The sequence below is a fragment of the Pseudomonas sp. PDM18 genome, assembly GCF_014852585.1.
Lineage (GTDB): Bacteria > Pseudomonadota > Gammaproteobacteria > Pseudomonadales > Pseudomonadaceae > Pseudomonas.
This window is the reverse complement of the sequence record NZ_JACVBX010000002.1, coordinates 397847-455517: the sequence shown is the minus strand read 5'-3', so window position 1 is coordinate 455517 and position 57671 is coordinate 397847. Positions and strand designations below refer to the sequence as shown.

36 protein-coding genes (2 of these 36 running past the window's edge) are annotated in these 57671 nt (G+C 67.3%); 18 read left to right on the top strand and 18 right to left on the bottom strand.

What is annotated here, in order from left to right; translation table 11 throughout:
• From nahK to pqqF, 5 genes are all read right to left on the bottom strand, one after another.
• Positions 1 to 628, bottom strand: partial view of a hybrid sensor histidine kinase/response regulator NahK/ErcS' gene (gene nahK / locus IB274_RS06850; RefSeq protein WP_192431263.1) — the start only. It extends 2000 nt beyond the left edge of the window; the window shows 628 of its 2628 coding nt (coding positions 1-628); the start codon lies at positions 626 to 628; its stop codon lies beyond the left edge, outside the window.
• Positions 558 to 1715, bottom strand: a complete 1158-nt coding sequence (nosP, locus tag IB274_RS06845; protein WP_192431262.1) for a nitric oxide-sensing protein NosP — start codon at positions 1713 to 1715, stop codon at positions 558 to 560. Before nosP ends, nahK begins: the two co-directional genes overlap by 71 nt.
• Positions 1716 to 1798: 83 nt before the next feature.
• On the bottom strand, positions 1799 to 2236 hold the full coding sequence (locus IB274_RS06840; RefSeq protein WP_192431261.1) for a hypothetical protein: 438 nt from the start codon (positions 2234 to 2236) through the stop codon (positions 1799 to 1801).
• A gap of 85 nt (positions 2237 to 2321) precedes the next feature.
• Positions 2322 to 3509 (bottom strand): porin, encoded by a 1188-nt coding sequence (locus IB274_RS06835; RefSeq protein ID WP_192431260.1) that lies wholly within the window; start codon positions 3507 to 3509, stop codon positions 2322 to 2324.
• A gap of 289 nt (positions 3510 to 3798) precedes the next feature.
• On the bottom strand, positions 3799 to 6090 hold the full coding sequence (gene pqqF, locus IB274_RS06830) for a pyrroloquinoline quinone biosynthesis protein PqqF (RefSeq protein ID WP_192431259.1): 2292 nt from the start codon (positions 6088 to 6090) through the stop codon (positions 3799 to 3801).
• Between the two features lie 150 nt (positions 6091 to 6240).
• Here pqqF and IB274_RS06825 point away from each other — a divergent pair, with 150 nt between their 5' ends.
• Both IB274_RS06825 and IB274_RS06820 read left to right on the top strand, forming a co-directional pair.
• The gene (locus IB274_RS06825; RefSeq protein WP_192431258.1) at positions 6241 to 6768 is read left to right on the top strand and encodes a cysteine hydrolase family protein; all 528 of its coding nucleotides are present in this window, start codon (positions 6241 to 6243) and stop codon (positions 6766 to 6768) included.
• 19 nt (positions 6769 to 6787) lie between these two features.
• Entirely contained in the window at positions 6788 to 7708 is a 921-nt protein-coding gene (locus tag IB274_RS06820; RefSeq protein WP_192431257.1) for a LysR family transcriptional regulator, read from the top strand.
• Positions 7709 to 7787: 79 nt separating this feature from the next.
• Here the strand turns inward: IB274_RS06820 and IB274_RS06815 are convergent, their stop codons facing one another.
• The 4 genes from IB274_RS06815 to IB274_RS06800 form a co-directional block, all read right to left on the bottom strand.
• Positions 7788 to 9227: a short-chain fatty acid transporter gene (locus IB274_RS06815; RefSeq protein ID WP_192431256.1), complete on the bottom strand. Its 1440-nt coding sequence runs from the start codon at positions 9225 to 9227 to the stop codon at positions 7788 to 7790.
• Between the two features lie 252 nt (positions 9228 to 9479).
• Positions 9480 to 10661 (bottom strand): acetyl-CoA C-acetyltransferase, encoded by a 1182-nt coding sequence (locus IB274_RS06810; protein ID WP_192431255.1) that lies wholly within the window; start codon positions 10659 to 10661, stop codon positions 9480 to 9482.
• 115 nt (positions 10662 to 10776) lie between these two features.
• Positions 10777 to 11433, bottom strand: coding sequence for a CoA transferase subunit B (locus tag IB274_RS06805; RefSeq protein ID WP_192431254.1), 657 nt, complete (start codon positions 11431 to 11433; stop codon positions 10777 to 10779).
• 26 nt (positions 11434 to 11459) lie between these two features.
• Positions 11460 to 12158, bottom strand: a complete 699-nt coding sequence (locus IB274_RS06800) for a CoA transferase subunit A (RefSeq protein ID WP_192431253.1) — start codon at positions 12156 to 12158, stop codon at positions 11460 to 11462.
• A gap of 125 nt (positions 12159 to 12283) precedes the next feature.
• Between IB274_RS06800 and IB274_RS06795 the strand changes: the two genes are divergently transcribed.
• A complete protein-coding gene (locus IB274_RS06795) occupies positions 12284 to 13174 on the top strand; it encodes a LysR family transcriptional regulator (RefSeq protein WP_192431252.1) in 891 nt (296 codons plus the stop codon).
• A 118-nt stretch (positions 13175 to 13292) separates the two neighbouring features.
• Here the strand turns inward: IB274_RS06795 and IB274_RS06790 are convergent, their stop codons facing one another.
• Positions 13293 to 14024, bottom strand: a complete 732-nt coding sequence (locus IB274_RS06790; RefSeq protein ID WP_192431251.1) for an IclR family transcriptional regulator — start codon at positions 14022 to 14024, stop codon at positions 13293 to 13295.
• A 99-nt stretch (positions 14025 to 14123) separates the two neighbouring features.
• Here IB274_RS06790 and hmgA point away from each other — a divergent pair, with 99 nt between their 5' ends.
• Positions 14124 to 15416, top strand: a complete 1293-nt coding sequence (gene hmgA, locus IB274_RS06785; protein ID WP_192431250.1) for a homogentisate 1,2-dioxygenase — start codon at positions 14124 to 14126, stop codon at positions 15414 to 15416.
• Between the two features lies 1 nt (position 15417).
• Positions 15418 to 16722 carry a fumarylacetoacetase gene (gene fahA, locus IB274_RS06780; RefSeq protein WP_192431249.1) on the top strand — a complete coding sequence of 435 codons (1305 nt, stop codon included), beginning with the start codon at positions 15418 to 15420 and terminating at the stop codon, positions 16720 to 16722.
• Positions 16723 to 16937: 215 nt separating this feature from the next.
• On the opposite strand, the gene IB274_RS06775 is transcribed toward fahA, so the two are convergent.
• From IB274_RS06775 to paaY, 5 genes are all read right to left on the bottom strand, one after another.
• Positions 16938 to 18428, bottom strand: coding sequence for an aldehyde dehydrogenase family protein (locus IB274_RS06775; RefSeq protein WP_192431248.1), 1491 nt, complete (start codon positions 18426 to 18428; stop codon positions 16938 to 16940).
• Between the two features lie 16 nt (positions 18429 to 18444).
• A complete protein-coding gene (locus IB274_RS06770) occupies positions 18445 to 18849 on the bottom strand; it encodes a c-type cytochrome (protein WP_192431247.1) in 405 nt (134 codons plus the stop codon).
• 321 nt (positions 18850 to 19170) lie between these two features.
• The gene (feaR, locus tag IB274_RS06765; RefSeq protein WP_192431246.1) at positions 19171 to 20088 is read right to left on the bottom strand and encodes a transcriptional regulator FeaR; all 918 of its coding nucleotides are present in this window, start codon (positions 20086 to 20088) and stop codon (positions 19171 to 19173) included.
• A 165-nt stretch (positions 20089 to 20253) separates the two neighbouring features.
• Positions 20254 to 21177: a phenylacetic acid degradation operon negative regulatory protein PaaX gene (gene paaX / locus IB274_RS06760; RefSeq protein WP_081519801.1), complete on the bottom strand. Its 924-nt coding sequence runs from the start codon at positions 21175 to 21177 to the stop codon at positions 20254 to 20256.
• 77 nt (positions 21178 to 21254) lie between these two features.
• Positions 21255 to 21872 (bottom strand): phenylacetic acid degradation protein PaaY, encoded by a 618-nt coding sequence (gene paaY, locus IB274_RS06755; protein WP_192431245.1) that lies wholly within the window; start codon positions 21870 to 21872, stop codon positions 21255 to 21257.
• A 375-nt stretch (positions 21873 to 22247) separates the two neighbouring features.
• On the opposite strand from paaY, the gene paaF reads away from it, so the two are divergent.
• From paaF to paaZ, 13 genes are all read left to right on the top strand, one after another.
• A complete protein-coding gene (paaF, locus tag IB274_RS06750) occupies positions 22248 to 23021 on the top strand; it encodes a 2,3-dehydroadipyl-CoA hydratase PaaF (protein ID WP_192431244.1) in 774 nt (257 codons plus the stop codon).
• 51 nt (positions 23022 to 23072) lie between these two features.
• Positions 23073 to 23864: a 2-(1,2-epoxy-1,2-dihydrophenyl)acetyl-CoA isomerase PaaG gene (gene paaG / locus IB274_RS06745; RefSeq protein ID WP_192431243.1), complete on the top strand. Its 792-nt coding sequence runs from the start codon at positions 23073 to 23075 to the stop codon at positions 23862 to 23864.
• Between the two features lie 3 nt (positions 23865 to 23867).
• Positions 23868 to 25385, top strand: coding sequence for a 3-hydroxyacyl-CoA dehydrogenase PaaH (paaH, locus tag IB274_RS06740; protein WP_192431242.1), 1518 nt, complete (start codon positions 23868 to 23870; stop codon positions 25383 to 25385).
• Positions 25378 to 25818 carry a hydroxyphenylacetyl-CoA thioesterase PaaI gene (gene paaI / locus IB274_RS06735; RefSeq protein ID WP_192431241.1) on the top strand — a complete coding sequence of 147 codons (441 nt, stop codon included), beginning with the start codon at positions 25378 to 25380 and terminating at the stop codon, positions 25816 to 25818. Before paaH ends, paaI begins: the two co-directional genes overlap by 8 nt.
• A gap of 5 nt (positions 25819 to 25823) precedes the next feature.
• The gene (gene pcaF / locus IB274_RS06730; protein ID WP_192431480.1) at positions 25824 to 27029 is read left to right on the top strand and encodes a 3-oxoadipyl-CoA thiolase; all 1206 of its coding nucleotides are present in this window, start codon (positions 25824 to 25826) and stop codon (positions 27027 to 27029) included.
• Positions 27030 to 27201: 172 nt separating this feature from the next.
• Positions 27202 to 28521 (top strand): phenylacetate--CoA ligase PaaK, encoded by a 1320-nt coding sequence (paaK, locus tag IB274_RS06725; RefSeq protein WP_192431240.1) that lies wholly within the window; start codon positions 27202 to 27204, stop codon positions 28519 to 28521.
• A 250-nt stretch (positions 28522 to 28771) separates the two neighbouring features.
• On the top strand, positions 28772 to 29125 hold the full coding sequence (locus IB274_RS06720) for a DUF1428 domain-containing protein (protein WP_192431239.1): 354 nt from the start codon (positions 28772 to 28774) through the stop codon (positions 29123 to 29125).
• A gap of 419 nt (positions 29126 to 29544) precedes the next feature.
• Positions 29545 to 30537, top strand: a complete 993-nt coding sequence (gene paaA / locus IB274_RS06715; RefSeq protein WP_192431238.1) for a 1,2-phenylacetyl-CoA epoxidase subunit PaaA — start codon at positions 29545 to 29547, stop codon at positions 30535 to 30537.
• A gap of 150 nt (positions 30538 to 30687) precedes the next feature.
• Entirely contained in the window at positions 30688 to 30969 is a 282-nt protein-coding gene (paaB, locus tag IB274_RS06710; RefSeq protein ID WP_017520939.1) for a 1,2-phenylacetyl-CoA epoxidase subunit PaaB, read from the top strand.
• 10 nt (positions 30970 to 30979) lie between these two features.
• Positions 30980 to 31741, top strand: coding sequence for a 1,2-phenylacetyl-CoA epoxidase subunit PaaC (paaC, locus tag IB274_RS06705; RefSeq protein WP_192431237.1), 762 nt, complete (start codon positions 30980 to 30982; stop codon positions 31739 to 31741).
• On the top strand, positions 31728 to 32261 hold the full coding sequence (paaD, locus tag IB274_RS06700) for a 1,2-phenylacetyl-CoA epoxidase subunit PaaD (RefSeq protein ID WP_192431236.1): 534 nt from the start codon (positions 31728 to 31730) through the stop codon (positions 32259 to 32261). Before paaC ends, paaD begins: the two co-directional genes overlap by 14 nt.
• A gap of 167 nt (positions 32262 to 32428) precedes the next feature.
• Positions 32429 to 33505 carry a 1,2-phenylacetyl-CoA epoxidase subunit PaaE gene (paaE, locus tag IB274_RS06695; protein WP_192431235.1) on the top strand — a complete coding sequence of 359 codons (1077 nt, stop codon included), beginning with the start codon at positions 32429 to 32431 and terminating at the stop codon, positions 33503 to 33505.
• A gap of 316 nt (positions 33506 to 33821) precedes the next feature.
• Positions 33822 to 35873, top strand: coding sequence for a phenylacetic acid degradation bifunctional protein PaaZ (gene paaZ / locus IB274_RS06690; protein ID WP_192431234.1), 2052 nt, complete (start codon positions 33822 to 33824; stop codon positions 35871 to 35873).
• A 189-nt stretch (positions 35874 to 36062) separates the two neighbouring features.
• Here paaZ and IB274_RS06685 read toward each other — a convergent pair whose 3' ends face one another.
• The 3 genes in view from IB274_RS06685 to IB274_RS06675 are tightly spaced (at most 11 nt apart) and all read right to left on the bottom strand, a layout consistent with a single transcriptional unit that may run on beyond the window.
• The gene (locus IB274_RS06685; RefSeq protein ID WP_192431233.1) at positions 36063 to 37025 is read right to left on the bottom strand and encodes an alpha/beta hydrolase; all 963 of its coding nucleotides are present in this window, start codon (positions 37023 to 37025) and stop codon (positions 36063 to 36065) included.
• Positions 37022 to 44857, bottom strand: a complete 7836-nt coding sequence (locus IB274_RS06680; protein ID WP_192431232.1) for a non-ribosomal peptide synthetase — start codon at positions 44855 to 44857, stop codon at positions 37022 to 37024. Before IB274_RS06680 ends, IB274_RS06685 begins: the two co-directional genes overlap by 4 nt.
• 11 nt (positions 44858 to 44868) lie before the next feature.
• Positions 44869 to 57671 carry the 3' portion of a non-ribosomal peptide synthase/polyketide synthase gene (locus tag IB274_RS06675; RefSeq protein WP_192431231.1) on the bottom strand. Its footprint extends 1 nt past the window's final position, so 12803 of the gene's 12804 nt are visible here — the last part of the coding sequence; its start codon straddles the right edge of the window (only 2 of its three bases are visible, at positions 57670 to 57671); its stop codon occupies positions 44869 to 44871.

Below are 57671 nucleotides of genomic sequence, written 5' to 3'. Positions count from 1 at the left end.
TCTCGGTGATGTCGCTATAGAGCACCACCAGCCCGCCGTCGCGTGTCGGCCGCTCGGTGACGCGCACCCAGCGGTCGTTGCGCAGGCGATAGAGGGTATGTTCGTCATCGCTGCTGCGCTGTTCTTCGACGATCAGCCCGCTGCTCTGCGCCAGCCGACGCACCTCGGTGAGGCGAGTCCCCGCGCCGACGCGAGCGCGGGTCTGCGCCCAGAAGGCACGGAAGCGCTCGTTGTACAGAACGATGCGCTGCTGCGGGTCGAACAGCACGAAGGCGTCGGAGATGCTCTCGATGGCATCGAGCAGGTGCTGGTGTGCGGTCTCCGCGCGCAGGCGGGCATCGCTGAGCAGTTGGTTACTGGACTTCAGCTCGACCATCGCCTCGCTCAGCGCATCGGTGCGCTCGCGTACCTGTTCGGCCAGCACAACCGAATGCTGGAAAGCGCCGTAGGCGTTGTCGCCGCGGGAAGTGGCCGATTCGACACGCTCGATCAGCGCCGCATTGATCCGCTGCAGCTTGTGGTTGTCGCGCTCCAGCTCGTCGATGCGCGCACGCAGCTCAGCGTCCGGCGTTGCCCCGAGGACGGCCAATGGCGACACCGGTGAAGGTCTGGTTGATATGCATGCCATTGAATTGTTCCCCGTAGGTGTTGAAGCCGATCACCTGCTGGCTGCGGAGAAACTCGGCGGTGGGCTCCGTATCGCCGGCCACCTCCAGCTCCAGGCGACGCAGGAAGCAGTCGCAGCCGATGGTCAGCAGCGGCGGGCCGAGGCGTTCGTGCAGGCGCTGGAACTGCGCCTGCAACCCAGGCAGCAGCGGGCCAGTGCGCATGGCGGTCAGGACGATGCCGTTCTCCACTGCGCAGTAGAAGGTCAGGCTGAGGTCATCGTTGACTTGCTGGATCGAGCGCACGTAGTACTGCTCACGCACCCGCACCGCCAGCGGGTGTGCCGGGAACAGCGAGAAGTCCAGCTGTTCCAGCGGCACCCCGACCAGTCGGGCGAATTCCAGTGCGGCCGGCTCGGCGTTGAGCTCCAGCACGCGGCGACTGTCGCTGTCGGCGCGAGTGACCACCAGTTTCTCCTCGCTGGGCAGCACGTGGTGGGTGGTGAACACCTCGAAGTCCAGCCAGGTGTTGAACAGCACCACCACCGCCGCGCCCGTGTGGAACTGGCCCTGGTAGTAGACGTGGGTGTGGGTCAGGTGGTTGTCGTCACCAGCCGAACCGCCGAAATGTGGGATAGCGCCCAGCGCAGCGCTGAGCGCGGCGAGCACCACTTCCTCGCGGCTGGAGAGCCCGTCGAGCAGGGTCAGGGCGAAGCTGTGGTCCTTGATCGGCGCCAGGCCGGCGCTGCGGCAGTCCGCCACCAGCGACTCGACCATCTGCTGCGCGTCGATCAGGCTGAAGCGCTCCATCTCGTCGACCAGCGCGCAGGAGATGGCGAAGCTGCGCAGATCGAAGCCCACGGCGGTGACGCAACCACGGCCGTAACCCTGTGGGGTGATTTCCCCGGCGGTGGTGCAGCCGGCCAGGTCGATGCCGCCGAAGTACTGCTCCAGCGCGCTGGCGAGCGCGGGCAAGTCGTATTCGGCGGAGCAGAAGAACAGCACGAAGCCGAGGTTGGGGTGCAGCAGTTGACGCGCCAGGTCCTGGGCGACCGCCTCGACGTCGCGGGCACTGGACATGCCGCGAACGACTCCTTGTGTTTCATGCATGGCGTACGCCCAGTCAGGATATCGACGTTGGCATTCTACGAAGCGGCCGGGGCGCGCCCCATGCTACTTGGGTCGCGGCGGGTCTATCCGAAAGTAGCGGGATATCTGTAGGAGATTCCGTCAGTTCGTAGGGCAGCCGGCCAGAACAGCAACGTCAACACCAGCATCCCGGCATAGAAGCCCGTCTCCAGCGTCTCCGTCCACGGCTGAATCCTGCGCAGCGCGCCATAGATGTGCACCACTACCATCAATCCCGCCACCGCAGCCAGCACCTCGAAGGTGGTCGCCAGCGCCTCCCCGGTCAGCGCCGCGCGCAGCATCAACCCTTCGACGATGAGGATGAAGGCCCCCAGGCAACGCCCGAAATACACCGCAAGATCAGTGTGCTCCGGCAGTTGCCACTGCATCACCCTCGCCCACGACAAGGGCATCAGGAAGATGGGCAGGGCGAACACCAGGGTGGTGGCGATGGACAGAACCAGCAGGTAACTCTGCGCCTGCGCGCTCCACATTCCGATCATGACAAATCTTCCTTGAGAGCAAGAAAAAAGGCGGGCGACACACCGTGCCGACCCGCCGAATTGGAGCCAAAGGAGTTGGGGAGACTTACCAGTTGAGCACGGCGCCCACCGCGAAGGTGTCGGTGTCTTCGCTGACTGTGGAGCCCTTGCGGCCATCGATCTCGTAGACGTTGTACTCGGCCACCAGCTTCAGGTTGTCGTTGATGGTGCGGAAGTAAGCGATGCCCTTGGTGGAGTAGTCCGCCGCGCTGCCCAGGCCGTTGCCGTCGTCGCGGGTCTCGCCGGTGGACAGCGCCACACGGTTCTTGCCCCAGCTGTAGGAGCCCTGCAGCAGCACGCCGCGGCTGTCCACTTCACGCAGCGCGGCTTCGCCGGCGTTGTTGGTGAAGAACGGGTTGATGCCCTTGGCGGTAAAGCCCGAGCCGGTCAGCGAGAAGCCGCCCATCTTCGCCTGGAGGCCATAGCCCAGGCCCTTGGAGGTCACGCTGTCGACTTCGTCGTTGGTGTTCTTCGAGGTCTGGTAGGCGCCGTTGACCCAGCTGTAGATCTTCGCCCCGCCGACGTCGAACTGGTAGCTGATCTCGCTCTCGTAGCGCGGGTTGTCCTGGTAGGCCTTGTCGTCGAGGCCGTCGCTGGCGTCCTTGTCGATCTGGTTGGTGTCGATCGGGTCCATGATGCCCACCGCGACGTGCAGGCCGTCGACGAGGCTGTTGTTGCGGTAGGTGATCTGCGAGGTCGGGAACGGGTACGGGTAGCCGGTGCCGATGTTGCCGAATGACACGCCCTTGCCGTCCACCAGGCCCAGGGTATCGCTGGAATTGCCGAAGCCGGCGAGCAGTTCGTCGAGGAAGATGTTGGAGCGCGAGAACAGGCCGAAGTCCTTGCCGATCAGCACCTCGCCCCAGTCACCGGCGACGTTGCCGTAGAACTGGCGGACGTCGATGGCAGTATCGGTGCCGTCCTGCTCGCTGTCGTTGATGGTCACCCAGAAAGAGGAACGCCCGGTGAGGGTCAGTCCGTCGATCTTCTTGCCGAAGTTGAAGCCGATGTAGTTGGGCAGGAAGCCCATCTTCACCCGCGACTGGCGGCGGTCGTAGGTTTCGCCGTTGCGGTCGACATCGCTGTTCACATAGAAGGCGTTGAAGTAGCCGTCGGTGGAGAAGGTGGTGTCGTCCTTGTCGTACAGGGTGATATCTGCGCAAGCCGGGCCGGCCAGGGTGGCGAGTGCCAGCGGCAGCAGCTGGCGGCGGACGGCGATCTTGTTCTTGTTCATGGCGCTCTCCGGGTGGGGGATCGACTGCGGCTCAGTCGTGTCGGAGGCGATTATCGAAACGCCAGGGGCCTTGCCATACGCTGCTTTGGCCCTGGTTCCGCAGGTCTTGCAGGCGTCTTGCGGGAGCGCTGCGCAAGGCTCTGCGACCATCGCTACCTCGGGCGCGCGGCAATGGTCGAGGGTAGTCGCGACCACCGGGCAGCTACCTTGGGCCAGCACACCCGACGTAAGGCAAAAGTCGGCCGTGGCACCACCTTGCGGACGGCACCCCGGGTCGAAAGTATGAGGATCAGGCGCGGCTGAGCAGCAGCCAGTGACCGCCCTGGGCAGAGCTGAGCGTCGAATGCGCGGCGCGCAGGTCGGTGGCGCAGAGATTGCCGAGCGCCTGGACCATGGCCTCGCGGTGCGACGACGCGACGCCGGCCAGCTGGTCGTTCCAGGCCTGATGCAGGCGCTCGGCGAAGTCGCCCGGCGCGCGCGCCAGCTCGGCGACCAGCGGAGCGCACAGGCTGTCGACTCGTTGCGGGTCGATCCGCAACAGGGCCTCGCCCTGGCGGTAGAGGAAGCTGTCGACCTCGGCCTGCAACTCCACCGCCGACAGCAACGGCGACTGCACCGCGAAGAGAATGCCGCGGCGCATACCCACCTGTCGGAAACCGCAGTAAAGCGCATAGGCCAGCTGCCGCTCACCGCGCAGCCAGTGGAAGAAGGCCGGTTCCAGCACGCGGGCCAGTAAGCGCCACGCGGCTTCATCCGCCGCCGCGCGCGACGCCAGCGGGCAGTACAGCAACAGCGCCGCTTCGCCCGGCAGCTCCAGCACCTGGCGATGCCGCCCGGCCGGGCCGCTGCGCGGCGGCAACGCGCTGGTGGTGGAATAGCCCGCAAGGGTGTCCGGCAGCTCAATGCCGTGGGTCAGGTCGTCCCAATGGGCGGCCGACCAGTCCGGTGAGGCGTCACTGTCCCCGGCCAGCATCTGTGGAAGCAGGTCGAGCAATTGGCGGATCGGCATTTCCCCTTCGCGCCGACGGCGCTCCGCTGCGTGCAGCCGCGCGCCCTGCCCCAGCACAGCGGCGGCAGGATGCTGAAGCGCATGGATCGCGCACTCAGCCAGCTCGGCAAGGTGGTTTTTCGCCCCCGACAGCATCAGCGTCCAGTCACTTTCCATGGCCTCCAGGCGCAGGCTGGTGCCCTCGTGCCGCGCCGCGCCCGCCAAGGGGCGCAGCGCCTGCCGGGCGCAAAGGAATGCCTGTCGGCCGGGTGTCTGCGGGAAGCGCCAGCGCAGGTAAAGAGCAGCGGGGTCGCCTTCGAAGGCCGATTGCGTCGGGGTGAACGCCCATGGCTCGCCCCGCAGCGCTTCAATGCTGCGCTGCGGGCTGCGGGCGACGTCGAGGATGAAGCCGGCCGAGGTCAGGGACTCGCCGATGACCGATTCGCAGGCGAGCAGGCGGATCATGCGCGATGTCACCAGTTGGCCCAGCCAAGCCGATGGATTGGCGCTTCCCGCGCGGCGCAGCAACTGCTCCAGGACACCCGTTGGCTCATCGACTGGAGCGGCGGCGTAGATGTCCACCGGCAGCTTGCGCAGCGCCTCCAGCCAGGAGAGGAAGGCCGACTCCACGAGATCGGCGGTGGCGGCTTCGGCCAGTTCGAAATCGAACCGCAGCAAAGCCTGGCCATTGGCGAAGCGGCTTAGTCGCGCACGGGCGCTGTCGGCGAGGCCGTTCTGCCCCAGGCAGGCCAGCAGCGATCCGGGCGCCTCGTCGGCCAGCCAGCCCTGCAACTGTTCCAGCAGTGCACCACCCTCGCCCGCCATGCCGTCCAGGGCGAAGGCCAGGACCAGTCGCGGCGCACCGGGCAGACGCAGCTTCAGTTCCTGGCCGGTCAAGGGCAGCAGGGATTCTGCGCAGGTGGACTCGGCCAGCGCGCCGGGTGGGAAAACGGCGGCTTCACACTCGACCAGCGCCGCCAACTCATCCAGCGATTGCGGCCCTTGCAGCCAGAGTTCCAGCGCACCGCCAGCCTGGCAGGAGCGGATGAAATCACGCAGCGCCTGCTGGAACGCGGCGCTGTCCACCTTGAGGCTGTCGCGCCGGCCCGCCACGAAGCGTCCCAGCGAATGCCCCGGCGCCACTGCCAGGGCCAGGGCGGCATCGATCAGGGTGTCGGGATCGCGGCTGCGGGCGAGGAATTCGGCTTCCAGCACTTCGCGCTCGGCGACCTGCACCGCTTCGTCCAGCCACGGCCGCGCCAGCATGTCCACCAGCCGCGCCAGCCCGTCACCCAGATCGTCGGCCGGCACCTCGAAGAAGTAATCCGTCTGCCGCGCGCGGGTGCCGGCGTTGAGTCGCCCGCCGCGAGCCTGCACCCAGGGCATCAGCCGTTCACCTTCGACGAAGCGCTCGCCACAGAGGAACAGCAGGTGCTCGACGAAATGCGCAAGGCCGGGGAAGGCCTGCGGCTCGTCGTGGCTGCCACGGGCGATCCGCAACAGTGCGGCGGCGCGGCTGGCGCCAGGGGCCTGGACGACGGTGGCGCGCAGGCCGTTGGCGAGGGTCAGGGTCTTGGCGGGAAGGTTGTTCATCGGCATCCGGTCCGGTTCGTGAAAGTCACCTTCGCCGCTGCAGCAGAAAAGGGAAATACGGCTTTGGCAGCAACGGCTTGCCGACATTGGCCAGCGGCACCGGGCCAGCTACCATTCCCTCCTCCCCTCGAGCCTCGGAAATTTCTCGCCATGAGCACCGCCCTGCTGATCATCGACGTCCAGTCCGACCTGTGTACCGGCGACTACGCCTGCTTCGACATCGACAATGTGCTGCAGCGCATCAATGGCCTGAGTCGCGCGGCGCGTGAGGCCGGCGTGCCGGTGGTGCTGGTGCAGCACGAGGACGATGACCTGCAGTATGGCAGCGCCGGCTGGCAGCTGGAAACGCGCCTGCTCACCGACAGTGCGGATCTCAAGGTGCGCAAGACCACCCCGGACTCCTTCCTGCGCACCGACCTCGCCGACCTGCTGCAAGCGCGAGGCATCGATCATCTGGTGGTCTGCGGCCTGCAGAGCGACTACTGCGTCGACACCACCACCCGCCGCGCCCTCGCCCAAGGCTATGCGGTGACGCTGGTGGGCGATGCCCACTCCACCGTCGACAATGCCGTGCTCAGCGCCGCGCAGATCAGCGCGCACCACAACGCGGTACTGGGCAGCATCAGCAGCTTCGGCAAGCGCGCACGGGTCGTCCCTGCCGCCGACGTGCAGTTCTGAGGCACATGAGGAGATCGCCATGAACTTCGACTGGAACGACATCCCGATCCTCCTCGCCCTCGCCCGCCACGGCAGCATGAGCGCCGCCGGGCGCGCGCTGGGCGTCGACCCCTCGACCATGAGCCGGCGCCTGGTGGCGGCGGAAAGCGCGCTGCAGACCCGCCTGTTCATCCGCGACAACGCGGGCTACAAGGCCACCGATGCCGGTACGGCCTTTCTCGGCTATGCCGAGCGCATCCTCGGTGACGTGCAGAGCATGCTGCTGGAAACCCGCAACGAAGCCAGCGCCATCAGCGGCTCGGTGCGCATCACTGCGGTGGACTTCCTCTTCAGCCACTGGCTGGTGCAGCACATGCCGCAACTGGCGCGCACCTATCCCAACCTGCAACTGCAGCTGATCCCGGCGAACCGTGCGCTATCCTTTACCCGCCGCGAGGCCGACTTCGCCCTGCGCCTGGCACGCCCGGCCGAAGACGCCGCGCTGGTAATGCGTAAGGTCGCCGACATCGGTTTCGCCATCTACGCCGCCACGCCCTTCGCCCAGGTGCCGCCTGAGCAATGGCCGCAGCAGCCCTGGCTGGGCTACGGCGAAGACCTCGATGACACGCCGGAGATGTGCTGGCTGCGCCGATTCGTCCCCGATGCCAATTTTGCCCTGCGCGCGAGCAGCGTGACCACGCTGATCCACGCCTGCGAAAGCGGCCTGGGCATGGCGCTGCTGCCCTGCTTCCTCGGCGAGCGCGAAGGGCTGGTGCGCCTCTCCGGCGCGGTGGTCGTGCGGGAAATCTGGCTGCTCGCCCACCGCGACGCCGGCCGCATCGGCCGCTTCCAGGCGGTCAGCGACTGGCTGCGCGAAGTGTTCGACCAGGACGCCGCGCAGCTCAGCGGCGAGCACCTGGACGGCCGCGCGCTCGGCGCAGTGGGCGTCAGCCGGGGCTGATCGCATCCCGCATCCCAAAGAAAAAAGCCCGGATGTCGCGAGACAACCGGGCTTTTTGCCGTAGGGGCCGAAGGCGTGGTTACGGCTGGACCGGCGGGAGGTACTGCAGGGTGGTGCCCAGCGCCCAGAGCAGGAACAGCACCAGGGGCACGTGGACCAGCAGCTGGACGAAGCTGAAGCCGATCAGGTCGCGGGCTTTCAGGCCCAGTACGCCCAGCAGCGGCAGCATGTAGAACGGGTTGATCAGGTTCGGCAGCGCCTCGGCGGCGTTGTAGATCTGCACCGCCCAGCCCAGGTGGTACTGCAGCTCGTTGGCCACCTGCATCACGTAGGGCGCCTCGATGATCCATTTGCCGCCACCAGACGGGATGAAGAAGCCCAGCACCGCCGAGTAAACGCCCATCAGCAGCGCATAGGTGTCGTGGGAAGCGATCTGCACGAAGAAGGTAGAAATGTGGTGGGCGATGGTCGAGCCGTCGCCGCCCTTCACCGTGGTGAGGATCGCCGCGATGGAACCGTACAGCGGGAACTGGATCAGCACACCGGTGGTGGTCGGCACGGCGCGCGCCACGGCGTCGAGGAAGTTGCGCGGGCGCCAGTGCAGCAGCGCACCCACCATGAGGAACAGCAGGTTGTAGGTGTTCAGCCCGGAGATAGCGGTGATCGCCGGCTTGGTGCTGAACTCATGGACCAGCCAGCCGGCGGCCAGGGCGACCAGCATCAGGATCAGCAGCGGGCTGTGTTCCAGCCATTCGCCGGGGCGGGTCACCTTCGGCGCACTCGGCGGGGTGAAGCTGACGTCCACACCGCAGGCCTTGGCGTCACGGGCGCTGGCCGCGCCAGGAGCGGTCATGTAGGCGATGACCAGCGACACCAGCACCAGGGCCAGCAACATGACGCCGGACTGCCAGAGGAAGATGGTCTCGGTGAACGGGATGACGCCGGTGATCGCCAGGATCGACGGCGGCAGGCTGGCCGGGTTGGCCTGCAGCTGCGCGGCCGACGACGACAGGCCCAGCGCCCAGACGGCGCCCAGGCCCAAGTAGGCGGCGGCGCCGGCGGCGCGGTAGTCCATCTTCAGGTCTTCGCGACGGGCCAGGGCGCGCACCAGCAGGCCGCCGAACACCAGGGACAGGCCCCAGTTGAGCAGCGAGGCAACCATGGAAATGACCGCGACCCAGGCAACCGCCGAGCGGCCGTTCTTCGGCACGCGGGCGAACAGGTCGATGAGCTTGGAGGCCGGGCCGGAGCTGGCGACCACATAGCCGCCGATGACCACGAAGGCCATCTGCATGGTGAACGGAATCAGGCTCCAGAAGCCGTCACCGAAGGCCTTGGCGGTTTCGGTGGCCGGCGCGCCGATGGCCAGCGCGGCAACGCTGACGATCAGCACCGCGAGCGCGGCGAAGACCCAGGAGTCGGGGAACCAGCGCTCGGCCCAGTTGGAACAAGCCATGGCGAAGCGCGCCGAGCGGCTGTCCTGAACGGCCGTGCCGGGGGTATGCACGTGGGAAGTCATAATGGTCTACCTCGTTGTTCTTGTAATGGTTCATCGTCGAACGGGGCTTGTGGCAATGCCCGTTCTGGAATGAAAAACCGCCCGGCCTGCGTGGGGCCGAGCGGTGACGCAAGGGTTTGCCGGCGCCGGGGGACGCCGAAAAACCGCGGCAGGATGTTCGTCTGTCGGTGTGCCCACCTACCATCCCGCCTGCCGGTACGACATGGCTACATGCCGGCCGGCGCTCGCCAATCAATCGTTGGTCGGATGGCCTCAGTCGCGCACGAGGGCCATCGCCACACCCTGGCCGCCGCCGATGCAGAGGGTCGCCAGACCCTTCTTCGCATCACGGCGGAGCATTTCGTGAAGCAGCGTCACCAGCACACGGGCGCCCGAGGCGCCGATCGGGTGGCCGAGGGCGACGGCGCCGCCGTTGACGTTGACCTTCTCGGCGTTCCAGCCCAGCTCCTTGCCGACCGACAGGGCCTGCGCGGCGAAGGCTTCGTTGGCCTCGATCAGCTCGACTTCATCGAGGTTCCAGCCGGCCTTTTCCAGGCAGAGACGGGTCGCGGTCACCGGGGCGATGCCCATGATCGACGGGTCGACGCCGCTGCTCGCATAGGCTTGGATGCGCGCCAGAACCGGGAGGTTCAGACTGCGTGCGCGTTCGGCGCTCATCAGCAGCACTGCAGCGGCACCATCGTTGAGGGTGGACGCGTTACCGGCGGTGACGGTGCCGTCCTTCTTGAAGGCCGGCTTGAGCTTGCCCAGGGATTCGGCGGTGGTGCCGGCGCGCGGCTGTTCATCGGTGTCGAAGGACAGCGGATCGCCCTTGCGCTGGGGAATCAGCACCGGGGTGATCTCGTCCTTGAAGCGGCCAGCCTCGATGGCCGAGGCGGCTTTCAGCTGGGACTGCGCGGCGAAGGCGTCCTGCGCCTCGCGGCTGATGCCGAACTTCTCGGCCAGGTTCTCGGCGGTGATGCCCATGTGGTAGTCGTTGAAGGCGTCGATCAGGCCGTCGCGCAGCAGGGTGTCCTGCAGCTCGGCGTGGCCCATGCGCAGGCCGGTACGCGCCTTGGGCAGCACGTAGGGCGCGAGGCTCATGCTCTCCTGGCCGCCGGCGATGATGGCGTCGGCATCACCGCAGCGGATCGCCTGGACGCCCAGGAACAGCGCCTTCAGGCCCGAGCCGCAGAGCTTGTTGATGGTCATCGACGGCACTTCCACCGGCAGGCCGGCGCCGATGGCGGCCTGGCGCGCGGGGTTCTGTCCGGCGCCAGCGGTGAGCACCTGGCCGAGGATGACTTCGTCGATCTGGTCCGGCTTCACACCGCTGCGTTCGAGCAGCGAGCGGATGACCAGGCTGCCCAGTTCATGGGCGGGTATGTTCGCCAGGCTGCCCTGGAAGGCGCCGATGGCGGTGCGGGTGGCGGCAACAATGACTACGTCTTGCATGATTTCACTCCAAAGCTGGCCTTTGCCCTTGTAGGAGCGAGCTTGCTCGCGAACGCTCTTGCCCCGGAGTCCGGGAAGGTTCGCGAGCAAGCTCGCTCCTACAGGGAGAATGGGATCAGAAGGTCATTTCCTTCACATCGTCCGGCACGATCAGCCGGCCGGCGGTCTTCTCGGCGATCTCGGCGACGCTGACGCCCGGCGCGGTCTCGCGCAGGATGAATGCGCCGTCCTCGATCTCCAGGTAGGCCAGGTCGGTGAGCACCTTGCGGATGCAGCCGGCACCGGTCAGCGGCAGCGAGCAGCGCTCCAGCAGCTTGGATTCGCCGTCCTTGGAGGCGTGGGTCATGGTCACGATGATGTTGTCCGCGCCGGCCACGAGGTCCATGGCGCCGCCCATGCCTTTCACCAGCTTGCCGGGGATCATCCAGGAGGCGATGTTGCCCTGTACATCCACCTCGAAGGCACCAAGCACGGTGAGGTCGACGTGGCCGCCACGGATCATCGCGAAGGATTCGGCGGAGGAGAAAATCGACGCGCCCTTCACGGCGGTCACGGTCTGCTTGCCGGCGTTGATCATGTCGGCGTCTACCGTGTCTTCGGTGGGGAACGCGCCCATGCCGAGCAGGCCGTTCTCCGATTGCAACATCACGTCCATGCCCTCGGGCACGTAGTTGGCGACCAGGGTCGGGATGCCGATACCCAGGTTCACGTAGAAGCCGTCCTGCAGCTCGCGCGCCACGCGCTGAGCCATCTGTTCGCGGGTCAATGCCATCTTCTTGTCTCTCTTGTCCGGTGGGCTCAGGAACGTACGGTGCGTTTTTCGATACGTTTTTCGAAGGAGCCTTGAATGATGCGGTCGACGTAGATGCCGGGAGTGTGAATCTGGGTCGGGTCCAGTTCACCCGGCTCGACGATTTCCTCCACCTCGACGACCGTGATGCGGCCTGCGGTGGCGACTACCGGATTGAAGTTCTGCGCGGTGTGGCGATAGATGACGTTGCCGTAGTGGTCGGCCTTCCAGCCTTTGACAATGGCGAAGTCGCCGGTGATGGCGCGCTCCATCACGTAGTGACGGCCATCGAACTCGCGCACTTCCTTACCATCGGCGACCGGAGTGCCGTAGCCGGTGGCGGTGAAGAAGGCCGGGATGCCGGCGCCGCCGGCGCGGAGTTTTTCCGCCAGGGTGCCCTGCGGGGTCAGTTCGACCTCCAGTTCACCGGACAGCAGCTGCTGCTCGAACAGCGCGTTCTCGCCAACGTAGGAGGCGATCATCTTGCGGATCTGGCGGTCTTCCAACAGCACGCCGAGGCCGAAGCCGTCGATGCCGCAGTTGTTGGAGACCACGGTCAGGCCCTTCACGCCCAGCTTGCGGATGTGCGCGATGAGGTTTTCCGGGATACCGCAGATGCCGAAACCGCCCGCCAGTACCGTCATGTCGTCGGTGAGCCCGGCGAGGGCTTCCTCGTAGCTGCCTACACGCTTGTCGAGTCCTGCCATGTTGCTGCTGCCTCTTGTATTTGGAATGTCCGACCAGCCGGTCAGAGAGCGATTGCAGCTTCACCGCCCAAGACTGATTTGTTAAGTTTGTTTTTCCAATCGATTAATCTGGTTTGCTTATTAATATGACCGTCAAGCAACTGCGCGCCTTTCTCGCCGTCGCCCAGACCCTCAGCTTCGCCCAGGCCTGCGAGCGCCTGCACTTGTCGCAACCGGCGCTGAGCCTGGCGATCAAGAGCCTGGAAGAGTCCCTCGGCGGCCAGTTGCTGGTCCGCACCACGCGCAGCGTGGCGCTGACGCCAGAGGGCGAGACGCTGCTGCCCCTGGCGCGCCGGCTGCTGGCGGACTGGGACAACGCTGAGGAAGTGATGCACCAGCACTTCACTCTGCAACTGGGCAAGGTTTCCATCGCCGCCATGCCCTCCTTCGCCGGCAACCTGCTGCCCGCCGTGCTGCGCACCTTCCGCGACCGCCACCCGAAGGTGAACGTGGCGGTGCACGACGTGATCAACGAGCAGGTGCTGGAGATGGTGCGCAACCATCGGGTGGAACTGGGCATCGCCCTGGAGCCGGACAGCCTCGATGGGCTGACATTCACGCCTTTCTACACCGACCGTTTCGTCGCGGTGCTGCCGGCGGATTCAGCGTTGGCGAATGAATCCCGGATCACCTGGGAGCAGTTGCTGGAAGACCATTTCATCACCCTGCAGCGCCCTTCGGCCGTACGTCTGCTGCTGGAAGACCGGCTGCAGGGGCGACTGCCGGTGGCGTTCGAAAGCCACCAGTTGGTGACCGTGGGCCGGATGGTGGCCGAAGGACTGGGCGTGAGCGCCGTGCCGCGCCTGTGCCGGCAGCAGATGGAAGAACTGGGGGCGCGTTGCGTGGCGCTCGACGAACCGCGTATCGAGCGCCGGGTGGGGCTGTTCTGCCTGGCGCAGCACCAGCTCTCCAGCGCCGCACAGGCGCTGAGTGATGTGCTGGTGAAAGGCACGGATTGGGCGGGGATGGAGAAGTAATTGTAGGAGCGAGCTTGCTCGCGAACCGCCCCCGCTGCGGAGCTGTTCGTGAGCCGGCTCCCCCCTGAAGGGAGAGGGCTGGGGAGAGGGCACGCCCGAGCACCGAAGCCTCAGACAGTCAAACCTCTCCGCCCATCCGCAAACTCACCTCCCGTGCCATCCCCAGCAGCGCCCGCGCCGCCTCCCCTTGAGGCTCGGCGGCAAAGCTCGCCTCAGAACCCACCACGGTAATCACTCCAGCCAGCTCCCGCCCGGTCTTGAACAGCGGCACCGACAGCGCATTCACCCCCGGCATCAAAAGACCATGGATCGCATACAGGCCTTCGCTGCGAATGCCTTCCAGCACCGCCAGATCAGCGCCCTCCTCCAGCCCATCCTTGTAGGCCGCGAACACCAGCCCGGTGGACGAACCGTGCAGCGGCAGCACGGAGCCGACCTGGGTCACCAACGTGACCATCCCCTGCGCCGGCTCGACCTGCACCACCGTCGGCCCGTGGCTGCCCCAGATGGCGAGGAAGCAGGTCTGCCCCAGCACATCGCGCAACTCCGCCAACACCGGGCTCGCAACCTTCACAACGTCCAGCCGACGAATCGCCGCCAGGCCGACATACAGGGCCTCACGCCCCAGGCCGTAATGGTTGGTCAGCGGGTCCTGCTCGGCGAAGCCGCTGGCAATCAGCGCCTGCAGGTAGCGGTGGACCTTGGCCGCCGGCATGTCCAGATACTCACCCAAGGCCTTGAGCGAAGTGCTCGGCGCGAGGTCCGCCAGGGCCTTGAGTATCTGCGTGCCAACTTCGGCGGATTGCACTTTCGCTCCCTTCGTCGGGACGGAGTCTTCGGCGTCGTTCATGGTCTTCAACTTAAAGGAGCTCCCAGACGGACTTGACGTCCTGTCGACACGAAATTACGTTAATCGTAATTCAATTACGATAACAAGAGAAAATCCACCATGACCGCCTCTCCTGCCTACCAATCCGGATTCGGCAACGAATTCGCCAGCGAGGCCCTGCCAGGCGCCCTGCCCGTGGGCATGAACTCGCCGCAGCACGTGCCGCTGGGGCTTTACGCCGAGCAGTTCTCCGGCACCGCCTTCACCGTCCCGCGCAGCGAGGCGCGGCGTACCTGGATGTACCGCATCCGGCCGTCGGCCGCGCACCCGCGCTTCGAGCGCCTGGAGCGGCAGATCACCGGCACCGCCCTCGGCCCGGTCACGCCCAACCGCCTGCGCTGGAACAGCTTCGCGACGCCCGAGGAGCCTACCGACTTCGTCGACGGCCTGCTATGCATGGCCGCCAACGCCGAAGCCGAGGCCTGCAGCGGCGTCAGCCTATACGCCTACCGCGCCAACACCTCGATGCGCCGGGTGTTCTTCAACGCCGATGGCGAACTGCTGATCGTGCCCCAGGCCGGCCGCCTGCGCCTTGTCACCGAGCTGGGCGTGCTGGAGCTGGAGCCGCTGGAGATCGCCGTGATCCCCCGCGGCATGCGCCTGCGCGTCGAACTGCTGGACGCCGAAGCCGCCGGCTATGTGGCGGAAAACCACGGTGCCGCCCTGCGCCTGCCCGACCTCGGCCCCATCGGCAGCAATGGTCTCGCCAATGCCCGCGACTTTCTCGCCCCGGTGGCGCACTACGAGGACGTAGATGGCCCGGTTCAGTTAGTGCAGAAGTTCCTCGGCGAGCTCTGGGCCACCCAGCTCGACCACTCGCCGCTGGACGTGGTCGCCTGGCACGGCAATAACGTGCCGTACAAGTACGACCTGCGCCGCTTCAACACCATCGGCTCGATCAGCTACGACCACCCGGACCCGTCCATCTTCACCGTGCTGACCTCGCCCAGCGACACCCACGGCATGGCCAACATGGATTTCGTGATCTTCCCGCCGCGCTGGATGGTGGCCGAAAGCACCTTCCGTCCGCCGTGGTTCCACCGCAACCTGATGAACGAATTCATGGGCCTGATCCAGGGCGTGTACGACGCCAAGGCCGACGGTTTCGTCCCCGGCGGCGCCTCGCTGCACAACTGCATGAGCGCCCACGGCCCGGACAACGCCACTACCGCGCAGGCGATTGCCGCCGACCTCAAACCCCACAAGATCGACAAGACCATGGCCTTCATGTTCGAGACCGGCCGCGTGCTGCGCCCCAGCCGATTCGCCCTCGACTGCCCGCAGCTGCAGCGTGACTACGACAGCTGCTGGAGCGGCATGCAGAAGACCTTCGACCTGTCCCAGGAGCAGTAACATGAGCGCCGCCCACAACGCACAAAGCTGGATCGAATCGGCCAACGGCCACCCGGACTTCCCCCTGCAGAACCTGCCGCTGGGAGTATTCAGCCCGCCGGGCGACTCGCCCCGTGGCGGCGTCGCCATCGGTGACTACATCTTCGACCTGAAGACTGCCTGCGAAGCCGGCCTGTTCCACGGCGCCGCGCACCAGGCCGCGCTGGTGGCCAGTGGCGACAGCCTCAATGCTTTCTTCGCCGCCGGCCCCACCGCGCGTCGCACCCTGCGCGACGCGCTGATCCACCTGCTCAGCGAAGGGTGTGGCGAACAGAAGCGCATGGAAGCCCTGGGCGCCGCGCTGCTCAAACCCCAGGCTGCGTGCCGCATGCACCTGCCGGCCAAGGTGGGCGACTACACCGATTTCTACGTCGGCATCCACCATGCGCAGAACGTCGGCAAGCTGTTCCGCCCGGACAACCCGCTGCTGCCCAACTACAAATACGTACCCATCGGTTACCACGGCCGCGCCTCCACCATCGTGCCTTCGGGCACCGAAGTGCGCCGCCCAAACGGCCAGACCCTGCCGGCCGGCCTCGACGTACCGGTGTTCGGCCCCTGCGCGCGGATGGACCTGGAGCTGGAACTGGGCATCTGGATCGGCCAGGGCAATGACCAGGGCAAGGCCATCCCGATCAACGCCGCCTCCGGCCACATCGCCGGCTTCTGCCTGCTCAACGACTGGTCCGCGCGCGACGTGCAGGCCTGGGAATACCAGCCGCTGGGCCCGTTCCTGTCGAAGAGCTTCGCCACCACGGTCTCGCCCTGGGTGGTCACCTCCGAGGCGCTGGAGCCTTTTCGCGTCGCCCAGCCGGCCCGCCCGGAAGGCGACCCGCAGCCGCTGCCGTACCTTTACGACGAAGGCGACCAGCAGCGCGGCGCACTGGATATAGAGCTGGAAGTCCTGCTGCATACCGCGCGCATGCGCCACGAGCATCAGGGCCCGGAGCGCATCGCCCTGAGCAACACGCTGAACATGTACTGGACCGTCGCGCAGATGGTGGCGCACCACAGCGTCAACGGCTGCCGCCTGCAAGCGGGCGACCTGTTCGGCTCCGGCACCCTTTCCGGGGAAACCCCGGAAAGCTTCGGTAGCCTGCTGGAAATGACCTTTGGTGGAAAGCAGCCGGTAATACTGGCCAACGGTGAGGAACGGCGCTTCCTCGAAGATGGCGACGAGATCATCCTGCGCGCCCGCTGCCGCCGCGAGGGGTACGCGTCCATTGGCTTCGGCGAGTGCCGCGGGCGGATTCTGCCGGCGCACTGAGGCCGTCGACCGTAGGGCGGATAACGCGCCAGCGTTATCCGCCCTACGCCTCTGAGTTTGCTCTTCGTAGGAGCGAGCTTGCTCGCGAACAGCCGATGACAATGCGGCTGGGCGGTTCGCGAGCAAGCTCGCTCCTACAAGTTGCCGCTGAATTCCGCGCAAAAAAACGGGCCCGAAGGCCCGCTGCTAAACGAGGGTGTTGCTCTCTCTATCAATCAATGCGCGATGCACACCGACTTGATCTCGGTATAGGCCTCGACCACGGCGCGGCCGAACTCGCGGCCCATACCCGACTGCTTGACACCGCCGAAGGGCATGCTCGGGTCCAGCAGCACGTGCGCGTTGACCCACACGGTGCCGGACTCGATGCGCGGAACCATGTTCATTGCCTTGGACAGGTCGTTGGTCCACAGGCTCGCGCCGAGGCCGTATTCGCTGTCGTTGGCCATGGCGATGGCCTCGTCGTCCTCGTCGAACGGCAGGACTGCCAGCACCGGACCGAACACTTCGTCACGGGCCACGGCCATCTGCATGGTCACATCGGCCAGCACGGTGGGCTGCACGTAGAAGCCGCTGCCACCGACCTGCTCCCCACCGCAGACGATACGCGCGCCCTGCTCGCCGGCACGGGCGATGTGGTCGAGCACGCTGCGCTGCTGCTTGGCGGAAACCAGCGGATTGATCTGCGCGGTCGGGTCCATGCCCTCGCCCAGGCTCATGCTGGCCACGGCGGCGGCCAGTTTCTCGACGAACTCGTCGTAGCGCGAGCGGTGCACGTAGAAGCGCGAAGCCGCGGCGCAGACCTGGCCGTTGTTGAGCAGGCCGCCCAGCAACGCGCCCTGCACGGCGTTGTCGATGTTGGCGTCGGCCAGCACGATCATCGGGTTCTTGCCGCCCAGTTCCAGGGCGAAGCGGGTCATGTTCTGCACGGCTGCCACGCCAACGCTGCGACCCACCGCGGTGGAACCGGTGAAGGAGACCTTGTTGACCAGCTTGTGGCTGGCCAGGCCGCCACCAATGCGCGGACCGTCGCCGGTCACCAGGTTGAACACGCCGGCCGGCACACCGGCCTCGAAGGCCAGTTCGGCCAGGCGCAGGGCGGTCAGCGGGGTTTCCGAGGCCGGCTTGATCACCACGCTGTTGCCGGTGGCAAGCGCCGGGATCAGCTTCCACACGGCGATCATCAGCGGGAAGTTCCAGGGCACGATGCCGGCCACCACACCCAGCGGCTCGCGGCGGGTGTAGGCGGTGAACTTGGCGCCAGGCGGCAGCGGGATGGAGACGTTCAGCGACTGTCCTTCGATCTTGGTCGCCCAGCCGGCCATGTAGCGCATGAATTCGACAGTGGCGCCGACATCCAGCATGCGCGAGATGTTGATCGACTTGCCCTGGCTGAGGGTTTCCAGCTGGGCGAGTTCCTCGCCATTGGCTTCCACCAGGTCGGCGAAGCGCAGCAGGATGCGCTCGCGGTCGGCCGGGCGCAGATCAGCCCAGACGCGGGACATGTAGGCCGCCTGGGCGGATTTCACGGCGCGGTCGAGAAGGTCCGTATCGATGTCGGCGACGCTGGAGATCGCCTCGCCGGTAGCCGGATTCAGCACGTCGGTGCGGGCGCCCTCGGGCACCACCCAGGCGCCGTCGATGAAGCAGCCATGCTTGCGCTGCAGGAAGGCCGTGACCTTGGGCAGAGTCTGTGTGACGTTCATGGTCTCTCCTGATTGATCAGTGCTGCTGGCTCAGCCAGCAGGTGAGCGCCCGCCGCTCGGCCGCATCGGCCAGGCCTGCGAAGGGCATGTAGGTTCCGGGCACTGCGGCCTGGGGCTGGCTGACGAAGGCGTCGAGGTTGTCGCGCGACCAGGCCGCGCCCTTGCCTTTCATCGCCTGGGAATAGCTGAAGCCGGCGAGCGAACCGGCCATGCGGCCGACCACGCCATGCAGGTTGGGGCCCATCATGCCGGGGCCGTCGGCTTTGGCGGTGTGGCAGATCGAGCATTCGCGGGCGAAGACGGTTTCGCCCTGCTGGGCGTCGTTCGCCGGGCAGTCACCGGCGAACGCCAGGACCGGTTGCAGCAGCGCACCGGCCAGGAGCAGGCCGAAGGCGCGGAATCGGAGCTTGTTGCGGAACATCGGGGAATCACCTTCGAGTACAACTTGCGGCCGAATGGCGCGCGTCATCGAAGGTGATTGTTGCCAGCGGCGTCGGGGAGGGTCTTTTCCTCTGTGCCAGACGTGTTGGCGGGAGTGCCAGGATGGCGTTCAGGTGATGAGGGTCATGGTTCCGGAGCGTTCGCGAGCAAGCTCGCTCCTACAGCCTCCGGATACGCCGCAGCCGCTCTTCGTAGGAGCGAGCTTGCTCGCGAACCCGCCTGGCGTATGAGCCGGCAACAGGCAGCGATACCCATCAATCAGCGGCACACAGCCGCCAGGTATCGCCATCCACCAAAAGAATCAGTTGGCGTAACGCTTGCGGTACTCGCCCGGCGACACCCCGAAGCGGCCCTTGAAGGCCGTGGAGAAGTAGCTCGAATCGGAGAAGCCCCAGGCATAACCGAGCGCCGACAGCTTCTGCTCGAACTGGGCGTTGCGCAGGGTCTCGGCGCAGAAGTCCAGGCGGCGGTTCTTGATGTACTGCGCCACCACCAGGCCCTTCTTGGCGAACATGCGGTACAGGCCGCGCACCGAGATGCCTACCTCACGGGCGATCAGCTCGGGGCAGAGCTCTTCGGCGCCGATATGCTGGTCGATGAAGACTGTGGCCTTGCGGAACATGCGCTCGTGGTTGTCCTGCTCGACGTCCTGGCTGGCCAGTGCGGGGCGCAGCAGCGTCACCAGGGCGTCCAGGGTCGCCTCGCTCTCCAGCATGCCGAGGCTTTCCTGCTGGCTGGTCTCGACGATCAGGCGGTTGGCGAGCACGGCAATCGGCGAGCTGGCGGGGATCTTCGATGCGCAGGTCACTTCCGACATACGCAGGCCACGCTCGATCACCTGGCGCGGCAGGATCAGCGAGAGCTGCCGGGATTCCTCCAGGTAGGTCATGTCGCTGGGGCGGCTGGCGTCGATCAGGCTGATGTCGCCACGCGACAGTTCCACGCGGTTGTCGCCCTGCTCCAGGCGCGAGCGCCCTTCGAGCTGGAACACCGCGTAATAATGCCCGCCGGCACTGGCGCCGACTTCCTTGCTGGTCCGGTACAGATGCACCTGAGCCATGTCGACCACGGAAAGCTTGATCGCACCGCCCTGGTATTCGCGCAACCGTCCATGGAACTGGGGGCCGAGAGTGCGCGCATCGAAACGACCGCACGCCCGGTTGACCTGTCCCAGCCACGCCTCGAAAGCGTCATCCCTCAATGTCGATGAAGAATTCATGACCTGCAAAGCCTCACACGCATTGTTTGTTGTTATTCAGCGACGGCCTCCAGGGCCTGTCGTCATCGTTCGCAGCGCCCGCCCATCAGGAAGGTCGCTTTGCGCTGTCTCCGCCCGGCAACCGGAGCGTTGCAAGGCGAGAGGCATTTTTCACGCCAACTCCTGTCAGTTCAATCCGCCGAAGCGCTTGTAGAAGCTCTCGCCGACGTCCGGTAGCGGGCCGTCGGCAGTCTCCAGGTTGCGATTCAGCCAGTCCTCGGCCTTGGCGTGGATCAGTCGGTAGATGTTGCGGCACAGCTGCCGCGCCGCGCGCCCCTCCCAATCGCCCGGCAGCAGTTCGTCGGGCAATTGTGGGTCACGCAGGAGCAGCCGGCGGTATTCGTGGATCAACAGGGTGCGCGCCAGGAAGCAGTCCTCGGGGCGTAGCTGATCCTGCTCGCGCAGCGCTTGCCAGAGCGGACGGAACAGCTGGATGAATTCGCTGTAGTGCTCGCCGAGCTCGTCGATCTTCCAGCTCTCGCGCACCTGCATGCGCATGGCGCGGGAGGCCAGCACGTCCTGGGCGCGGGTTTCGAAGACGATGCAGTCATCGGCCACGTCGAGATCCTGCAGGGTCGCCATGACATCGCTGCGGTCGGCGCGCGGACAAGCCATCACGGTCGGCGAAATGGCGCCGAAGCCTTGCCATTCCAGCTCCTCGCGGACCTGCTTGCGCTTGTCAGCGGCGATCTGCGAGAGCATCACCAGGGTCCAGGAACCATCCCAGGCCGGCAGGCTGGAGCTATAGACGCGCTTGAAGGCCTTCTCGAAACGCCGCCGGCCGGTGCCGGTCAGGCTGTAGTAGCTGCGCCGGCCGACCTTCTCGGCGGTCAGCCAGTCTTCCTTGGTCAGGCGGAAGATGGAGGTACGGATCAGCCGCTCGTTGATGCCGAACGGCTCCAGCAGATTGATCAGGCTGCCCAGCCAGACGGTGCCGCCATGGGGTTCGATGGCATCGCCATACAGGGTGATGATCAGCGAGCTGGCGCGGATCGGCGTCTGTTCCTGGAAGCGATTGATCAACTGGTTCAGCGGTGCTAGAGCGGTCATGGCACGTTGCGCAGGCGAAGGAGCGGCGACTATACCTGCCCGCCGCACCGCCTGGCCATTGGAGCGAACCCCAGTACTCATGCGCCCTTCCCTACCCCTGCCCCTGCCCCGGCCTTGGGCCGAAAACCGGAGTCACCCAGGCGCGGGCGCTCTTCTTCTATTTCCGCCAGCGGCTGGCATTCCACCATGCTTTCGATGCAGCGCCTGGCCAGGGCTTGGTATTCCTCGGTGCCGCGGCGCTTCCAGGCGATCTCTTCGTCGCTCAGGCTGCGCTTGACGCTGGCCGGCGCGCCCATCACCAGGCTTTGCGGCGGGCAATCGAACTTGGCCTTGACGAAGGCGGCGGCTGAAACGATGGAGCGTGCACCGATCTGCGCGTAATCCATCACCACGGCATTCATCCCCACCAGGGCATCCTCGCCGATACAGCAGCCGTGCAACACCGCGCCATGGCCGATGTGGCCGTTGCGCTCAACGACGGTGTCGCTGTCCGGGAACCCGTGCATGACGCAGGTGTCCTGAAGGTTCGCGCCTTCTTCGAGGACGATCCGTCCGAAGTCGCCGCGTAGCGCCGCCAATGGGCCGACATAACAGCCGGGACCGACAATGACGTCGCCGATCAGCACGGCGGTGGGATGGACATAAGCGGTCGGATGAACGACCGGGCGCACGCCTTCGAGGCTGTAGCAGGGCATCGGGTTCTCCTGCGGCGCTGCCAGCGTTCGGCATCACCGCACAAAGCGATCTGTTCTTTTGAAAATCTTGTATCACATCGATGCAAGCACCTCCAATCTAAATCTGACGTATCACTTCCGAATAACGTTGCCAGGACGACGAAAAGGCTTATAAAACCAGTAAATACGCTGCATTGCAGGTATTCCTCAGCCACCCAACTGCCCACTCGGTGGCACCGGCAGAAATATTTTAGACACGCGATCCAACTTTTGTAGTTGTTTTTCCGTATCGCTTTAGGCCTATACTGCGAGAAGGCCGGAGACGGGCAACGCCTGCCTCCCATAATTCCAATACAGCCGGCCATGCAGCCGCGCGTGCAGCCTGAGGACGATGTCATGCCTCGCACCCTTGCCGTTCAGATGCCTGAAGCGGGCGTCCGCCTGATCACCCTGCAGCGCCCCGAAGCGCTCAACGCCCTGAACACCGAACTGCTCGGTGAGCTGGCCGCCGAACTCGACGCCGCCGAGCAGGACAGCGAAACCCGCGCCGTAGTCCTGACCGGCAGCCGCAAGGCCTTCGCCGCCGGCGCCGATATCAAGGAAATGGCCGAGCGCGACCTGGTCGGCATCCTCAATGACCCCCGCGTCGGCTACTGGCAGCGCATCGCCGCCTTCTCCAAACCGCTGATCGCCGCCGTCAACGGCTTCGCACTGGGCGGCGGCTGCGAGCTGGCAATGCACGCCGACATCCTCGTGGCCGGCGAAGACGCGCGCTTTGGCCAACCGGAAATCAACCTCGGCATCATGCCCGGCGCCGGCGGCACCCAGCGCCTGCTGCGCGCCGTGGGCAAGCCGCTGGCGATGCAGATGGTGCTCACCGGCGAAGCCATCGACGCCCGCCACGCCCAGCGCGCCGGCCTGGCCAGCGAAGTCACCCAACCCGAATTCACCGTCGAGCGCGCCCTGCAGATCGCCCGCAGCATCGCCGCCAAGGCGCCGCTCGCCGTGCGACTGGCCAAGGAAGCGCTGCTCAAGGCACAGGACACCGATCTGGCCAGCGGTCTGCGCTTCGAACGACACGCCTTCACCCTGCTGGCTGGCACCGCCGACCGCATTGAGGGCATCCGAGCCTTCCAGGAAAAACGCCAGCCGGCCTACGAAGGTCGCTGAGCACCACCCCTTTCTGCCCATTGTCTGCCCTTTGATGGAGCGAGCCCGCCCATGAACTTCGAGCACATCCTGTTTTCCATTGAGGACGGCGTCGCCCTCCTCAGCCTGAACCGCCCGGAGCAGCTCAACAGTTTCAACGCCGCCATGCATGGCGAAGTGCGCGAGGCGCTCAAGCAGGTCCGGCAGAACCCGGATGCCCGCGTCCTGCTGCTGACCGGCGAAGGCCGCGGCTTCTGCGCAGGGCAGGACCTGTCCGACCGCAACGTCGCTCCCGGCGCCGAAGTGCCGGACCTCGGTCAGTCCATCGAACAATTCTACAACCCGCTGATCCGCACCCTGCGCGACCTGCCGCTGCCGGTGATCTGCGCGGTCAACGGCGTGGCCGCCGGTGCCGGCGCAAACATCCCACTGGCCTGCGACCTGGTGCTGGCGGCGCGCTCAGCCAGCTTCATCCAGGCCTTCTGCAAGATTGGCCTGATCCCCGATTCCGGTGGCACCTGGACTCTGCCGCGCCTGGTCGGCATGGCCCGCGCCAAGGCGCTCGCCCTGCTGGGCAATCGCCTGAGCGCCGAACAGGCCGAGCAATGGGGCCTGATCTACCAGGTGGTGGATGACGCCAACCTGCGCGAGGAGGCCCTCAAGCTCGCCCGCCACCTGGCGACCCAGCCGACCTACGGCCTGGCCCTGATCAAGCGCAGCCTCAACGCTAGCCTGAACAACAGCTTCGACGAGCAGCTGGAGCTGGAGCGTGACCTGCAGCGTCTGGCCGGCCGCAGCGAGGACTACCGCGAGGGCGTGTCTGCCTTCATGGAAAAACGCACCCCCAGCTTCAAGGGCCGCTGATCCATGAGCGCACTTTCGAAAGACGCAAAAGTCGCGGTGATCGGGGCTGGCGCCATGGGCGCGGGCATCGCCCAGGTCGCCGCGCAAGCCGGCCACCCGGTAAACCTATACGACAGCCGTCCCGGCGCCGCCGCCCAGGCCATCGACGGCATCGACCGCCAACTCGGCCGCCTGGTCGAGAAAGGCAAGCTCGACGCCGCTGCCCGCAGCGACATCATCGCCCGCCTGCAACCGGTGGACGCCATCGAGACGCTGGCCGATTCCAAACTGGTGATCGAAGCCATCGTCGAGAACCTGGAGGTCAAGCGCGGCCTGTTCCAGCAGCTCGAAGCGCTGTGCGCCGAGGACTGCATCCTCGCCAGCAACACTTCGTCGCTGTCCATCACCAGCCTCGCCGCCGGCCTCGAACGCCCGCAGCAGGTGATCGGCATGCACTTCTTCAACCCGGCGCCGCTGATGGCGCTGGTGGAAGTCGTCTCCGGCCTCGCCACCGACCCGGCGCTGGCCGACAGCCTGTATGCCACCTCGCTGGCCTGGGGCAAGAAGCCGGTCCACACCAAATCCACACCGGGCTTCATCGTCAACCGGGTGGCGCGCCCCTTCTATGCCGAAAGCCTGCGCCTGCTGCAGGAAGGCGCCGCCGACTGCGCCACGCTGGATGCGCTGATGCGCGATGCCGGCGGCTTCCGTATGGGCGCCTTCGAGCTGACCGACCTGATCGGCCATGACGTCAACTACGCCGTCACCTGCTCGGTGTTCGCCGCCTACTACGGCGACTTCCGCTTCCAGCCCTCGCTGATCCAGAAGGAGCTGGTGGACGCCGGCCGCCTCGGCCGCAAGAGTGGCCGGGGCTTCTACGACTACGCCGAAGGCGCCGAGCGCCCGCAGCCGACGAGCCTGAGCAGCTGCGCCAGCGTCACCGCTTGTGCACTGGAAGGTGATCTGGGCGTCGCCCAACCGCTGGTGCAGCGCCTGGAAGACGCCGGCATCGAGATCACCCAACGCGCCGGTAGCGGCCTGCTTCGGCTCAGTGACGTGGTGATCGCCCTGTCCGACGGCCGCCTCGCCAGCCAGCGCGCCAGGGAAGATGGTCTGCGCAACCTGGTACTGATCGACCTCGCTTTGGACTACAGCAAGGCTTCGCGACTGGGCATTTCCGCCTCGGCGGACACCACGCCCGCAGCACTGGATCAGGCCGTCGCCCTGCTCGCCAAGGCCGGCATTGCCGCCACCCGCCTGAGCGACACGCCCGGCCTCGCCGTGCTGCGCACCGTCGCCATGCTCGCCAACGAAGGCGCCGATGCGGTGCTGCAAGGCGTGGGCAGCGCAGGTGATATCGACCTCGCCATGCGTGCCGGCGTGAACTACCCGCAAGGTCCGCTGGCCTGGGCCGGGCAGATCGGCATTGGCAACGTGCTGCGCGTGCTTGACAACCTGCAGGCCGCGTACGGTGAGGATCGCTATCGCCCGTCCCTGCTGCTGCGCCGCCTGCACGCCGAGGGGAGAAGTTTCCATGACTGACGCCTCCCAACTGGCCCGCGACTGCGCCGAGGCCATGTACGAGCGCGACCAGGCCACCCGCCGCATGGGCATCCAGCTGCTGGATGCCGGCCCGGGCAGCGCGAAGCTGTCGATGCGCGTGCGCGAGGACATGATCCAGGGCCACGGCACCTGCCACGGCGGCTACCTGTTCGCCCTGGCCGACTCGGCCTTCGCCTTCGCCTGCAACAGCTACAACGACGCCACCGTCGCCATCGGCTGCAGCATCGATTACGTGGCGCCGGCCCGCGAAGGCGACGAGCTGATCGCCAGCGCCTTCGAACAGAGCCGCAGCGGCCGCACCGGCAACTACGACGTGCGCATCGAGAATTCCCAGGGCCAGCTGATTGCCCTGTTCCACGGCAAATCCTACAAAGTGCGCGGCACCGTGCTGGCGCAGGAGACCTCCGAATGAGCGATATGACCGACGCCCTGATCATCGACGCCGTGCGCACGCCCATCGGCCGCTACGCTGGTGCCCTGTCCAGCGTGCGCGCCGACGACCTCGCGGCGATCCCGCTGAAGGCCCTGATGCAGCGCCACCCGGAGCTGGACTGGAGCGCCATCGACGACGTGATCTTCGGCTGCGCCAACCAGGCCGGCGAAGACAACCGCAACGTCGCCCACATGGCCTCGCTGCTGGCCGGCCTGCCGGTGAGCGTGCCCGGCACCACGCTCAACCGCCTGTGCGGCTCGGGCCTGGACGCCGTTGGCAGCGCCGCGCGCGCCCTGCGCTGCAACGAGGCCGGCCTGATGCTGGCCGGCGGCGTGGAATCCATGTCCCGCGCGCCCTTCGTCATGGGCAAATCGGAGCAGGCCTTCGGCCGCAGCGCGGAAATCTTCGACACCACCATCGGCTGGCGCTTCGTCAACAAGCTGATGAAGAACCAGTTCGGCATCGACTCCATGCCCGAAACAGCGGAGAACGTCGCCGAGCAGTTCAACATCAGCCGCGCCGACCAGGACGCCTTCGCCCTGCGCAGCCAGCACAAGGCCGCCGCCGCCCAGGCCAATGGCCGCCTGGCGAAGGAAATCGTCCCGGTGGAAATCCCCCAGCGCAAAGGCCCGGCCAAGCTGGTCGAGCAGGATGAACACCCGCGCGGCGATACCACCCTGGAGCAACTGGCCAAGCTCGGCACGCCATTCCGTGAAGGTGGCAGCGTCACCGCTGGCAACGCCTCGGGCGTCAACGACGGCGCCTGCGCCCTGCTGATGGCGACCCCCGCCGCCGCAGCACGCCACGGCCTCAAGGCCCGCGCACGCGTGGTGGCCATGGCCACTGCCGGCGTCGAGCCGCGGATCATGGGTATCGGCCCCGTACCGGCGACCCGCAAGGTGCTGGAGCTGGCCGGCCTGTCGCTGAACGACATGGACGTGATCGAGCTGAACGAAGCCTTCGCCGCCCAAGGCCTCGCGGTGCTGCGCGAACTGGGCGTGGCGGACGACGACACGCGGGTGAACCCCAACGGCGGCGCCATCGCCCTCGGTCATCCGCTGGGCATGAGCGGAGCACGCCTGGTCACCACCGCCCTGCATGAGCTGGAGGAACGCGGCGGCCGCTACGCGCTGTGCACCATGTGCATCGGCGTCGGCCAGGGCATCGCCCTGATCATTGAGCGAATCTGATCCATCGGCGGGACCGGACCCCGCACCGCCAGTCGCCTCCGTGCGGCGACTGACACGCAGAGCAAAGTCTCTGGCAGGGGTTCGAATCCTTCCGCGAACGGGGGCGGTATGCTGCTCCCATGACACTCGCAGCCCCCACCGGCTGGCGTACAAGAACAAATCGAGTGAACCCATGAACATGTACCATGATGCCGAACGTGCCCTGCTTGACCCGATGGAAACCGCCAGTGTCGACGAGCTGCGCCAGCACCAGCTGGAGCGCCTGCGCTGGAGCCTCAAGCATGCCCACGACAACGTCCCGCTGTACCAGAAGCGCTTCGCCGAGGCTGGCGTGCACCCGGACGACCTGACCTCCCTCGACGATCTCGCCAAGTTTCCCTTCACCGGCAAGACCGACCTGCGCGACAACTACCCCTACGGCATGTTCGCCGTGCCGCAGCAGGAAATCGTGCGCCTGCACGCCTCCAGCGGCACCACCGGCAAACCCACCGTGGTCGGCTACACGCAGAACGACATCGACACCTGGGCCAACGTGGTCGCCCGCTCTATCCGCGCCGCCGGCGGCCGCAAGGGTGACAAGGTGCACGTGTCCTACGGCTACGGCCTGTTCACCGGCGGCCTGGGCGCGCACTACGGCGCCGAGCGCCTGGGTTGCACCGTGATCCCGATGTCCGGCGGCCAGACCGAGAAGCAGGTCCAGCTGATCCGAGACTTCCAGCCGGACATCATCATGGTGACCCCGTCCTACATGCTCAACATCGCCGACGAGATCGAGCGCCAGGGCGTCGACCCGCACAGCCTCAAGCTGCGCCTGGGCATCTTCGGCGCCGAACCCTGGACCGCCGAACTGCGCCGCGCGGTCGAGGAACGCATGGGCATCACTGCCCTGGACATCTACGGCCTCTCGGAAATCATGGGTCCGGGCGTAGCCATGGAATGCGCGGAGACCAAGGACGGCCCGATCGTCTGGGAAGACCACTTCTACCCCGAGATCATCGACCCGGCGACCGGCGCCGTGCTGCCCGACGGCCAATACGGCGAGCTGGTGTTCACCTCCCTGTCCAAGGAAGCGCTGCCGATGATCCGCTACCGCACCCGCGACCTGACCCGCCTGCTGCCGGGCACCGCGCGGCCGATGCGGCGCATCGACAAGATCACCGGGCGCAGCGACGACATGCTGATCATCCGCGGCGTCAACGTGTTCCCGACCCAGGTCGAGGAGCAGGTGCTGAAGATCAAGCAGCTCGCTGAGTGCTACGAGATCCACCTGCACCGCAACGGCAACCTCGACTGCATCGACATCCACGTCGAGCTGCGCCACGACCTGCAAGGCCTCTCGGCGGATGAGCAGAAGGCCATCGGCAGCGAACTGGGCAAGCAGGTCAAGACCCACATCGGCGTCAGCGCCCGTGTGTTGGTGCAGCCCTCGCATAGCCTCAAGCGCTCGGAAGGCAAGGCCTGCCACGTGTACGACAATCGGCCCAAGGGCTGAGTCTTCGCGTGATAGAAAAGCCCCGCTTCGGCGGGGCTTTTTGTTTTTCGTAGGAGCGAGGGGGACGCCCAGTCCTTGCTCGCGAACCATCCAGCTTCAGTGTCACCTGGTGCCCCCTCTCCGGAATTACCCGCCACACCGACCGCCCGTCGCCCCACCACCCTTCCCTGTCGATCCTCCATCCCGCCCTTCGACTATTCCTCAAAAGCAGGCGGCATCCGGCCGCCTGCCCACCCGCAGGAGATGAACGATGAACTATGTCGATGGCTTCCTCGTACCGGTGCCCACCGCCAGCAAAGAGCGCTACATCGAGGTCGCGCGCAAGGCAGCGGCGATGTTCAGGGAGTACGGCGCACTCGGCGTCGTGGAGTGCTGGGGCAACGACGTGCCCGAAGGCAAGGTGACGTCCTTCCCCATGGCGGTGAAGCTCAAGGAAGACGAGACCGTCGTATTTTCCTGGATCACCTGGCCTAGCAAGGCCGCGCGCGATGAGGGCATGAAGAAGTTCATGGAAGACCCGCGGATGAAGACCGAATTCGCCGACATGCCCTTCGACGGGCAACGCATGATCTTCGGCGGCTTCGACGTCATCGTCCAAGCCTGACCCACACCGCTCCTGCAGCCCCCCTGCAGGAACGGGCCACGCCCGCGATCCGCCGGCAAGGCCCGCGCCAAGCCGTTACGCAGCTCCTCAAGCCCCACCCTACTGCCTTACTTACTCACGTAAAATAACAATTTACGTATCACTTCGTCGCCTTACGAACCCATTCCCAGCGCATCCGCGCACCGCAATAGAACATAGCAATTTCCCGAACCTTACCCTCACATTCATCACATTTATCAGATTTAACCCTGCTAGATGCACCTTTTCGCGCCTGCAGAAATCCCTTGGAATCCGCCAAAGCGATACCAAAACCAATTACGACACATCATTTAGTGTTAGACATTCATTTCTGTATCATTTAAAAATACAGCCATGGCCAAGGCCGTCCTACGAACACGACAAAAGGCTGGAGACACAGCATGTACGCACAACTGGTTGAGACCGGCGTGAAGCGCATCAAGGCGCTGGAGGAGATGTCCCCCGAGGAACGCGCCTTCCAGGAAAAGATCGATGCCGAGGTGAAGATCGAGGCGAAGAACTGGATGCCCGACGCCTACCGCCAGACGCTGATCCGGCAGATTTCCCAGCACGCCCACTCCGAGATCGTCGGCATGCTGCCCGAGGGCAACTGGGTCACCCGTGCACCGACCTTGAAGCGCAAGCTGCAGCTGATGGCGAAGATCCAGGACGAAGCCGGCCACGGCCTCTACCTCTACAGCGCCATGGAAACCCTGGGCGCCGACCGCGACGCAGAGATCGCCAAGCTGCATTCGGGCAAGGCCAAGTACTCGAGCATCTTCAACTACCCGACGCTGAACTGGGCCGACATGGGCGCGGTCGGCTGGCTGGTGGACGGCGCCGCCATCGTCAACCAGGTGGTGCTCCAGCGCACCTCCTACGGCCCCTACTCCCGCGCCATGATCCGCATCTGCAAGGAAGAGAGCTTCCACCAGCGCCAGGGCTACGAAATCCTCCTGACCATGATGCGCCACGGCAACCAGGCGCAGAAGGAAATGGTCCAGGACGCCATCAACCGCCTCTGGTGGCCCGCCCTGATGATGTTCGGCCCGAGCGACGCCGACTCCCCCAACAGCGCCCAGTCCATGGCCTGGAAGATCAAGCGGCAGAGCAACGACGAGCTGCGCCAGCGCTTCGTCGACCAGACCGTGCCGCAGCTGGAACTGCTCGGCTGCACCGCCCCGGACCCGGACCTGAAGTGGAACGAGGAGCGCGGCCACTACGACTTCGGCGACATCCAGTGGGAAGAATTCTACGAAGTGCTCAAGGGCAACGGCCCGTGCAACACCGAGCGCGTCGCCACTCGCCGCAAGGCCATCGAAGACGGCGCCTGGGTCCGCGAAGCCGCGGTCGCCTACGCCCGCAAACAACAACACAAACGCGACGCCGCCTAATTCCGCCTCTGAGCCAGCGAGCTAGAGCAGAACCAGGCGGAAACAGGCGCGGGCGCGGAGTTTACGGTTGTAAATGAGCAAGCCCGGGCCTGTTTCCAACGACGTTATGCCGACGCGCAGCAGCTCATGCCCAACGATCAGGAGAACACCATGAGTGAGTGGACCCTTTTTGAAGTTTTTGTCCGCAGCAAGCACGGCCTGAACCACAAGCACGTTGGCAGCGTCCATGCCGCCGACGCCGCCATGGCCATCGAGAACGCCCGCGAGCTGTACACCCGCCGCAACGAGGGCGTGAGCCTGTGGGTCGTGCCCTCCGCGCTGATCACCGCCTCCTCCCCCGACGAGAAGGACCCGTTGTTCGACCCGTCGCAGGACAAGGTCTACCGCCACGCCAGCTTCTACGAGCTGCCGCCCGAAGTCGGCCACATGTGAGACACGTGCGATGAACCCGAACTCCGACAAGATCGAATACCTGCTGCGCCTCGCCGACAGCGCCCTGATCCAGGGCCAGCGCCTGTGCGAATGGTGCGGCCACGCCCCGGCGCTGGAAGAAGAACTGGCGCTGATGAACGTGGGCCTCGACCTCGTAGGCCAGGCGCGCAACTGGTACGAGTACGCCGTGGAACTGCTGGATGACGGCCGCGACGCCGACGCCCTGGCCTTCCGCCGCGACGAGCGGGCCTTCCGCAACCTGCTGCTGGTAGAGCAGCCCAACGGCGACTTCGCCGTGACCATCACCAAGCAGTTCCTCTATGACGTCTGGCACTTCCACGTGCTGCACGCCCTGAGCGCTTCCTGCGACGAGCGCATCGCCGCCATCGCCGCCAAGGGCCTGAAGGAAGTCACCTACCACCTGCGCCGCTCCGGCGAGTGGATGCAGCGCCTGGGCGACGGCACCGAGCAAAGCCACGCGCGCATGCTCGCGGCGATCCCGCAGGTGTGGCGCTTCACCGTCGAACTGTGCAATGCGGACGACATCGAGCAACGCCTGTTCGCCGAGGGCGTCGCGCCGAACCCGGAAGACCTCGCCGCCGCCTGGAAAGCCAAGGTCGCCGACATCTTCGCCGCCGCGACCCTGCCGCTGCCCGAGCCTGCGGTGAACTTCTACCTCAGCGGTCGTCGCGGTGTGCACACCGAGCACCTGGGCATCCTCCTGGCCGAGATGCAGTTCCTCCAGCGGGCCTACCCCGATGCAACCTGGTGAGCTGATCACCAGCGACCGCGGCGCGCGCGCAGGCTCCGCTGACGACCTCAGCCATGCCTGGAACGTGCTCGGCGCGGTGATGGACCCGGAAGTGCCGGTGGTCAGCGTGGTCGAGCTGGGCATCGTGCGCGGGCTCGACTGGCAGGACGGGCACCTGCACGTGGTGGTCACCCCCACCTACTCCGGCTGCCCGGCCACCGAGGTCATCGAGCAGGACATCCAGCACGCCCTGGAGCATGCCGGCTTCGCCGCGCCGCAACTGGAGCGCCGGCTGAACCCGGCCTGGACCACCGACTGGATCAGCGACAGCGGCCGCGAAGCGCTGCGCGCCTACGGCATCGCCCCGCCAGCCGGCAGCACCAGCAAACGCAGCCTGCTCGGCGAAAGCCCGGAAGTCTGCTGCCCGCAGTGCGGCAGCGCGCACACCGAGCTGCTCAGCGAGTTCGGCTCGACCGCCTGCAAGGCGCTGTACCGCTGCGTCGACTGCCGCGAGCCGTTCGATTACTTCAAGTGCATCTAGGAGGACGAAGACAAACTGCTGCGCTCGGCCACGCGTCGTTGGAAACGACTTCGAAATGCTCCTTCACAGATGTGAACGCCGCTTCCGAAGCCGCTTCCGCCTCGCCTGACCTTCGCTCGCGACGTTTGTATTCGCCCTCCGCGCGGTAGAACCGCAGGAGAACGATAATGAGCAAGTTCCACAGCCTGAAAATCAAGGAAGTGCGCGCGGAAACCCGCGACGCCGTGTCCATCGCCTTCGACGTCCCGACGGACCTGGCCGACAGCTTCCGCTTCCAGCACGGCCAGCACCTGGTCATGCGCACCCAGCTCGACGGCGAGGAAGTGCGCCGCTCCTACTCCATCTGCAGTGGCGTCAATGACGGCGAACTGCGCGTGGCGATCAAGCGCGTGCCGGGCGGGCGTTTCTCCGCCTATGCCAACGAAGCACTGAAGGTCGGCGCCAGCCTGGAAGTCATGCCGCCGGCCGGCCATTTCAACGTCGAACTGGACCCGGCGCGCCATGGCAACTACCTGGCGGTCGCCGCCGGCAGCGGCATCACGCCGATCCTGTCGATCGTCAAGACCACCCTGGAAACCGAGCCGCACAGCCGCGTCACCCTGCTCTACGGCAACCGTTCCAGCAACGCCGCAATGTTCCGCGAGCAGCTCGAAGACCTGAAGAACCGCTACCTGCAGCGCCTCAACCTGATCTTCGTGTTCAGCCGCGAACAGCAGGACGTGGACCTCTACAACGGCCGCATCGATGCGGACAAGTGCGGCCAGCTGTTCAGCCGCTGGCTGGACGTGAAGAGTCTCGACGCCGCCTTCATCTGCGGCCCTCAGGCGATGACCGAGACCGTGCGCGACCAGCTCAAGGGCAATGGCATGCCGGCCGAGCGCATCCACTTCGAACTGTTCGCTGCCGCCGGCAGCGAGAGCAAGCGCGAAGCCCGCCAGGCCGCCGCTGCAATTGATAGCGCGAAGAGCCAGATCACCGTGATCAGCGATGGCCGCGAGCTGTCCTTCGAGCTGGCCCGCAACAGCGTCAGCGTGCTCGACGCCGGCAACGAGCACGGCGCCGAACTGCCCTACTCCTGTAAGGCCGGCGTGTGCTCGACCTGCAAGTGCAAGGTGGTTTCCGGCGAGGTGGAAATGGACAGCAACTTCGCCCTGGAGGACTACGAAGTGGCGGCCGGCTACGTGCTGAGCTGCCAGGCGTACCCGATCAGCGACAGCGTGGTGCTGGATTTCGACCAGCTCTGACCTGGCTTTTCGTAGGAGCGAGCTTGCTCGCGAACCCGCACGCTGCCGATTTCCGGCATGAAGCGGAACCCTGATCGCGGACGGAGTCCGCTCCTACGCGGGGTTCGACATTGGGTAGGAGCGGACTCCGTCCGCGATCGGCCCCGCCCCACGACGAATCGTTCATGTTCCACCGCCAGTGCCCCACAAAGACTCTGGCGGACCTGATCCGGCGGCCCCGTCCCGCCATTTTATAAAGTGCCGCCAACGCCCACCCGGCGCGGCGGACACCGGCAGCAGCCGGCACCCTTGCGTAGCGATCCGGAGGAAGACAACCATGGCCCAAGAGCCAATCCTGCAAAGTTTCATCGGCGGCCGCTGGGTCGGCCAGCACGGCGCCCAGGCGCTGCGTAGCGCGCTCAACGGCCAGACCGTGGCACGCACCCACGAAGAGGCGCTGGACTTCGCCGAAGCCGTCGCCCATGCCCGCGAGCAGGGCCTCAAAGAACTGATGTCCATGGACTTCCAGCAGCGCGCCCAGCGCCTGAAGGCCCTGGCGCTGTACCTGACCGAGCGCAAGGAACAGCTCTACGAGATTTCCCGCCACAGCGGCGCCACCCGCGCCGACAGCTGGATCGACATCGAAGGCGGCGCCGGCACCCTGTTCGCCTATGCCGGCGTTGGCGGCCGCGAACTGCCGTCCGGCAACGTCGTCCACGAAGGCCCGGCCATGCCGCTGGGCAAGACCGGCAAGTTCGCCGGCAGCCATATCCTGGTGCCGCGTGGCGGCATCGCCGTGCACATCAACGCCTTCAACTTCCCCATCTGGGGGATGCTGGAGAAGTTTGCGCCGAGCTTCCTCGCCGGCATGCCCTGCATCGTCAAACCGGCCACCGCCACCAGCTACATCACCGAAGCCGCCGTGCGCGTCATGCACGAGTCCGGCCTGCTCCCGGCTGGCAGCCTGCAGCTGATCATCGGCGGCACCGGCGACCTGCTGGACCGCCTGCAGGGCCAGGACGTGGTGACCTTCACCGGCTCGGCCGACACCGCCGCCAAGCTGCGCGTGAACGCCAACCTGATCCGCAACTCGGTGCCGTTCAATGCCGAAGCCGACTCGCTGAACTGCGCCATCCTCGCGCCGGACGTCACCCCGGACGACGAAGAGTTCGATCTGTTCGTCAAGGAAGTAGCCCGCGAGATGACCGTCAAGGCCGGGCAGAAATGCACCGCCATCCGCCGTGCCATCGTCCCCGCCAAGCACGTCGACGCCGTCGCCGAACGCCTGCGTGAGCGCCTGGCCAAGGTCGTGGTCGGTGACCCGTCGGTGGAAGGCGTGAAGATGGGCGCCCTGGCCTCCCATGCCCAGCAGGCCGACGTCGCCGAGCGCGTGGAAGCCCTGCTGAAGTCCAGCGAGCTGGTGTTCGGCGCGAAAGACGGCTTCGCCCCACGCGGCGACGGCGTGGCCGAAGGCGCGTTCTTCGCCCCGACCCTGCTGCGCAGCCGTGATCCGCACGCCGAAGGCGGTGCCCACGACATCGAGGCCTTCGGCCCGGTGACCACCCTGATGGCCTACGACGACATCGACGAGGCAGTGGCCCTGGCCGCACGCGGCAAGGGCAGCCTGGTGGCCAGCCTGATCACCCGCGACCCGCAGGTCGCCGCGAAGGTCGTTCCGGTCATGGGCGCGCTGCACGGTCGCCTGCATATCCTCGACCGCGAATCCGCCGCCGAATCCACCGGCCACGGCTCGCCGCTGCCGGTGCTCAAGCACGGCGGCCCCGGCCGCGCCGGCGGTGGTGAAGAACTGGGCGGCCTGCGCGCAGTGAAGCACTACCTGCAACGTACCGCCGTGCAGGGCTCGCCGAGCATGCTGATGGCCGTTACCGGGGAGTACGTGCGCGGCGCCAAGGTCTACGAGACCGAAGTGCACCCGTTCCGCCGCTACTTCGACGACCTGAAGATCGGCGAGTCGCTACTGACCCACCGCCGCACCGTCACCGAAGCTGACCTGGTCAACTTCGGCTGCCTGTCGGGCGACCACTTCTACATGCACTTCGACGAGCTGGCGGCGAAGGACTCGCAGTTCGGCAAGCGCATCGCCCACGGCTACTTCGTGCTCTCGGCGGCGGCCGGCCTGTTCGTCTCCCCGGGCGTCGGCCCGGTGCTGGCCAACTATGGCCTGGACACCCTGCGCTTCATCAACCCGGTGGGCATCGGCGACACCATCCAGGCGCGACTGACCTGCAAACGCAAGATCGACCAGGGCAAGAAGAGCCCCAAGGGCGAACCGCAGGGCGTGGTGGCCTGGGACGTGGAAGTCACCAACCAGCTCGGCGAGCTGGTGGCCAGCTACGACATCCTGACGCTGGTACTCAAGCGCGACTGATGCCGGGCGGCTTCAGCCTCCGTTTCATCTTCAACCGGCCCCAGGGCCGGTTTTTTCATGCCTACTGATAATGCGATCTGTCCATAGGAACATCAGCCTTCCTCCGAAGACGCGTGCCAGCGCCTCCCGTCCCGATGGGAGAGGGGAAGACTCTCGCGAAGAACTTCGCGCAGGAAGGGCACGCGACCATTACCGGCGCGCCGCGAGAAATTCCGCGACGCGCTGGTAATAGCCCTCCACCTCCGGCACCAGATTGACCATGCGCAGGAAATCATGGGTCATCCCGCAGCAACGCTCCGCTTCCACTTCCACGCCCTGCTCCACCAAGGCGCGGGCGTAGGCCAGACCTTCGTCCAGCAAGGGATCGAATTGCGCCACGAACAGCAGCGCCGGCGCGCTGCCTTGCAAAGCAGCGCCAGCGTGGACCGGCGAGCAACGCCAGTCATGCCGCTGCGCAACCTCAGGCACATACTGCTGATAGAACCAGTCCAGGCTGGCCGTTTCCAGAAGATAGCCCTCGGCGAACAGTTCCTGGGATTCGCTGCGCACACTGGCGTCCGCTGCCGGATAGAACAGCAGTTGGGCACAGGGCTGCTCGGCGCCCTCGCCCGCCAGCTCCGCGCTGAGCACGGTAGCCAGCGTGGCGCCCGCACTGTCGCCACCAACCGCAAGGCGGCGCGGATTCAGGCCGAGGTTGGCGGCGGACTCCAGCAACCAGTTCCAGGCATCACGGGCGTCATGGGTCGCTGCCGGGAACGGTGCCTCCGGTGCCAACCGATAACCCACCGAAATCACCGCACACTCGCAGTGCTTCGCCAGCCATCGGCACAGCCCGTCATGGGAGTCCAGACTGCCGACCGTGTAGCCACCGCCGTGGAAATACAGGATCGCCGCGTCGCCGGACTCTACCGGCCGATACAGGCGCACCGGCAATTTCCGGCCCTCTCGCGCCTGGATCAGCAGTTCTTCCACTGGCATCGACGGCGCACCGGCCTTGAGCGATTCCGAGGAAGCCTCGAAGTCCTGCCGTGCCTGCTCCAGCGGCTGTTCGTGCAGCGCCGGGCGACCGCTGCCGCGGCGGTCATCGACCATGTCCAGGAAGGCGGAAATCTCCGGATGCAGCATGCCAACCTCTTTCATCATTGCGTTCATACCGTGGCTTGCTCCTGGCGCGCGCCGCTTTCTACCTGGGCGCAGCAATGGCCGATCACCCCTTCCAGTTCCGTGCGCAGCTGCGCCATCAGCGACTCGATGCGCGACGGGCGGAACACCCGGCGGCTGAACATGCAGCGCAGCGTCAGCTCGCCGTCATAGACCTGGCCGACGATCTCCAGCCAGTTGTTCATCGGCGTACTGGCGGCGTAGGTGTCGCCGGGCTTCTCCTGCAACGGCACGAGCAGTGCCTTGTCGTCGAAGCTTTGGTCGAACTGGCCGAGGTAGTTGAAGGTAACGCGCGGCTCGGCGCGAGCGGCGAGCTGGCGGCGCAGCGCGCTGTCACCCAGATAGCGCAGGGCGCCGTAGCCGATGCCCTTGTCCGGCACCGCGCGCAGTTGCTGGCGGATCGCCGGGATGGCCTGGGCGTAGTCGCCCTGCCCCGGCGTCAGGCGCAGCGGGAACAGGCTGGTGAACCAGCCCAGGGTGCGGCTGTGGTCGACCTCGTCGAGGATATCCTCGCGGCCGTGGCCTTCCAGGCCGATCAGCACCGAGTCGCTGTCGCACCATTGGCAAAGCGTGCGCCCAAGAGCAGTCAGCAGCAGGTCGTTGATCTGCGTGCGATAGGCCTCGGGCGCCACCTTCAGCAGGCGCTGGGTCTGCTGGCGGTCCAGGCGCAGGGACAGCTGCTCCAGGTGCGTCATGCGCTCGGCGCCGCGCGGGTTGTCGCGTTGCGGCTCGCCGAGACCGGCGGGTTCGGTCTGCTCCAGCCAGTACGGCAGGTCGCCTTGCGCCACTTGGCTGTCGGCGTAGTCGCGCAGGCCTTCGGCCCAGGCGCGGTAGGCGCTGGTGCGCTCGAAGCGCGGCACCGCCTCGCCAGAGAGCTGCGCAACGTAACGCTGCTGCAGTTCCTCCAGCAGGATGCGCCAGGACACGCCGTCCACGCCCAGATGGTGGATCACCAGCAGCAGGCGCTGGGTGCCGTCGGCCATGTCGGTGAGCACACCGCGCAGTAGCCGGCCTTCGCTCAGGTCCAGGCTGCGTTGTGCCTGGTTGGCGATCAGCAGCGCTTCCTCGGCGTTCGCCGCCTGCCGCTGCCAGAGCAGCGCCCCGGTGATCTCGCTCGCTTCGCGGTAACGCTGGCGCCACAGGCCGTCAGCCCCACGGGCGAACGACAGGCGCAGGCTGCCATGCTCGGCCAGCAGGCCTTGCAGCGCCGCTTCCAGCGCCTCGGCATCGAGGCGCTGGCGGCACTCAAGCAGCACCGCCTGGTTGAAGTGACTGGGCTCCTCCAGCTGCTGCTCGAACATCCATTGCTGGATCGGCACCAGGCCGAAGGACTCGCCGTCGTCCGCCACGGCCACGGCCGCTGTCGGCGCCGCCTCGGCCACGCTCTCGGCGCGCTCCAGCAGACCGGCGATGGTCTGGTACTGCAGCAGGTCGCGCAGGCGGATTTCCACGCCCTCGCCCAGCGCCTGGCGGGCGCGGGAGACGATCTGCAGGCTGAGGATGGAGTCGCCGCCCAGATCGAAGAAGTTGTCGCGGATGCCGACGCGCTCCACCTGCAGCACGTCCTGCCAGATGACCGCCAGCGCCCGCTCGCGCTCGTTGCGCGGCGCCTCGTAGGCCTCGCCCTGCCACGTCGGCTCAGGCAGCGCCTTGCGGTCGATCTTGCCGTTGGGCGACAGCGGGAAGCGCTCCAGCCGGAGAATCTGCGCGGGCACCATGTAGTCCGGCACCTGCTCGCGGAGGAAGCTGCGCAGCGCATCGCCTTCCGCTTCGCTGACCACGTAGCCGACCAGCTGCTTGCCGCTGATACCGTCGCGCGCCACCACCAGCGCCTCGCTGACCTGCGGGTGATCCTGCAGGCGCGCCTCGATCTCGCCCAACTCGATGCGGAAGCCGCGAATCTTCACCTGATGATCGATGCGCCCAACGTAGTCGATCACGCCATCGGCGCGGCCGCGCACCAGGTCGCCGGAGCGGTACAGGCGGCCACCGCTCGCATCGAACGGATCGGCAACGAAGCGCTCGGCCGTCAGCCCGGCGCGCTCGTGGTAACCGCGCGCCAGGCCGTCGCCGCCGATGTACAGCTCGCCGGCCACACCCAGCGGCACCTGACGCAGTTGCTCGTCAAGGATGTACAGCTTGCGCGCACCGACGCCCTTGCCGATTGGCGCATAGGCCGCATCGCAGGATGTCGCGCGGTCGGCCTTCCACAGCAGCGGCGTGACCACGGTTTCCGTGGGGCCGTAGCCGTTGATCAGGTGCTCGGCCCGCAACGCGCGCTTGGCCAGCTCGAAGCTGGCGTTGGGCACCGCGTCGCCGCCGAAACAGTAGATGCGCACGGGCGGCGGGTTGCCGTCACGCAGCGCGTGTTCGGCCAGTTGCTGCAGGTAGACCGGCGGGAAGGCCGCCACGCTCACCTGCTTGTCGTGCAGCACGCGGTAGGTCTGCTCCGGCGTCCACAGCTCGTCGCCGCGCAGCACCAGGCTGCCGCCGTGCACCAGCGTGGTCAGCCAGCGCTCGTGGGCGCCATCGAAGGCGAAGGACATGAAGTGCAGCTCGCGGGTCGCTGCATCCATCCGGTACAGCTCGCCGATGGCCGCGCAGTGCATCGCCAGCGGGCCATGGCTGACCGCCACGCCCTTGGGCCTGCCGGTGGAGCCGGAGGTGTAGATCAGGTAGGCGAGGTTTTCCGCCTCCAGCGCCACCACCGGCAGGTCACTGTCTTCGTCGGTCAGATCAAGGCCGTCCAGCTCCAGGCAGGTCACGCCCGGCGGCACCGGGAGGCGCTCGCGCAGGCGGCTGTCGGTGATCAGCAGCGCAATGCCGGCATCGGACATCTGGAACTCCAGGCGCTCGCGCGGGTACTCGGCGTCCAGCGGCACGTAGGCGCCGCCAGCCTTGAGCACCGCCAGCAGCGCCAGCGGAATGCACACGCTGCGCGGCAAGGCTACGCCGACGCGAACTTCCGGGCCGACACCCAACGCCATCAGGCGATGGGCCAGGCGGTTGGAGTCGCGCTCCAGCGCCGCGTAGTCGACTTCCTCGTCGCCACAGATCAGCGCCACCTCATCGCCACGCAGCGCAGCCTGGCGGGCGATGGCCAGGTGCACCGGCTCGGCCGGCGGCAGCGACTGGTGCGGGCCACAACAGGCAGCCAGGGCCGCACGGTCGCTGGCGGACAGGCATTGCACTTCGCCGATGCGCTTGCCGGCGCCGTGCAGCAGGCTGTCCAGCACCTGTTCCATATTGCCGCGCAGGCGCGCCACGGCGGCTGCGCTGAAATGCGCGCGCAGGTACTGGTATTCGATTTCCAGCCGCTCGCCGACACGTACGGCCAAGTCCATGGGGATGCTGGTCTCGTCCTTCGACTTCAGCTCGCCGAAGCGCGGCCCCTGGGCGCTGCGCAACACCTGGTCGACCGGGTAGTTCTCGAACACGATGATGCTGTCGAACAGCGCCTGCCCGGCCTGGCCGGCCCAGCGCTGGATGTCGTACAGCGGCGTGTGCTCGAACTCGCGCACGTCGAGGTTGTAGGCCTGCAGCTCGCGCAGCCAGTCGCCGAGGTCGGCGTGCTCGGCCGGCGCCTGGACGATGGGCAGCGTGTTGATGAACAGGCCCAGCAGGCTGTCGGCGCCGGCCAGTTGCGCAGGACGCCCGGCCACGGTGGCACCGAAGGCAACGCGCTGCTGCCCGGTGTAGCGCTGCAGCAGGAGAATCCACGCCGCCTGCACCAGGGTGTTGAGCGTCACCCGCTGGCTACGGGCGAAGGCCTTCAGGCGTTCGGTGGCCGCCGCGTCGTAGCGGCTGTATTCCAGGCCGTGGCCGCTGCCTTCGACCGGGCGCGCCAGGCTTTCGGCGAGTACGGTGGGCTGGGCAAAGCCTTGCAGGCGACCGCTCCAGAAGTTCTGGGCCTGCTGCTGGTCCTGCACCTGCAGCCAGTGGATGTAGTCGCGGTAGCGGCCCTGCTCGGCGATGCTCTCGCCGTTGTAGCGGCGCAATGCTTCGGCGAACAGCTGGGCGTTGCTCCAGCCGTCGAGCAGGATGTGGTGGTGGGTGTAGATCAGCTGGTGGCTGGCCCCGGCGCTGCGCACCAGCACCAGCCGCAGCAGCGGCGGGCGTTCCAGGTCGAAGCTGCGGCTGCGCTCGGCGGCGGCCAGTTCGTCCAGCGCCGCCTCCATGTCCTCGCGACCGCGCCAGTCGAGCATCTCAAGCGGCAGCTCGACGTGTTTGTGCACGGCCTGCACCGGTTGATCCAGCCCCTGCCAATGCACACCGGCACGCAGGTTGTCGTGGGCATCCAGCGCGGCCTGCCAGGCGGCACGGAAGCGCTCCACGTCCAGGTCCTGCACCTCCACGCGCAGCTGGTTGACGTAGACACCGCCCTCACTGCCGTCCACGCCGTGGAACAGCATGCCCTGCTGCATCGGCGACAGCGGGTAGAGGTCTTCGATCTGCTCGGGATTAAGACCGAGTGCGGTCAGCTGTGCGGCGTCCGGCGCCTCGAAAGCGGCGACGGCAACCGGGGCATCGGCCGCTACGAAGTCACCGGCCACGCGGGCCAGCGCCTGCAGCGTCTGGTGCTGGAACAGGTCCTTCGGGCTCAGCTGCAGGCCGGCGGCGCGGGCGCGGCTGGCCACCTGGATGGAGACGATCGAGTCGCCGCCCAGCTCGAAGAAGTTGTCATCCAGCCCCACCCGCTCAAGGCCGAGCACGGCGCACCAGATGGCCGCGAGGGTCTGTTCGCGCTCGCTCTCGGGCGCGCGGTAGGTCTTCTGCAACAGGCTGAAGTCCGGCTCCGGCAGCGCCTTGCGGTCGAGCTTGCCGTTGGGGGTCAGCGGCATGCGCTCGAGCTGGACGATCTGCGCGGGAACCATGTAGTCCGGCAACTCTTCCAGCAACGCGGTGCGCAGGTCGCAGTCGATGTGCCCGGTGACGTAGCCCACCAGTTGCTTGACCTGCCCCGCATCGCGGGCGATCACCACCGCCTCGCGCACGCCGGGCTGGCCGAGCAGGCGCGATTCGATCTCACCCAGTTCGATGCGGAAGCCGCGAATCTTCACCTGGTGGTCGATTCGGCCGAGGTATTCCAGCACGCCGTCTGCACGCCAGCGCGCGAGGTCGCCAGTGCGGTACATGCGCGCGCCGGATTCCCTACCGTAGGGATCGGCGATGAAACGCTCGCAGGTCAGCTCCGGGCGCCCGTGGTAGCCGCGCGCCAGGCCGTCGCCGGCGATATACAGCTCGCCCGCCACGCCGATCGGTGCGGGTTGCAGCTCGCCATCGAGGATGTACAGCTGGGTGTTGGCGATGGGCTTGCCGAGCAGTGCGCGGGCGCCCTTTTCTATCTTCCAGGCCGCCGACCAGATGGTGGTTTCGGTAGGACCGTAGAGGTTCCACAAAGCATCAGTTTGTGCGGTCAGCTTGTCCGCCAGCTCGGCGGACAGTGCCTCACCGCCGCAGAAGAAGCGACAACCGCGCAGGCGCGGGAAGTCTTCGTGGCCGCTGAGCAGCGTCCAGGTGCTGGGGGTCGCCTGGATCACCGTCACGCCTTGCTCCAGCGCCACCCCGAGCAGACGTGTCGGGTCGCGGGCGACATCGCGGTCGACCAGCACCACGCGGCCGCCGACCAGCAGTGGCAGGTACAGTTCGAGCGCAGAGATATCGAAGGACAGCGAGGTCAGCGCGAGCACGCGGTCCCCCGCGTCCAGGCCCGGCTCGCGGGCCATGCTCAGCATGAAGTTGACCACGCCGCCGTGGCGAACGGCGACGCCCTTGGGCTTGCCGGTGGAGCCAGAGGTATAGATGACGTAGGCCAGATCATCCGGCTTGGCGAGGTTTGCCAGATCGTTGTCGGCGTAACCGTCGAGCTGCGCCCAGTCGCGGTCCAGGCAGAACGCGCGGGCGCCCGTCTGCGGCAGCTCGCCGAGCAGGTGCTGCTGGGTCAGCAGCAGGCGCACGCCGCCGTCTTCGAGCATGTGCGCCAGGCGTTCGGCGGGGAATTCCGGGTCCAGCGGCACGTAGGCGCCGCCGGCCTTGAGCACCGCCAGCAGGGCCACCGGCAGCTCCACCGAGCGTTCCAGGGCGACGCCGACACGACGGTCCGGGCCGACGCCCTGCTCGCGCAGCCAGTGCGCGAGGCGGTTGGCGCGACGGTTCAGCTCGGCGTAGCTGAAGCTGCGCTGGCCATCGGTGAGCGCCACGTCGGCAGGCGAGCGCTGCACCTGCTGTTCGATCAGTTGGTGCAGACAGGCATCGCGCGGGAAGTCCATCGCGGTGGTATTCCAGCCGTAGAGCAGTTGCTCGCGCTCGCTGCCGTCCAGCAATGGCAGGCGCCTCACCGGGCATTGCGGGTCGCGCACCAGGGCCTGCAGCAGGTTGAGGAAGTGCCCGCCCAGGCGTTCGATGGTCGCCGCGTCGAACTGGTCGGTGGCGTACATGAACTGCCCGCGTATCTGGCCGTCGCGGCTCTCCTCGGTGTTCAGGGTCAGGTCGAACTTGGCGATGCCGCTGTCCAGCTCCAGGCTTTCCAGCTGCAGGCCGCCGGGCAGCTCGCGCAAGGCGTCGCGGCGGCTCGGCTGGTGGTTGCAGGCCACCTGGAACAGCGGGTTGTAGCTCAGGCTGCGCTCGGGTTGCAGCGCATCCACCAGTTGCTCGAACGGCAGGTCCGGGTTGGCCTGGGCGCCCAGCACGGCTTCGCGGGTGCAGGCGAGGAAGGCGTTGAAGGATTCGTCGCCGTTGATGCGCGCCGACAGCACCTGGGTATTCACGAAGAAGCCGATCAGCCGTTCGCTCTCGGCGCGGCCCCGACCGGCGATGGGCACGCCGACGCGCAGCTCGCGCTGGCCGCTGTAGCGCGACAGCAGCAGCTGGTAGGCCGCGAGGATCAGCATGAACAGCGTGGCGCCCTGCCCCCGCGCCAGTTCGCGCAGGGCGTCGCAGAGCGCGCGGGGCAGCTCGAAGTCCAGCGTCGCGCCGCGGTAGCTCTGCACCAGCGGGCGCGGCCGGTCGCCCGGCAAGGTCAGCAGCAGGGATTCGTCGCCCAATTGCTCCTTCCAGTAGGCCAACTGCCGCTCGCCCTCCCCGGCCGCCAGCCAGAGGCGCTGCCAGCGGGCGATGTCGCTGTACTGGATCGGCAAGGCGCCCAGCTGGGCCTGGGTGCCTTGCACCTCGGCGCTGTAGAGCGCAGCGAACTCGTCAATCAGCACGCCGATGGACCAGCCGTCGGCAACGATGTGGTGCAGGTTCACCAGCAGCAGCGCTTCGCCCGGCAGGCGCGCCAGGTGCAGGCGCAGCAGCGGGCCTTCGGCGAGATCGAAGGAGCGCTGGGCGCACTCGTTGAGCCATTGCCGCGCCTCGGCTTCGCTACTGAAATCCTTCGCCTCCAGATGCGCCGGGCCGGGAGGCAGGATGCATTGCAGCACCTCGCCAGCAGGTTCCCGTAGGGCGGATAACGCGCCAGCGTTATCCGCCGAGGAAGCGTGCCCAGACTGCGCCGCGCGGAACACCGTGCGCAGGCTTTCATGGCGCGCGATCAGCGCGGCGAAGGCGCGCTGGAGCGCACCCTCGTCCAGCGCGCCGCGCAGGCGCACGGCAGCGGGAATGTTGTAGGCGGCGCTGTGCGGCTCCATCTGCCAGAGGAACCACAGGCGCGCCTGGGCCGCCGAGAGCGGCGCGTGCTCGCGCCCCTCGCGGAGGATCGGCAGGCGCGACAGGCTCACGCCCTTCTCTCGCAGCTGACGGAGGAAAATGATCTGCTTGTCCTCGGACAGCGCACCAAGGCGCTCCGCGACCTGTTTCAGCTGGGCGTCCATCGGCTGGTTCATTCCCCCACTCATCAAAGATTCTCCAGCTCGCCGAGCAGTTCGTCCATCAGGTCCAGTTCCTCTTCCGCGCTGGCGGCGCCTGCCCGCTGGGCTTCGATCCAGGCAGCCAGCGCCTCGATGTTGCTCAGCTCGAACAGGCGGTGCAGCGGCAGTTCCAGGCCCAGGCCCAGGCGCTGACGCAGGGTCAGGCCGACCTGGGTGAGCAGCAGCGAATGGCCGCCCAGTTCGAAGAAGTCGTCGTGCAGGCCGACGCGGTCCACCTGCAGCACGTGCTGCCAGATGCCGGCCAGCTCGACTTCCAGGTCGCTGCGCGGCGCCGTGTACTCGCGCAGGCTGTCACCCAGTTGCGGGTCTGGCAGGGCCTTGCGGTCCAGCTTGCCGTTGGGCGACAGCGGCATGGCATCGAGGGCGATGATCCGCGACGGCACCATGTAGTCCGGCAATTCGCCTTGCAGTGCCTGGCGCAGGGTCTCGGGTTCGGCGCTGGTGACCACGTAGGCCAGCAGCACACCGTCCTTGGCCACCACGACCGCTTCGCTCACCTGCGGATGGGCCTGCAGGCGCGCCTCGATCTCGCCCAGTTCGATGCGCAGGCCGCGAATCTTCACCTGGTGATCGAGACGGCCGAGGTATTCGATGGCGCCGTCTTCGCGCTGGCGAGCCAGATCGCCGGTACGGTACAGGCGTTCTCCACTGCCGAACGGGTCGGCAATGAAACGCTCGGCAGTCAGGCCGGGACGAGCGTGATAACCGCGTGCCAGACCGACTCCGCCGATGTACAGCTCGCCGGCCACGCCTTGCGGCACCGGTTCCAGGCGCTCATCCAGCAGCACCAGGCGCAGGTTGTCGATGGGCCGGCCGATGGGCACGACCTGCCGCGCGTTGTCCTCGTCACCGGCCCAGAAGCTGACGTCGATCGCCGCTTCGGTCGGGCCGTAGAGGTTGTGCAGCTTCGCACTGCTGCGCTGGCGGAACTGCTGTTGCAGCTCATAGGACAGTGCCTCGCCAGAGCACATCACCTGCTGAAGCGACGGGCAGCGCTCCAGTTCACCGGAGGCGACGAAGGCCTGCAGCATCGACGGCACGAAGTGCAGCGTGGTTACCTGCCCCGCCTCGATCACCTGACGCAGCGCCAGCGGATCGCGATGCGCGCCGGGCGCGGCGACCACCAGGGTGGCACCGGTCAGCAGCGGCCAGAAGAACTCCCACACCGACACGTCGAAGCTGAACGGGGTCTTCTGCAGCACGCGGTCGGAGGCATCCAGCGCATAGGCCTTCTGCATCCAGTTCAGGCGATTGACCAGCGCGCGATGGCTGTTGCCGGCGCCCTTGGGCTTGCCGGTGGAGCCGGAGGTGTAGATCAGGTACGCCAGGTTCTGCGGGCTGCCGGCGATGGCCGGGTTCTGCTCGGAGGCCGTGGCGATTTCGCTCCACTGGCTGTCCAGGCAGATCATTGCGGCATTGCTCGCCGGTAGACGATCCAGCAGATGCTGCTGGGTCAGCAGCAGGCTCACGCCGCTATCGGCCAGCATGTGCTGCAGGCGTTCCTGCGGATAGTCCGGGTCCATCGGCACGTAGGCGCCGCCGGCCTTGACGATGCCCAGCAGGGCCACCACCAGTTCCACCGAACGCTCGGCGGCCACACCGACCAGTACGTCCGGGCCGACGCCCTGCCCACGCAACCAGTGCGCGAGCTGGTTGGCACGGGCATTGAGCTGGGCGTAGCTCAGGCGTTCGTCGCCGAACTGGAGAGCCAGCACGTCCGGGGTCGCGGCGACCTGGCGTTCGATCAGCTCCTGCAGCTGCACGTCGGCCGGGAACTGCGCCTCGGTGTCGTTGAAGCGTTGCAGCAGTTCGTTGCGCTCGGCGTCTGCCAATTGGCTGATCCGGCCCAGCGGGCGCTCGGCATCCTCCACCAAGGCCAGCAGCAGGTGCTCGAAGTGGCCGCGCAGCTGCTCGATCTGGCTCGCGCTCAGGCGGTCGGCGCGGTAGGTGTAGCGCACGTCCAGCTGTTCGCCGGCGCTGGCCACCAGGGCCAGAGCGTAGTTGGTGCCGTCCACCGGGTGGTGGCCGAGGATGCGCAGCTCGTCCTCGCTGGACGAGGACAGCGCCGCATCCATGGGGAAGTTCTCGAACACGATGATGCTGTCGAACAGCGCCTGCCCGCCACGGCCGGCCCAGCGCTGGATGTCGTACAGCGGCGTGTGCTCGAACTCGCGCACGTCGAGGTTGAAGGCCTGCAGCTCGCGCAGCCAATCACCGACGCGCTGGGCGTCATCCGGCGTTTGCAGGATAGGCAGGGTATTGATGAACAGGCCGAGGCTCTCCTCCGCCCCCGGCAGCGTGGCCGGGCGCCCGGCGACGGTGGCGCCGAAGGTCACGCTGCGCTGCCCGCAGTAGCGTTGCAGCAGCAGCGCCCACGCGCCCTGCACCAGGGTGTTGAGGGTGATGCGCTGAGCCTGGGCAAAGCGTTGCAGCGGCGCGCTGTCGAGGCGGCTGTGCAGCTCGCGCAGCGGCTCCTCGCGGAAACCGGCGTTGCAGGCGGTGGCCAGCAGGGTCGGTTCGTCGAAGCCTTTCAAACGCTCGCGCCAGAAGCTCTCGCCCGCCGCGCGGTCCTGGGCATGCAGCCAGCCGATGTAGTCGCCATACTGCGCCGCTGGCGCCGGCAGTGTCTCGCCACGGTAGAGCGCGAGCACTTCGCCGATCAGCCGCGCGCTGCTCCAGCCGTCCAGCAGCAGGTGGTGGCAGGTCCAGATCAGGTGGTAGCGGCGCTCGCCCAGGCGTACCAGCGCCAGGCGTTGCAGCGGCGGTTTGGCCAGGTCGAAGCCGAGGTTGCGCTGGGCGTCAGCGACCTTTTCAAGCTGCTGTGCGCTGACCTGCTGGTCGCGCCAGTCGAAGGACTGCACCGGCAACTGCACGTCGCGCAGGACGAACTGCAGCGGCGCCGCGTCGGCACTGGCGAGGAAGCCGGTGCGCAGGTTGGCGTGGCGGGTGATGACCGCGCGCCAGGCATCGAGGAAACAAGCCTCGTCGAGGCCGTCCAGATCGACGCGCAGTTGGTTGACGTAGAGCGAGGAGCCCGGCACGTCGAGGGCGTGGAACAGCATGCCCTGTTGCATCGGCGACAGCGGATAGAGGTCGTCCACCCCAGCCGGCAGCGGCAATGCGTCGAGCTGTTGCTGGTCGAGATCGAGCAGCGGCAGATCATTTGCGCCGAGCTTGCAGGGATGGCTCAGGCACCAAGCGACCAGTGCTTGCAGCTCGGCGCGCAGCAGCGCTTGCAGCTCATCGATGTCCGCCGCGTCGAACATGGCGCTGCTGTAGGTGACCTCCAGGCTCAGCTCGCCGCCGAGCACGCGGCCGGCGTAGACCAGCGCGTTACCCAGCGCAGCGTTCAGCGGCTGGCTGCGGCCCACGCCTTCGAAGGCCGGCAGGAAGTCGGCGTCGGCGAAAGCCTGGTCGAGCTGGCCGAGGTAGTTGAAGGTCACCTGCGGCGCCGGCAGGTCACGCAGGCTGGCGGCGTGCTGGCTGAGATAGCGCAGCTGGCCGTAGCCGATGCCGGCGCGCGACAGATTGCGCAGGTGTTCGCGGGTGGCGCGCAGGTCCGCACCCGGCTCGCCGCCGGCTTGCAGGCGCACGGGATAGAGCGCAGTAAACCAGCCCACGGAGCGGCTCAGGTCCAGCGCTGCATCGCCGTCGAAGGCGTCGCGACCGTGGCCTTCCATCTCCACCAGCGCAGAGCTTTCACCGCTCCAGGCGCACAGGGCGCGGGCCAGCGCGGTCAGCAGCAGGTCGTTGATCTGCACGCGTTGCGCCTTCAGCGCCGGGCCGAGCAGTTGGCGGGTGGTCTCGGCGTCGAGGCTGAAGCGCGCGTTGGCGGCTTCCTTCCAGGTGGCCGGGGCGCCGCTGCGGGCGCGGGTCAGACGCGGCGCATGGCGCAGCTGGGCCTGCCAGTAGTCCAGCTCGGCGGCCACTTCGGCACTGTTCGCCGCCGCCTGCTGGCGGGCGCTCCAGGCCTGATAGCTGTCGCTGCGCGGCAATGCGGCAGGCGTGCGGCCGGCGCGTAGTTCGCGGTAGGCGTATTGCAGGTCTTCCAGCAGGATGCGCCAGGACACGCCGTCCACCGCCAGGTGATGGATCACCAGCAGCAGGCGCTCGCTGCCATCCTCCAGGCCGACCTGCATGGCGCGCAGCAGCGGGCCATTGGCGATATCGAGGCTGGCCTGGGCGTCGTCGCACAGGCGTTCCAGGGTACGGGCGTCCGCCGCGCGGCGCCGCCACAGCAGCGTCATATCCAGCGGGCCGTGTTCGGCGTAACGCTGGCGGTTGCCGTCGAAACGCAGGCGCAACGCATCGTGATGGTCGACCAGCCAGTGCAGCGCGCGGGCGAGGACGTCGCCGTCCAGCGCTTCACGCGGTTGCAGCAGCAAAGCCTGGTTCCAGTGGTGACGCTGGGCGCTCGGCACGCGCTCGAAGAAGCGCGCCTGCACCGGCGACAGCGCCACTTCACCGCTGACCGCAGCAACCGGCGCGGGTGCTGCCGGCGCGGCCGGAGCGCGGTTTTCCAGCCACTGCGCCAGTTGGCGGACGCTCTGCCGCTCGAACAGCTGCTTCGGGCTGAGCTTGTAACCGAGTTTGCGGATGCGCGCGATGATCTGCAGGCTAAGGATGGAGTCGCCGCCCAGCTCGAAGAAGTTGTCTTCGGCACCGACGCGCTCGACCTTCAGCACCGCTTGCCAGATATCAGCGATGCGCTGCTCCAGTTCGCTAAGCGGTGCGCTGTCCACGGCCTTGGCGACCGCCTCGGCGCGCGGCAGCGCCTTGCGGTCGACCTTGCCGTTGGCGTTCAGCGGCAGGCGCTCCAGCAGCACCAGCTGAGCCGGTAGCAGGTATTCCGGGACGGCAGCGACCAGGGCTTCGCGCAGGCTTTCCACACTCTGCACATCAGTCACGGCCCAGGCCAGCAGCCTCATCGGGCCGTCGTTGTCACGCTCGGCCAGCGCCACGGCATCACGCACGCCGGGCAGACGCTTGAGCGCTTGCGCCAGTTCACCCGGCTCGACGCGGTAACCACGGATCTTCACCTGATCATCGACGCGGCCGAGGAATTCCACGACGCCGCGACGGCTCAGCCGCACGCGGTCGCCACTGCGGTACAGGCGCTCGCCCTCAATCGCCACGAAGCGCTCGGCGGTCATTTCCGGCAGGCCGAGGTAACCCAGCGCCAGGCCCGCGCCGCCGATGTACAGCTCGCCGGGCACGCCCGGCAGCAGGTCGCGGCCGTTCTCGTCGAGCACGCGAATGGCACTGTTGGCCAGCGGCGTACCGATGGGCAGGCTGGCTGCCGGCAGGTCGTCCAGCAGCGACCACTCGTGGGTCAGCACGCCCACGGTGGATTCACTGGGGCCGTAGTGGTTGACGATGCGCAGCTTGGGCGCAAGGTCGCGGATCGGCTGCAACAGCGCGCGGTCGCAGGCTTCACCGCCGACCACCAGCAGACGCCGCGGCAGTACGGCGGCGGCGTTGGGTGCGGCGGCCAGCAGGCCGGCGAGATGACTGGGGACGATCTTCAGCACGTCCACGTCCTGTATGAACGCGGCGAAGCGCTCGGCATCGGCCACGGCCTGGGCATCCGCCAGGTGCAGGCGACCGCCGCCGCACAGCGCACCGAACAGCGTGGTGTGGCCGAGGTCGGCCGCCACCGAGGAAACCATCGCCATGCCCAGGCCCTGGGCGCGGCCCTGGTCCAGTTGCAGGCGTTCGAGCACGGCCTGCACATAGTTGGCCAGCGCGGCGTGGCTGATGCGCACGCCCTTGGGCTGGCCGGTGGAGCCGGAGGTGAAGATCACATAGGCAGCCTGTTGCGGATCGATGCTCCGAACAGGTGCGACGGTGCTGCCCTGCTCCGGGCCACCAGCCGGGATCAGCATGGCGGCGGCGCCGAAGGTTTCCAGCAGAGCGGCATCACTCACCAACACGCGGCCGATACCGTTGTCGGCGAGCAACTGGCGCAGGCGCTCGGCCGGTTGCGCCGGGTCCAGCGGCACATAGGTGGCCCCGGCCTTGAGCACGCCCAGCAGCAGGAGCACCCACTGCGCGCTGCGCTCCTGGCAGAGGGCGACGCACTCGCCCTGCTCCACGCCGCTGGCGATCAGCGCGTTGGCCAGGCGGTTGCTGCGCTGGTCCAACTCGGCGTAGCTGTAGCGGATGCGGTCGTCCTGCACGGCAATGGCGTCCGGCTGCGCAGCGACCTGCGCGGCGAACAGGCCGAGCACGTCCTGCTGCGGCCACTGGCGGGCTTCGCCACGACGGAGCGAGGCGACCGGGCGCGGCAGTTCGCCGAGGGCGCGCTGCGGCTCGGCGCACAGCTGGCGCAGCAGCGCTTCGAACTGCCCGGCGATGGCGGCGACGCTGTCCTCGTCGAACAGGTCGCGGGCATAGACGAAGCTGCCGCGCAGCTCATCGCCCGGCTGGCCGCTGGCGTCCAGCGCCTCGGCCATGTCCAGCGCGAGGTCGAAGCGCGCGCCGTACTGTTCCTCGCTGAATAGTTCCAGCTTGAGCGCACCGGCATCGGGCAGGCGGCTGACGTCGAAGCCGAAGTTGAACTTCACCTGCACCAGCGGGTTGTAGGCCAGGCTGCGCTCGGGCTGCAGGGCTTCCACCAGCTGTTCGAACGGCAGGTCCTGGTGCGCCTGGGCGCCCAGGGCCAGCGGCTTGAGACGAGCCAGCAGCGCGGCGAAGGATTCGTCGTCGCCGAGGGCGAACGGCATGACCTGGGTGTTGACGAAGAAGCCGATCAGCCCTTCGGTTTCCAGCTGCTGGCGGTTGGCGATGGGCACCGCGACGCGCAGGTGGCGCTGGCCGCTGTAGCGCTGCATCAGCACCGCGTAGGCACCGAGCAGCAGCATGAACAGGGTGACATCCTGCTCGCGGGCCAATTGCTTGAGGCGGCTGCCAAGTCCGGCGTCCAGGCTGAAACCGAGGCTGCCGCCGCGGTAGCTCTGCACGGCCGGGCGCGGGCGGTCGGCGGCCAGTTCCAGCACGGGCGATTCTTTTTCGGAATCAGCACGGCTCAGTTGCTCGGTCCACCAGCTCAGCTGACGCTGGCCCTCCTCGCCCACCAGCAGCTCGCGCTGCCACTGGGCGTAGTCGGCGTATTGCACCGGCAGCTCCGGCAGTTGCAGTTCTTCGCCTGCTGCGAAGGCGCCATAGAGGCGGCTGAACTCGTCCACCAGCACGCGGATCGACCAGCCATCGGAGACGATGTGGTGCATCGTCAGCAGCAATACGTGGTCGGCGTCGGCCAGCTTGAGCAGGGTCAGGCGCAGCAGCGGGCCGTTGCGCAGGTCGAACGGACGCTGTGCTTCTTCCTCGGCCAGCTTGCGGGCGGCGCTTTCTGCATCTTTTTCAGCGGACAGGTCGACCCATGCCATATCCAGGGGCTGCGCCGGCTGGATACGCTGGAAGGCCTGGCCGTCCACTTCATCGAAGGTGGTGCGCAGGGTTTCGTGGCGCGCCACCAGGACGTCGAAGGCACGGCGCAGTGCGGATTCGTCCAGCTGGCCGCGCAAGCGTAGCGCGCCCGGCACGTTGTAGGCGGCGCTGCCCGGTTCCATCTGCCAGAAGAACCACAGGCGGCTCTGGGCAGCGGACAGCGGCAGGTCGCCGTCGCGGGCCACGGCTCGCAGTGCCGCGCGAGCGCTGGGCGCAAGAGCCGTCAGCCGTGCAGCAAACTCGTCCAGGCGGCTGGCTTCGAACAGGTCGCGCAGCGGCACTTCGCAGCCCAGGTCACGGCGCAGTCGGGAAATCACTTGCGTGGCCAGCAGCGAGTGGCCGCCCAGCTCGAAGAAGTCGTCCTCGCGGCCCACCGCGGGCACGCCGAGTACTTCGGCCCAGACGGCGGCGACGCGGCTTTCCAGCCCGTCGCGCGGGGCTTCGGTGGTGCTGGCGGTTTCCTGCGGGTCGGGCAGCGCCTTGCGATCGATCTTGCCGTTGGCGTTGAGCGGCATCTGTTCCAGCACGAGGATGCGCGACGGCACCATGTAGTCCGGCAGCTGTGCGCGCAGGGCGGCTTTCAGGGCGTCCTCGGCGAGGCTGTCACCACAGACGTAACCCAGCAGGCGCTTGTCGCGTTCGCTGTCGCGGGCGATCACCGCCGCTTCGCGCACGTCGGGCAGCGCGCGCAGGCGGGCTTCGATCTCGCCCGGCTCGATACGGAAGCCGCGAATCTTCACCTGCTGGTCGACGCGACCGAGGTAGTCCAGCGCACCGTCTTCACGCCAGCGCACGCGGTCGCCGCTGCGGTACAGTCGGCCCGCCTGGCCGTATAAACAGAAAGGGTCGGCGACGAAGCGTTCGGCGGTCATGCCGGCGCGCTGGTGGTAACCACGGGCCAGGCCGTGGCCGCCGATGTACAGCTCGCCGGCCACACCGCGCGGCAGTGGCTGCAGGCGGTCGTCGAGGATGTACAGGCTGCGTTCGCCGACCACTTCGCCGATGGGCGCGTAGGCCGCGCCGCAAGTCGTGTGTGCGTCCGCTTTCCACAGCATGGGGGTGACCACGGTTTCGGTCGGGCCGTAGCCGTTGATCAGGTGTTCGGGTTTGAGCGCCCGGTGCGCCAGGTGATAGGCCGCCTCCGGCACTGCATCACCGCCAAAGCAATAGATGCGCATGCTCGGCGCGTGACCGGTGATCAGAGCTTGCTCAGCCAACTGCTGCAGGTAGGCCGGCGGGAAGGCGGCGACCGTCACGGCATGGCGGCGCAGCTGTTCCAGGGTCTGCTCGGCGGTCCACAGCGCGTCATTGCGGATCAGCAGGCTGCCACCGTGGGACAGCGCGGTGAGCCAGCGTTCGTGGGCACCGTCGAAGGCAAAGGACATGAAGATCAGCTCGCGGTCCGCCTCGCTCATGGCGTAGCGCTGGCCGATGGCGCGGCAGTGCGCGGCAATCTCGCCGTGGGCGACGGCAACGCCCTTGGGCTGGCCGGTGGAACCGGAGGTGTAGATCAGGTACGCGAGGTTCTGCGCCTGGATGCGCACCAGCGGACGCACGGCCAGGGCGTTGCCGAGGTCGGCCTCTTCCAGCACCAGACGCTCAACGCCTTCGGGCAGCGGCAGGCGTTCGGCCAGCTCGGCGTTGGTCAGCAGCAGGTCGACGCCGGCGTCCTGCATCAGCCAGGCCAGGCGCTCTTCGGGGTAGTCGATGTCCAGCGGCAGGTAGGCGCCGCCAGCTTTCATGACGGCCAGCAGGGCCAGCGGGATGTCCACGCCGCGCGGCAGCGCCACGGCGACTCGGCGCTCGGCGCCGATACCACGCTGGATCAGGCGTTGCGCCAGGCGGTTGGAGCGATCCTCCAGCTCGGCGAAATTTACTTCGCGCTGCTCGTCGAGCAGCGCGACCTTGGCCGGATGGCGGCGGGCCTGGGCGGCGATGGTCTCGCTCAGCGCCTCGAAAGCCGGCGCATCACCGGCCACGGCGATGCTCCAGTCACTGGCGGGCAGCCAGTCGCGGGCGTCCAGCACGGCGTCGGCATTGAGCTGCGGCAAGGCGCGCAGCAGGTCGAGGAAGTGCCCGACCAAGCGCTGCATGCCGGCGGCGGCGTAACGCTCGCGGGCATAGCAGAAGCTCAGACGCAGGGTCTGTTCGCCCTCGCGGACTCGCAGCACCAGGTCGAAGGGTGTTTCCAAGTCGAGCTGTTCCAGGGCTTCCACGCTGACGCCGGGCAGGCCGTTGCCGGCGCGCGGCTGCCACTGGTGGTCGAAGGCGACCTGGCACAGCGGGTGGCGACCGTGGCCGCGCTCGGGTTGCAACGCTTCCACCAGTTGCTCGAACGGCAGGCCCTGATGCGCCTGAGCTTGCAGAAGGTCATCGCGCAGCTGGCGGAGCACGCCGCGCAGGGTGGCGCCTTCGGGCAGTTCGCTGCGCAGCACCAGCAGGTTGACGAAGAAGCCGACCAGGCGCTCGCTGTCGAGCTGCTCGCGGCCGGCCTGGGTCAGGCCGATGCGCAGGTCGTGCTGGCCGCTGTAGCGCTGCAGCAGCAGGTTGTAGGCGCTGAGCAGGAGCATCGGCAGGGTCGCGCCGTGGGCCTGGGCTAGGCTGCGCAGTTTCGCGGTCAGCTCGGCGTCCACCTCGCGCTCGACCAGCTCGGCGCTCTGGCCTTTTTCACCCGTCGTGAAAGGCAGCTCCAGCGGCGAATGCTGAGTGCCCAGGCGCTCGCTCCACCAGTCCAGCAGTTGCGCGCCCTCGCCCGCTTCCAGCTTGTGCTGGTGGGCGGCGGTGAGGTCGAGGTACTGGCGCGGCAGTGCCGGCAGCACGGGCTCGCGCTGTTCGACGATGGCGCGGTAGCACTCGGCGAATTCGTCCAGCAGCAGGTTCAGCGACCAGCCGTCAGCGATGATGTGGTGCACGCAGAGCAGCAGCGCCTGGCGGCCACCGCCGAGGTTCTGCAGGCGCAGGCGCAGCAGCGGTCCGCTGGCCAGGTCGAAGGGCTGTGCGGCGAAGGCATCGGCATCCTCGCGGGCGGCGATGTCGCGGCGGGCGTTGCCCAGGGAGCTGAAGTCGCTCTCGGTCAGCTCCACTTGCGCGGCATCGGACAAGCTCAGCGACACCTCGCCATCGGCCTGTTCGATGAAGCGGCTGCGCAGGGTTTCATGGCGGCCCAGCAGCACGGCGAAGGCCTGCTCCACCGCCGGGCTGCGCAGTTCGCCGCGCAGGTTCATGCGCCCGGCGATGTGGTAGACGGCGCTTTCCGGCTCCAGCTTCCAGAGGAACCACAGGCGGCGCTGGGCCGGCGACAGCGGCAGCAGGCCGTCACGCGGAACCTGCGGCACGCTTTCGACTGCAGCAGTCGGCAGGGCTGCCAGGGCGGCGGCGAAGGCGCCCAGCTCCGGCGCTTCGAACAGCAGGCGCAATTCCACGGCGCGGCCAAGACGCTCGCGCAGGCGCGCCATCAGCTGGGTGGCCTTGATCGAGTTGCCGCCGAGGGCGAAGAAGTTGTCGTCGCGGCGGATCGCCGGCAGCTCCAGCACTTCGCTCCACAGCGCGGCGATGGCTTGCTCCTCGGCCGACAACGGCGCCACCGGCTTGGCGCTGGCACCATCGCTGATCGGCTCGCCAGCGCGCTGGATGGCGTAGGCCTGCAGGCTGCCGTCGAGCAGCTGGGTGCGGCAGGCCGAGCGTTGCAGCTTGCCGCTGGAGGTCTTGGGCAGTGCGCCCGGTTCCAGCAGCGCCACCACCAGCGGCGCTTCCTGGAAGGTTTCCGCCACGGCGGCAGAAATGGCCTTGGCCAGTGCCTCGGCGGAGATCAGCTTGCGCACGCTGCGCCCGACTTCGGCGGCGATGCCGATGCCCTCGCGGCCCTGATGCTCGATGGCGAAGGCAGAGACGCGGCCCTTGCGCACCAGGTCCACCTCTTCCTCGACGCAGCGCTCCAGGTCCTGCGGGTACAGGTTCTGGCCACGGACGATGAGCATGTCCTTGAGGCGGCCGGTGACGAAGAGTTCGTCGTTATGCAGGAAGCCCAGGTCGCCGGTGCGCAGCCAGGTGCGACCGTCCTTCTCGACGAAGGTGCGTGCGCTGGCCACCGGGTTGCGCCAGTAGCCGAGGGCGACGCTGGGGCCGCTGCTCCAGATTTCGCCGACGCGGTCCGGGCCGAGGCTTTCGCCGCTCAGCGGGTCGACCAGCTGGATTTCATGATCGGGCTGGGCGCGGCCGCAGTTGATCAGCGAGGTGCCGCGACCCGGACGGGCGATGTTCTCGCCCAGGGCATCGAGGTCCACTTCCAGCTGGCCGATGCCGTCGCCGCGTACGCCACCGGTGACGAACAGGGTCGCTTCGGCGAGGCCGTAGCAGGCGTAGAAGGACGAGGCGTCGAACTGAGCCGGGGCGAACCAGGCGGCGAAGCGCTCCAGGGTGTCCGGGCGGATCGGCTCGGAGCCGGAGAAGGCCACACGCCATTTGCTCAGGTCGAGACCTTCCATGGCCGCCTCGTTGACCCGCTCGCAGCACAGGCGGTAGGCGAAGTCCGGCCCGCCGCTGACGGTGCCGCCGAAGCGGGCGATGGCCTCCAGCCAGCGGCGCGGGCGTTCGAGGAAGTAGCGCGGCGACATCAGTACGCATTCGATTCCGCTGTAGATCGGTTGCAGCAGGCCGCCGATCAGGCCCATGTCGTGGAACAACGGCAGCCAGCTGACGATCACGTCGTCGTCACCGATGCCGAAGCCGTGGCGGATCAGGCGCTCGTTGGCCACCAGGTTGCCGTGGCTGACCTGCACGCCCTTGGGCGTCGAGGTGGAGCCGGAGGTGTATTGCAGGAAGGCGATGTCGTCGTCGGCCAGCTCGGGCATCTGCCATTCGACGGCCAGCGCCGGGTCGGCCTGGTCCACCGCCAGCAGCAGCGGGCTGTCGCCGTTCTCGCGCTCGCAGGCCGGGCGCAGGGCGTCGATCAGCGTGGAATCGGTGAGCACCAGGCTCGGTTCGGCGTCATCGAGGATCGAGCGCAGGCGCGCCAGGTGCTGCGGGCGCACGGATTCCGGCGGGTAGGCCGGCACGGCGATGATCCCCGCGTAGAGGCAGGCGAAGAACGCGGTGACGTACTCCGGGCCGCTGGGCAGCAGCAATACGGCGCGGTCGCCGTGCTGGCCGTGGCGCAGCATCCAGGCAGCCATGGCGCGGGCGCGCTCGTCCAGCTCGCGGAAGCTGATGGGCTGTTCGAGGTCCTCGGCGATGAATCGCAGGGCGGTCTTGCGCGGCATTTCGCAGGCGCGTTGCAGCAGGGCCTCGACCAGGTTTCCTGCGGCTTCGTAGCGGTCGTTCA

Coding starts and splice junctions, on each gene's coding strand:
- nosP (WP_192431262.1), bottom strand. CDS start 1,715: ATGCATGAAACACAAGGAGTCGTTCGCGGCATGTCCAGTGCCCGCGAC.
- IB274_RS06840 (WP_192431261.1), bottom strand. CDS start 2,236: ATGATCGGAATGTGGAGCGCGCAGGCGCAGAGTTACCTGCTGGTTCTG.
- IB274_RS06835 (WP_192431260.1), bottom strand. CDS start 3,509: ATGAACAAGAACAAGATCGCCGTCCGCCGCCAGCTGCTGCCGCTGGCA.
- pqqF (WP_192431259.1), bottom strand. CDS start 6,090: ATGAACAACCTTCCCGCCAAGACCCTGACCCTCGCCAACGGCCTGCGC.
- IB274_RS06825 (WP_192431258.1), top strand. CDS start 6,241: ATGAGCACCGCCCTGCTGATCATCGACGTCCAGTCCGACCTGTGTACC.
- IB274_RS06820 (WP_192431257.1), top strand. CDS start 6,788: ATGAACTTCGACTGGAACGACATCCCGATCCTCCTCGCCCTCGCCCGC.
- IB274_RS06815 (WP_192431256.1), bottom strand. CDS start 9,227: ATGACTTCCCACGTGCATACCCCCGGCACGGCCGTTCAGGACAGCCGC.
- IB274_RS06810 (WP_192431255.1), bottom strand. CDS start 10,661: ATGCAAGACGTAGTCATTGTTGCCGCCACCCGCACCGCCATCGGCGCC.
- IB274_RS06805 (WP_192431254.1), bottom strand. CDS start 11,433: ATGGCATTGACCCGCGAACAGATGGCTCAGCGCGTGGCGCGCGAGCTG.
- IB274_RS06800 (WP_192431253.1), bottom strand. CDS start 12,158: ATGGCAGGACTCGACAAGCGTGTAGGCAGCTACGAGGAAGCCCTCGCC.
- IB274_RS06795 (WP_192431252.1), top strand. CDS start 12,284: ATGACCGTCAAGCAACTGCGCGCCTTTCTCGCCGTCGCCCAGACCCTC.
- IB274_RS06790 (WP_192431251.1), bottom strand. CDS start 14,024: ATGAACGACGCCGAAGACTCCGTCCCGACGAAGGGAGCGAAAGTGCAA.
- hmgA (WP_192431250.1), top strand. CDS start 14,124: ATGACCGCCTCTCCTGCCTACCAATCCGGATTCGGCAACGAATTCGCC.
- fahA (WP_192431249.1), top strand. CDS start 15,418: ATGAGCGCCGCCCACAACGCACAAAGCTGGATCGAATCGGCCAACGGC.
- IB274_RS06775 (WP_192431248.1), bottom strand. CDS start 18,428: ATGAACGTCACACAGACTCTGCCCAAGGTCACGGCCTTCCTGCAGCGC.
- IB274_RS06770 (WP_192431247.1), bottom strand. CDS start 18,849: ATGTTCCGCAACAAGCTCCGATTCCGCGCCTTCGGCCTGCTCCTGGCC.
- feaR (WP_192431246.1), bottom strand. CDS start 20,088: ATGAATTCTTCATCGACATTGAGGGATGACGCTTTCGAGGCGTGGCTG.
- paaX (WP_081519801.1), bottom strand. CDS start 21,177: ATGACCGCTCTAGCACCGCTGAACCAGTTGATCAATCGCTTCCAGGAA.
- paaY (WP_192431245.1), bottom strand. CDS start 21,872: ATGCCCTGCTACAGCCTCGAAGGCGTGCGCCCGGTCGTTCATCCGACC.
- paaF (WP_192431244.1), top strand. CDS start 22,248: ATGCCTCGCACCCTTGCCGTTCAGATGCCTGAAGCGGGCGTCCGCCTG.
- paaG (WP_192431243.1), top strand. CDS start 23,073: ATGAACTTCGAGCACATCCTGTTTTCCATTGAGGACGGCGTCGCCCTC.
- paaH (WP_192431242.1), top strand. CDS start 23,868: ATGAGCGCACTTTCGAAAGACGCAAAAGTCGCGGTGATCGGGGCTGGC.
- paaI (WP_192431241.1), top strand. CDS start 25,378: ATGACTGACGCCTCCCAACTGGCCCGCGACTGCGCCGAGGCCATGTAC.
- pcaF (WP_192431480.1), top strand. CDS start 25,824: ATGACCGACGCCCTGATCATCGACGCCGTGCGCACGCCCATCGGCCGC.
- paaK (WP_192431240.1), top strand. CDS start 27,202: ATGAACATGTACCATGATGCCGAACGTGCCCTGCTTGACCCGATGGAA.
- IB274_RS06720 (WP_192431239.1), top strand. CDS start 28,772: ATGAACTATGTCGATGGCTTCCTCGTACCGGTGCCCACCGCCAGCAAA.
- paaA (WP_192431238.1), top strand. CDS start 29,545: ATGTACGCACAACTGGTTGAGACCGGCGTGAAGCGCATCAAGGCGCTG.
- paaB (WP_017520939.1), top strand. CDS start 30,688: ATGAGTGAGTGGACCCTTTTTGAAGTTTTTGTCCGCAGCAAGCACGGC.
- paaC (WP_192431237.1), top strand. CDS start 30,980: ATGAACCCGAACTCCGACAAGATCGAATACCTGCTGCGCCTCGCCGAC.
- paaD (WP_192431236.1), top strand. CDS start 31,728: ATGCAACCTGGTGAGCTGATCACCAGCGACCGCGGCGCGCGCGCAGGC.
- paaE (WP_192431235.1), top strand. CDS start 32,429: ATGAGCAAGTTCCACAGCCTGAAAATCAAGGAAGTGCGCGCGGAAACC.
- paaZ (WP_192431234.1), top strand. CDS start 33,822: ATGGCCCAAGAGCCAATCCTGCAAAGTTTCATCGGCGGCCGCTGGGTC.
- IB274_RS06685 (WP_192431233.1), bottom strand. CDS start 37,025: ATGAACGCAATGATGAAAGAGGTTGGCATGCTGCATCCGGAGATTTCC.
- IB274_RS06680 (WP_192431232.1), bottom strand. CDS start 44,857: ATGAACCAGCCGATGGACGCCCAGCTGAAACAGGTCGCGGAGCGCCTT.